This window comes from Pseudomonas sp. S10E 269 (assembly GCF_002798465.1).
Taxonomy (GTDB): Bacteria; Pseudomonadota; Gammaproteobacteria; order Pseudomonadales; family Pseudomonadaceae; genus Aquipseudomonas; species Aquipseudomonas pergaminensis.
This window is the reverse complement of record NZ_PHIJ01000001.1, coordinates 6231758-6289428: the sequence shown is the minus strand read 5'-3', so window position 1 is coordinate 6289428 and position 57671 is coordinate 6231758. Positions and strand designations below refer to the sequence as shown.

The window sequence follows — 57671 nt, the reverse complement described above, 5'->3', positions numbered from 1 at the left end:
GGCGGCGCCTACGTGCCGTTGGACCCCGAGTACCCCCAGGAACGCTTGGCCTACATGATCGAAGACAGTGGCATCGGGTTGCTGCTCAGCCAGCAGCGCCTGCTGCCATCGCTGCCCGCCGCCAGTGCCCGAGTGATTGCCCTGGACCAGCCTGCACTGTGGCTCGACGGCTACAGCAGCGAATCGCCCGCCGTGGCGGTGCATGCACTGAATCTCGCCTACGTGATCTACACCTCCGGCTCCACCGGTAAGCCCAAGGGCGCCGGTAACAGTCATCGCGCGTTGGTCAACCGCCTGTGCTGGATGCAACAGGCCTACGGCCTGGACGCCAGCGATGCGGTGCTGCAGAAAACCCCGTTCAGCTTTGACGTTTCGGTGTGGGAGTTCTTCTGGCCGCTGATGACCGGTGCACGCCTGGTGGTGGCGGCACCGGGTGAACACCGCGAACCCGCGCGCCTGATCGACACCATCGGGCGGCACGGCATCACCACCTTGCACTTCGTGCCGTCGATGCTCCAGGCGTTTATCCATGAGCCGAGTGTGCAGGCCTGCGGCAGTCTGCAGCGTATCGTCTGCAGCGGCGAAGCCTTGCCGCTGGATGCGCAGTTGCAGGTGTTCGCCAAGTTGCCACAGGCCGGACTGTTCAACCTCTACGGCCCCACCGAAGCGGCCATCGACGTGACCCACTGGACCTGCGTCGACGACGGTGGCGACAGCGTGCCCATCGGCCGGCCCATCGCCAACCTCGGCACCTACGTGCTCGACGCCCAGCTCAACCCGGTGCCCGCGGGCGTCAGTGGCGAGCTGTACCTGGGCGGCACCGGCCTGGCCCGCAGTTACCATCGGCGCCCGGCACTCACCGCCGAGCGTTTTGTGCCAAGCCCCTTCCGTGACGGCGCGCGCCTGTATCGCACGGGCGACCGCGTGCGCCAGCGTGCCGACGGCGTGATCGAATACCTGGGGCGCCTCGATCACCAGGTCAAGCTGCGCGGCCTGCGTATCGAACTGGGCGAGATCGAGACGCGCCTGATGCAACACCCCTCGGTGCGCGAAGCCGTGGTGCTGGTGCAAGGCGGCAAGCAACTGGTGGCCTACCTGGTGCTGGAAGACCAGGCGCCGACCGACCTCAAGGCCTGGCTGCTCAGCAGCCTGCCGGAATACATGGTGCCGACCCATATGGTGCCCCTGGCCAAGCTGCCGGTGACCGCCAACGGCAAGCTCGACCGCAAGGCCCTGCCATTGCCGGATGCTGCGCCACAGCAGGCCTATGCCGCACCGGAAAACGATGTGCAGAAAGCCGTGGCGGCGATCTGGAGCGACGTGCTGGGTGTGGAGCAGGTCGGCCTGGACGACAACTTTTTCGAGCTGGGTGGTGATTCGATCATCTCCATTCAAGTGGTCAGCCGTGCGCGCCAGGCAGGCATTCGTCTCAGCCCACGGGACCTGTTCCAGTACCAGAGCGTGCGCAGCCTGGCGTTGGTGGCGAGCTTCGAACAGGCAACGGTCATCGACCAGGGGCCGGTCACCGGCGAGGTGAGCCTCACGCCCGTGCAACACCGCTTTTTCGAGCAGGCGATCCCGGCGCGTCAGCACTGGAACCAGTCGCTGTTGCTGGCCCCGCGTGAAACCCTCGACCCCGTGCGCCTTGAGGTCGCCCTGACCCGGTTGATCAACCACCACGACGCCCTGCGCCTGCGCTTTGTGCAAGAGGCCGGCGCTTGGCAGCAGGCTCATGGCGAGCCGGTGGCCAGCGCTTCGTTGTGGCAGTCCCAGGTCGCCGACGAGGCTGGGCTGGCGGCACTCTGCGACGAGGCCCAACGCAGCCTCGATCTTGAACAAGGCCCGCTGCTGCGTGCGGTCCTGGCCGGCATGGCCGATGGCACCCAGCGCCTGCTGTTGGTGGTGCATCACTTGGCAGTGGACGGCGTGTCGTGGCGCATCCTGCTCGAAGACCTGCAACAGGCCTACCGCAACGCCGCGTTGCCGGCCAAGACCAGCGCCTACCAAGCGTGGGCGCAGCAGTTGCAGGCCCACGCGCAAACGCTGGGTGAGCAACTGCCGTACTGGCAGGCCCAGACGGCGAGCGCCGATCTGCCCTGCGACAACCCCCAGGGCGGCCTGCAGAACCGCCTGGGCAGCAAACTCGAAATCCGCCTGAGCACCGAACACACCCGTCAACTGCTTCAAGACGCCCCGGCGGCCTACCGCACCCAGGTCAACGACCTGCTGCTGACCGCGCTGGCGCGGGTTATCAGCCGCTGGAGCGAGCAGCCCGCCGCGCTGATCCAGCTGGAAGGCCATGGCCGCGAAGACCTGTTCGACACGGTCGACCTGAGCCGCACCGTCGGCTGGTTCACCAGCCTGTTCCCGGTGCGCCTGCACGCCGAGGGCGAACTGTCGGCCGCGATCAAGTCGGTGAAGGAGCAACTGCGCGCCGTGCCGAACAAAGGCATTGGCTACGGCCTGTTGCGTTACCTCGGCACGCCTGACACCCGTGAAGCGTTGTCGACCCTGGCCGCGCCGCGCATCACCTTCAACTACCTGGGCCAGTTCGACCGCCAGTTCAACGAGTCGGCACTGTTTGTTCCAGCCACCCAGGGCAGTGGGCAGGCCCAGGACCCCCAGGCGCCGCTGGCCAACTGGCTGACGGTGGAAGGGCAGGTGTATGGCGGTGAGCTGGCGCTGCAATGGGGCTTCAGCCGCGAGATGTTCGAGGTGGCGACGGTCCAGCGCCTGGCGGATGATTTCCAGCAGGAACTGCTGGCGCTGATCGCACATTGCGTCGACCCGACACAGGGAGGCCTGACACCGGCCGACGTGACCTTGGCGCAACTGACCCAATCCCAGCTGGACGACCTGGCACTGCCCGCGCGGGAGGTACAAGACCTGTATCCGCTGTCGCCGATGCAACAGGGCATGCTGTTCCACAGCCTCTACCAGCAGGACGAGGATGACATCTACGTCAGCCAACTGCGCGCCGATGTACAGGGTTTGGACGTGGCGGTTTTCCAGCGCGCCTGGGAGCAGGTGCTGGCACGGCATGACATGCTGCGCACAGGGTTTGTCTGGCAGGACGACCAGGGCCAGGCCCTGCAAGTAGTGCATCGCCAGGTCAGCTTGCCGTTCTCTGAATACGACTGGCGCGAGCGTCAGGACCTTGCCGCTGCCCTCGACAGCCTCGCCGCCGAGCACCACCGTGAGGGCTTCGAGCTGGCGCGTCCGCCGTTGCTACGGGTGGCGCTGGTACGTATCGGGGAAGACCGCTGGCACTTGATCTATACCAGTCATCACATCCTGATGGATGGCTGGAGCAACGCCCTGGTCCTCAATGAAGTACTGCAGGCTTGCAAAGGCCAGGCGCTGCCGCCGGTGGGCGCGGCGTTTTCCCAGCATATCGCGTGGCTGCAACAGCAGGACCCTGCGGTGGGCGAAGCGTTCTGGCGCCAGTGCCTGGGGCAATTGGATGAACCCACGCACCTGGCGCGCAGTGTCGCCAAGCGTACAGGGCACAGTGGTGCTGAATACGGTGAACTCCTTTACGAGCTGGATGCGGTTCAGACGCAGCGCCTGAGCGATTTCGCGCGTGCCCATCAAGTGACGCTCAATACCCTGGTGCAATCGGCGTGGCTGTTGCTGCTGCAGCGCTACACTGGCCAGTCCAGCGTCGCCTGTGGGGTGACGGTGTCCGGGCGCCCGGCAGAGCTGGCGAATGTCGAGCAGCAAGTCGGCCTGTTCATCAACACTTTGCCGCTGATTGCCACCCCCAGCCCGGCGCAAAGCGTCAGCGCCTGGGTGCAAAGCGTACAGGCACTGAACCTGGAAATGCGCGAACACGAACACACGCCGCTGTTTGATATCCAGCGCTGGGCCGGTTCAGCCGGTGAGGCGTTATTTGACACGCTGGTGGTGTTCGAAAACTTCCCGGTGGCCAAGAGCCTGGAGCAGTCGGGGGAGGGCGGCCTGCGTTTCAGTGGGGTCAGCCATCAAGAACGCACCAACTACCCGTTGACCCTTACCGTACACGGCGGCGAACAACTGAGCCTGCACCTGGAATACCTGCAAGCGGATTTCGCCGCTGACACCGTGCAGCACATCGGCGCCTACCTGCAGGGCTTGCTGCAGCAATTTATCAATGCGCCTGGGCAAGCCGTGGGCGCCGTCCCGTTGCTACTGGACCATGAATACACCCGCATGCTGCAAGACTGGAACCCCAAGGGTGTCACTCGACCCGCCCAGGCCAGCGTACTGCAGCGCTTCGAACAACAAGCGGCGTTGCACCCGGAAAACATCGCACTGATCCTGGATCAGCAGCGCATGACCTACGCCGAGCTCAATGTGCGCGCCAATCGCCTGGCCCATCGCCTGATCGAGTTGGGTGTCAGCGCCGATACCCTTGTGGGCGTTGCGGTGGACCGCTCCCTGGAGATGATCGTCGGCTTGCTGGCCGTACTCAAGGCCGGCGGCGCTTACGTGCCACTGGACCCGAAATACCCCGCCGAACGCCTTCACTGCATGATCGAGGACAGCGGCCTGCAATTGCTGCTGACCCAGCAGCCGTTGGTGGAGCATTTGCCGATCAACGCAAGCCTGACCCTTGTCTGCCTGGAAACCGACGCCGGCTGGTTGGCCGATTACAGCGCCGAAAACCCCGTGTCGAGGGCGCAGCCGGGCAACCTGGCCTACGTCATGTTCACCTCCGGCTCGACCGGCAGGCCAAAAGGCGTGGGCATCGACCTGGCGTCACTGGCGCGGCATGTGGAAGTGTTCACCGAACTGTTTGCGCTGCACGCCCATGATCGAGTGTTGCAATTCGGCACGTTCAACTTCGATGGTTTTGTCGAACAGCTCTACCCGGCGCTGTGCTGCGGTGCGGCGGTGGTGGTACGCGGCGGCGAACTGTGGGACAGCGACACCTTCTACCAGCAACTGCTTGAGCACGACATCTCCGTGGTCGACCTGACCACGGCCTATTGGCTGTCGCTGGTGCGTGATTTTGCAGACCTGGGCCCGCGTGGCTACGGGCGCTTGCGCCAACTGCACATCGGCGGTGAAGCCATGCCGCCGGAAGGCCTCAGTGCCTGGCGCGCAGTGGGTTTGCAGCATGTGCGCCTGCTCAACACCTATGGGCCCACCGAGGCTACGGTGACTGCCACCGCCCTGGACTGCGCCGCCTATGTCGATGGTCGTGAAGCCTTGCCGTCGATGATGCCGATTGGCCGAGTGCTGGACGGTCGTGCCATCTACCTGCTGGATGCCCACCTCAACCCGGTGCCGGTAGGCGTCGCGGGCGAATTGGTGATCGGCGGGCCGTTGCTGGCGCGAGGGTACTTCAATCGTCCGGACCTGACGGCCCATCGCTTCATTCCCGACCCGTTCTGCCGCGACGGTGTCGGCCGCCTGTACCGCACCGGTGACCTGGCACGTTATCGCGCCGATGGGATGATCGAGTACGTGGGGCGGATCGACCACCAGGTTAAGGTGCGTGGTTTCCGCATCGAACTGAGCGAAATCGAAGCGCGCCTGTTGGCCCAGGCGAGTGTGCGCGAGGCGTTGGTGATCGCCGCGGACAACCAGTTGGTCGGCTACATCGTGGCCAGCCAGGCGCTGTCCGACACCCAGCAGACCGAGTTGCGCGCGGCGCTCAAGGCCGCATTGCGCGAAGAGCTGCCGGACTACATGGTGCCAGCGCATGTGCTCCTGCTGGAGCGCCTGCCCCTGAGCCCCAACGGCAAGCTGGACCGTGCCGCGCTGCCCAAGCCGGATCTCAGCCAACCCCTGGCCGATTGGATTGCACCGGTCACCGAGACGCAACAACGCGTCGCGGCTATCTGGGCCCAGGTGTTGGGCGCCGAGCGGGTCGGGCTCAACGATCACTTCTTCGAAATGGGCGGGCATTCGTTGCTTGCCACACAGGTGGTGTCCCGAGTGCGTCATGGGCTGGGTATCGAAGTGTCGCTCAGGACGCTGTTTGAACAACCCACACTTGGAGATTTTGTCAGCAGTCTGGCCGACGTCAGCACTTCGGCGCCGGCGATGGTGGCGGCGAATCGCGATCAGCCGCTGTTGCTGTCCTATGCCCAGGAACGCCAGTGGTTCCTCTGGCAGTTGGACCCGCACAGTTCGGCCTATCACGTGCCCAGTGCGCTGCGCTTGAAAGGCCCGCTGGACCGTTCCGCCCTGCAACGTGCCTTCGATACCCTGGTGGCGCGCCACGACAGCCTGCGCACGCACTTGCAGCAAGAGGCAGACCGTACGGTGCAAGTGGTCAGCCCACAGGCGCGGATCGAACTGGCGTCGGAATTCACCGACGACGTGCAGCTCAAATCCAGGGTAGAAGCGCTGGTGGCCCAACCGTTCGATTTGCGCCAGGGGCCGCTGATGCGTGTGAATCTCCTGCGACTGGCGGAAGACGAGCATGTGCTGGTGCTGGTGCAACATCACATCATCTCCGACGGTTGGTCCATGCAAGTGATGGTCGACGAACTGGTACAGCTCTACGCCGCCTATAGCCAGGGCCAGCCTCTGCAATTGCCGGCCATGCCGATCCAGTACGCCGACTATGCCCAGTGGCAGCGCGCGTGGATGGAGGCGGGGGAGAAGGCCCGTCAACTTGACTACTGGCGTGAACTGCTTGGCGGCGAGCAACCGGTACTGGAGTTGCCTTTCGATCAACAGCGCCCGGCGGTGCCGACCCATCGCGGTGCGCGGTTGAATATTGCGCTGCCGACGCCACTGATCGATAGCCTCAAGGTACTGGCCCAGCGCGAAGGGGTGACGCTGTTCATGCTGTTGCTGGCCTCCTACCAGGCGTTGTTGCATCGCTACAGCGGCCAGCAGGATATCCGCGTGGGCGTGCCGATCGCCAACCGTAACCGGGTCGAGACCGAGCGGCTGATCGGCTTCTTCGTCAACACCCAGGTGCTCAAGGCCGAGATCGACGGGCATACCACCGTCCGCCAGTTGCTGGCCCAGGTCAAACAGCGCGCGCTCGAAGCCCAAGCCCATCAAGACCTGCCATTCGAGCAATTGGTCGAAGCGCTGCAACCTGAACGCAGCCTGAGCTTGAGCCCGTTGTTCCAGGTGGCGTTCAACCATCACATCAGCCTGTCCGGCCAGCATTTACAGCGCCTGGCACAGCTGGACATGAGCCCGGTGAGCTGGGATGAAACGGCCGCGCATTTCGACCTGACGCTGGATATCGAGGAGTCCCAGAGCCAACTCGGCGCCTCCCTGAGCTACGCCACCGACTTGTTCGCCCCGGCGACCATCGAACGCATGGCCGGCCACTGGCAAAACCTGTTGCAGGCAATGGTTGCCGACCAACAGCAACCCATCAGCCAACTCAACCTGCTGGGCCAGGATGAGCAACAGCACATCCTGCAGTTGTGGAACCAGACCGACGCCGGCTTCTCGGCTACCCGACTTGTTCACGAACTGGTCGGCGACCGCGCCCGCGAAACCCCCGATGCCGTGGCAGTGAAATTCGACGCGCAAACCCTGACTTACGGCGAACTGGACCGCCAGGCCAACCGCCTGGCCCATGCGCTGATCGCCCGTGGCGTCGGCCCGGAAGTACGCGTGGCCATCGCCATGCCGCGCAGCGCCGAAATCATGGTGGCGTTCCTCGCGGTGATGAAGGCCGGTGGCGTGTATGTGCCGCTGGATATCGAATACCCGCGTGATCGCCTGCTGTACATGATGCAGGACAGCCGTGCGAAGTTGCTGCTGACCCACACCAGTGCCTTGCAGCAACTGCCGATTCCCGACGGCCTCGATAGCCTGGCGATTGATCGCACCGAGGAATGGGCCGATCACAGTGACACGGTTCCGCAAATCGAATTGGACGGCGATAACCTCGCCTACGTGATCTACACCTCTGGCTCGACGGGCATGCCCAAGGGTGTCGCCGTTGCTCACGGACCACTGGTAGCCCATATCATCGCCACCGGCGAGCGTTATGAAACCTCGCCTGCCGACTGCGAACTGCACTTCATGTCTTTCGCCTTCGACGGCTCCCACGAAGGCTGGATGCACCCGTTGATCAATGGCGCGAGCGTGTTGATTCGTGATGACAGCCTGTGGCTGCCGGAATACACCTACCAGCAAATGCATCGCCATAACGTCACCATGGCAGTGTTCCCGCCGGTGTACCTGCAACAGTTGGCCGAGCATGCCGAGCGTGACGGCAACCCGCCGAAGGTGCGTGTGTACTGCTTTGGCGGTGATGCCGTCGCCCAGGCTAGTTACGACTTGGCCTGGCGCGCACTCAAGCCGACCTACCTGTTCAACGGCTACGGCCCGACGGAAACCGTGGTCACGCCACTGCTGTGGAAAGCGCGCAAGGGCGACCCGTGCGGCGCCGTCTATGCACCGATTGGCACACTGCTGGGCAACCGCAGCGGCTACGTATTAGACGCGCAACTCAACCTGCAACCCATCGGCGTAGCCGGCGAGCTGTACCTGGGCGGCGAAGGCGTGGCCCGTGGGTATCTTGAGCGCCCAGCACTGACTGCCGAACGCTTCGTGCCGAACCCATTCGGCAAACCGGGTAGTCGCGTGTACCGCAGCGGCGACCTGACCCGTGGCCGCCCGAATGGTGTGGTGGACTACCTCGGCCGTGTCGACCATCAGGTGAAAATCCGCGGTTTCCGTATCGAGCTGGGCGAAATCGAAGCGCGCTTGCGTGAGCAGGACAACGTCGGTGAAACCGTGGTGGTCGCCCAAGACGGCCCGACCGGCAAGCAGCTGGTGGCCTATGTGGTGCCGGCAGAGGCCAACCTGGCCGACCAGGCCGAGTTCCGCGACAGCCTGCGCCGCGCCCTGAAAACCCGCCTGCCGGATTACATGGTGCCGACGCATTTCATGTTCCTGGCGCAGATGCCGCTGACCCCCAACGGCAAACTCGACCGCAAGGGCTTGCCCGAGCCGGACGCCAGCCTGTTGCAACAGGCCTATGTGGCCCCTGAAACCGAGCTGGAACAGCAGGTCGCCGCGATCTGGGCTGACGTGCTGCGCCTGCCGCAAGTGGGCCTCAACGACAACTTCTTTGAAGTGGGTGGCCATTCCCTGCTGGCGATCCAGATCACCTCGCGGGTCCAGGCCGAACTGGGCCTGGAGGTGCCACTGGTGGAAGTGTTCCAGACCGAAACGCTGCGCGCCTATGTCCAGGCCGCCGCCACTTTCCGCGCCGGCAGCGCGGAAGATTTTGATGATCTTCGTGACTTTTTGAGCGAACTAGAGGCGATTTGAACCATGCTTTCCAACCCTAATATCGATCTGGTTTCGCGCTTTCTTCGCCTGCCTCTGGAACAGCGCCAGCAGTTTTACCAGCGCCTGCAAAGCCGGGGCATGAGCTTCGCCCAGCTACCGATTGCCTCGATCCGCGAGGACGGCCAGAAGCTGCCGCTGTCCTACGCCCAGGAGCGCCAGTGGTTTCTCTGGCAGTTGGACCCGGACAGCGACGCCTATCACGTCCCCGGCGCCTTGCGCCTGAGCGGCCAGTTGGACAAGGCCGCCCTGCAACGCAGCTTCGACACCCTGGTGGCACGCCATGAAAGCCTGCGTACGCGCCTGCACCTGGACGCCGATGAGCGTGCCCAAGAGGTGCTGGGCCACAGCGTGATCGAGATCGCCGAAAGCGCGGTCGACGAAGCACACCTCAAGGCCCGCGTCGAAGCTGAAATCGCCCGCCCCTTCGACTTGCAGCAAGGCCCGTTGTTGCGGGTCAGCTTGCTCGCAGTGAATGCAGAAGAACACGTGCTGGTACTGGTGCAGCACCATATCGTCTCCGATGGTTGGTCGATGGGCGTGATGGTGCAGGAGCTGATGCAACTCTACGCTGCCTACAGTCAGGGCCAGGATTGTGCCTTGGCGCCGCTGCCGATCCAGTACGCCGACTATGCGCTGTGGCAACGCAGCTGGATGGAAGCGGGGGAGAAGGCCCGTCAACTGGCGTACTGGCGCGAACTGCTCAGCGGCGCGCAGCCGGTGCTGGAGTTGCCCTTAGACCGGCCGCGCCCGGCGCAACAAAGCTTTCGCGGCGCGCGCCAGGACATCGCGCTGGAGCCGGCACTGGTTGCGGGGTTGAAAGCCCTGGCCCAGCGTGAAGGCGTGACGATGTTCATGCTGCTGCTGGCCTCGTTCCAGGCTTTTCTTTATCGCTACAGCGGCCAGCCGGACATCCGCGTCGGCGTGCCAATTGCCAACCGCAACCGCGTCGAGACCGAGTCGCTGATTGGTTTCTTCGTCAATACTCAAGTGCTCAAGGCCGACCTCGACGGCCAGATGAGCTTCGCCCAGTTGCTGCAACACACCAAGCGCCGTGCGCTGGAGGCCCAGGCCCATCAGGACTTGCCCTTCGAGCAACTGGTGGAAGCGCTGCAACCGGAACGCAGCCTGAGCCACAACCCACTGTTCCAGGTGATGTTCAATCATCAGGCCAGCACTCAAGCAGCCGCGCACGCGCTGCCGGGCTTGCGCGTGGCCAACCTCGAATGGGACACCCGCAGCGCCCAGTTCGACCTGAGCCTGGACACCCAGGAGAGCGGCGACGCGATCTGGGCCTCCCTGACTTACGCCACCGACCTGTTCAATGCCGCCACCGTGGCGCGCATGGCCGAGCACTGGCTGAGCCTGTTGCGCGCTGCCGTGGCGAACACCGCGTTGCCTTTGCAGGACCTGGCGACACTCAACGCCCATGAGCGCGAGCAGATTCTCTCTGAGTGGAACGCCACCGAGCGTGACTACCCACAAGGGCAGTGGGTGCATCAGTGGTTCGAGGCCCAGTCGCTGGCACAACCGGATGCGCCGGCGTTGCGCTTCAACGAGGCGACCCTGACCTATGCCGAGCTCAATAGCCGCGCCAACCGTCTTGCCCATCGCCTGATCGAAGCCGGGGTAGGCCCGGACGTGCTGGTGGGCCTGGCGCTGGAGCGTTCCGTCGAGATGGTCGTGGGCCTGCTGGCGGTGCTCAAGGCCGGGGGTGCCTACGTGCCGTTGGACCCGGAATACCCGCGTGAGCGCTTGGCCTACATGCTCGACGACAGTGGCGTGAAACTGCTGCTGACCCAGGCGCATTTGCGTGAACAGTTGCCGATCCCGGATGGCCTGGACAGCCTGGTGCTGGGCGAGTCGGCCTTTGAGGCCTACAGCGACGCCAACCCTGGCATCGCGCTGGACGGCGAAAACCTTGCCTACGTGATCTACACCTCCGGCTCCACCGGCCAGCCGAAGGGAGCGGGCAACCGCCACTCGGCGTTGCTGAACCGTCTGCAATGGATGCAGGAAGCCTATGGACTGGGCGTCGGCGACACCGTGCTGCAGAAGACGCCGTTCAGCTTCGACGTGTCGGTGTGGGAGTTCTTCTGGCCGCTGATGACTGGCTCACGCCTGGTGGTTGCGGCGCCGGGCGATCACCGGGATCCGGCCAAGTTGATCAAGCTGATCAATACAGAACAGGTCACCACGCTGCACTTTGTGCCGTCGATGTTACAGGCGTTCCTGCAGGATCCGGCGGTGTCGAGCTGCCAAAGCCTGCAACGTATTGTCTGCAGCGGCGAAGCCCTGCCGGTGGACGCCCAGCAGCAGGTCTTCGCCAAGCTGCCCCGGGCCGGGCTCTACAACCTGTACGGCCCGACCGAAGCCGCCATCGACGTGACCCACTGGACCTGCATCGACGAAAGCCGCGACGCGGTGCCGATCGGCCGTCCGATTGCCAACCTCGGGTGCTACATCCTCGACAGCAACTTCGAGCCGGTGCCGGTCGGCGTGCTGGGCGAGTTGTACCTGGGCGGCGTTGGCCTAGCCCGTGGTTATCACCGCCGTCCTTCCCTGACGGCCGAACGTTTTATCGCGCATCCGTTTGTCGGAGGCGAACGCCTGTACCGCACCGGCGACCTGGCGCGCTACCGCGACAACGGCGTGATCGAATACGCCGGGCGTATCGACCATCAGGTCAAATTGCGTGGCCTGCGCATCGAATTGGGTGAAATCGAGGCGCGTCTGCTGGAGCACGACTGGGTCCGCGAGGCCGCCGTGCTGGCGGTTGACGGCAAGTACCTGGTGGGCTACCTGGTGCTGCACAACGCCGGTGATGACTGGCGCGATGTGCTGAGTGCCCACTTGGGCCAACACCTGCCGGATTACATGGTGCCGGCCCAGTGGATGCTGCTGGACCAAATGCCGCTGAGCCCCAACGGCAAGCTGGACCGCAAGGCCCTGCCCAAGCCCGAAGCCACCCACCACTACGAAGCGCCGCAGAGTGGGCTGGAGCAGCAGATCGCCGCAATCTGGGCCGAGGTGCTGGGCGTCGAGCAAGTGGGTTTGAACGACAACTTCTTCGAGCGTGGCGGTGATTCGATCATCTCCATTCAAGTGGTCAGCCGCGCCCGTGCCGCCGGTATCCATTTCACTGCTAAGGCATTGTTCCAGCACCAGACGGTGCGCAGCCTGGCCCGCGTGGCGCAGTTGCAGACGGCGCAGGTGATCGACCAGGGCCCGGTGCAGGGTGAGACGCCGTTGCTGCCGTTCCAGCAATTGTTCTTCGACATGGACCTGCCGGACCGTCACCACTGGAACCAGTCCTTACTGCTGACACCACACCAGCCTCTGCTGGCCGAGCCATTGGAAGCTGCGCTGCAAGCGCTCACCCTGCACCACGACGTGCTGCGCCTGAGTTTCAGCCAGCAAGCCGAAGGCTGGACTGCGCGGCATGATGCGCAACCTGCAACGCTGCTATGGCAGGCCAGTGTGCAGGACGCCGCCGAACTGCACGCCCTGTGCGAACGCGCCCAGCGCAGCCTCGATCTGCAACAAGGCCCATTGTTGCGTGCGGTACTCGCAGAAATGGCTGACGGCTCCCAGCGCCTGCTGTTGATCATGCACCACCTGGTGGTGGACGGTGTCTCCTGGCGGGTATTCCTCGAGGACCTGCAAAGCCTGTATCGCCAGCAGAAATTGCCGGCCAAAACGTCTTCGTTCAAGGCCTGGGCCGAGCGTTTGCAGGCGCATGCCCGCAGCGAATCGATCGAGCCGGAAAAAGCCTTCTGGCTGCAACAGCTGCAAGGCGTGCCTGCCGATTTGCCCTGCCGTGATCCGCAAGGCGCACGTCCCGGCCGTCTGGCCCAGACGGTGGTCAGCCAACTGGACGCCGAACACACCCGGCAATTGCTGCAACAGGCGCCCACGGCGTATCGCACCCAGATCAACGACCTGCTGCTGACCGCCTTGGCACGCGTCATCTGCCAATGGACCGGGCAAGCCTCCAGCCTGATCCAGCTGGAAGGCCATGGCCGCGAGGACCTGTTCGACGACATCGACCTGACCCGCACCCTCGGCTGGTTCACCAGCCTGTTCCCGGTGCGCCTGACCCCAGCCGAATCCCTGGCCGTCTCGATCAAACAGGTCAAGGAACAACTGCGCGCCGTGCCCGACAAAGGCCTGGGTTTTGGCGCACTGCGCTACCTTGGCGACGACGCCACGCGCCAGGCGTTCAGCGCGCTGCCGGTGCCGCGTATTACCTTCAACTACCTAGGCCAGTTCGACGGCAGCTTTGACCAGCCGGACGGCCTGTTCATACCAGCTTCGGAAAACGCTGGCGCCGAACAGAGCCCGGATGCGCCACTGGGCAACTGGTTGACCCTCAACGGCCAGGTGTACGGCGGCGAACTGCAAATGGGTTGGACCTTCAGCCCACTGATGTTCGACGCGCCGCAGATCGAAGCCTTGAGCCAGGCCTTCACCCGCGAACTGACCGCATTGGTTGAACACTGCTGCACGCCTGGCAACAACGGCGTGACGGCGTCCGACTTCCCGTTGTCGCGCCTGAACCAGCAGCAGTTGGAATCCTTGCCGTTGGCCGCCGATGCCGTTGAAGACATCTACACCCTGTCGCCGATGCAGCAGGGCATGTTGTTCCACACCCTGTATGAACAGACTGCCGGCGACTACATCAACCAGATCCGCGTGACGGCCGATGGCCTGGACGTGGCGCGGTTCCAGCAAGCTTGGGATGCCACGGTGCAAGCCCACGATGTACTGCGTAGCGGGTTCTTTTGGGAGGGCCAGCTCGAATGGCCGTGCCAAGTGGTCTACCGCGAGGCTCGGTTGCCGATCGAACACCTCGATTGGCGCGCCATGCCGGAGCGCGAACTGGAATTGCAGAACCTTCAGGAGGCCCAGCGCCGCCAGGGCTTCAATCTGGCCAAGGCGCCCCTGGTGCGCCTGGTACTGGTGCGCACCGATGAGCAACGCCATGAACTGATCTACACCAGCCATCACATCTTGATGGATGGGTGGAGCAATTCGCGGCTGTTCGGCGAAGTGCTGCAACGTTATGCCGGTGTCGCAGTGCCTGAAGCGGCCGGGCGTTATCGCGACTACATCGGCTGGCTGCAGCAGCGTGATGCCGCAGCGACTGAAACCTTCTGGCGCGAACAACTGAGCGTTCTGCAAGCACCCACGCGCCTGGGCAGCAGCCAGCCGACGTCGGCGGACGGGCATGGCGAGCATCAGCTCAGCCTGGATCGCGCACTGACTGAACGGCTTGAAGCCTTCGCGCGCAATCACAAGGTCACGCTCAACACCCTGATCCAGGCGGCGTGGCTGGTCCTGTTGCAGCGCCATAGCGGGCAGTCGGTGGTGTCCTTCGGTGCCACCGTGGCCGGGCGCCCGGCAGAGTTGGCGGGGGTGGAGCAGCAGATCGGGCTGTTCATCAACACCCTGCCGGTGATCTGCGCGGTGGACGCCCAGCAGACCGTGGCCGACTGGCTGCAAGCGGTGCAGGCGCAGAACCTGGCGTTGCGTGAGCATGAACACACCGGGCTGTACGATATCCAGCGCTGGGCCGGGCAGGGCGGTGAAGCCTTGTTCGACAACATCCTGGTGTTTGAAAACTATCCGGTGTCCAAGGCCCTGGAGCAGGGCGGTGGCAGTGGCATCCGTTTCGGCCTGCCGGATTCTCGCGAACAAACCAACTTCCCGCTGACGGTGTTGGTGGATGTCGGTGACACGCTGTCGGTGCAATTCAGCTTTGCGCGTGCGCATTTCAACGCAGTCACAGTGCAAACCTATGGCCGCCATCTGGTCAACCTGCTGCAAGCCATGCTCGACGGCGATCAACAACGCCTGGGCGACCTGACAATGCTGGAGGTGGCGGAACGTCAACAAGTGGTCGTTGACTGGAACGCCACGGCGCAGGACTACCCGTTACAGCACTGTGTGCATCAACTGATTGAACAACAGGTGGCGCGCACGCCAGACGCTGCGGCGCTGGTGTTTGCCGAGCAGCACTTGAGCTATGACGAGCTGAACCGGCGTGCCAATCGCCTGGCTCATCGATTGATCGAGGCCGGTGTGGGCCCGGACGTGCTGGTGGGCCTGGCGGTAGAGCGTTCGATTGAAATGGTGGTAGGCCTGCTTGCGGTGCTCAAGGCCGGTGGCGCCTATGTGCCGCTGGACCCGGAATACCCGCGTGATCGCTTGGCGTACATGCTCGACGACAGCGGCGTGAAACTGCTGCTGACCCAGGCGCATCTGCTTGAGCAACTGCCGATTCCGCAAGGCTTGAATAGCCTGGTGCTGGGTGAAGCCACGTTCGAAGGCTACAGCGACGCCAATCCTGAAATCGCGGTGCACGGCGAAAATCTCGCCTACGTGATCTACACCTCAGGCTCCACCGGCCAACCCAAAGGCGCCGGCAACCGTCATTCGGCCCTGGCCAACCGCCTGCACTGGATGCAGGAGGCTTATGGCCTGGATGTCAGCGATACCGTGTTGCAAAAGACCCCGTTCAGCTTCGACGTATCGGTGTGGGAGTTCTTCTGGCCGCTGATGACTGGCTCACGCCTGGTGGTTGCGGCGCCGGGCGATCACCGGGATCCGGCCAAGTTGATCAAGCTGATCAATACAGAACAGGTCACCACGCTGCACTTTGTGCCGTCGATGTTGCAGGCCTTCCTGCAAGACCCGACGGTTGCCACCTGTCACACCCTGCACCGCATCGTGTGCAGCGGCGAGGCCTTGCCGGTGGATGCCCAGCAGCAGGTCTTCGCCAAGCTGCCCCAGGCCGGGCTCTACAACCTCTACGGCCCGACCGAAGCCGCCATCGACGTGACCCACTGGACCTGTGTCGATGAAGGCCGCGATGCAGTGCCGATTGGTCGCCCGATTGCCAACCTCGGGTGCTACATCCTCGACAGCAACTTCGAGCCGGTGCCGGTCGGCGTGCTGGGCGAGTTGTACCTGGGCGGCATTGGCCTGGCGCGGGGTTACCATCGTCGTCCGGCACTGACTGCCGAGCGTTTTGTTGCCCACCCGTTCGTCAAGGGCGAGCGCCTGTACCGAACGGGCGACTTGGCGCGTTACCGCGAAGACGGTGTGATCGAGTACGCCGGGCGTATCGACCATCAGGTCAAGCTGCGCGGCCTGCGCATCGAGTTGGGCGAAATCGAAGCGCGCCTGCTGGAACACGACTGGGTGCGTGAGGCCGCCGTACTGGCGGTGGATGGCAAGTTCCTGGTGGGCTACCTGGTGCTGCAAAACGCCGATGACGACTGGCGCGATGTGCTAAGCGCTCATCTGGCGCAACAGCTGCCGGACTACATGGTCCCGGCCCAGTGGATGGTGTTGGAGCAGATGCCCCTGAGCCCCAACGGCAAGCTGGACCGCAAAGCCCTGCCGAAAGCCGACGCCAGCCTGCAAGCCCGGGAGTACGTCGCCCCGAACAGCGAACTGGAGCAACAGATTGCCGCGATCTGGGCCGAAGTGCTGGACGTGGAGCGGGTGGGCCTGCACGACAACTTCTTCGAGCTGGGCGGGCATTCCCTGCTGGCAACCCAGGTGGTGGTGCGCCTGCGCGAGCAGTTGCACGCCGAATTCGACGTCAAATCGATTTTCACCACGCCGACCCTGGCCGAGTTCAGTGCCCATGTCGCCGCCCAGCAGACAAATAATTCGCCGGTGCAGGACGCATTGGCTAAATCCTTGGAGGCCCTCAAACGTCTATCAGCAGAAGATTTGGATAAATTGATTTCCTGAGGGGCGTGGCGTGCAAGCATTAATCGAGTCGGTAGGGTCACTTTCGGCGCAACAAAAGAAAGCGCTGGCGGTAATGCTCAAGCAGCAAGGCATCAACCTGTTTGAAATTGCCCCGGTTTTCAAGCGTCAGGAAGGTGAGCCCCTTCGGCTCTCTTATGCTCAGGAGCGGCAGTGGTTTTTGTGGCAGTTGGAGCCGCAGAGCACTGCCTATCACGTGCCAAGGGCTCTGCGCCTGACCGGCCAATTGGATGTGGCGGCGTTGCAGCGCAGCTTTGACACGCTGGTGATGCGTCATGAAAGCCTGCGCACGCATTTGCGGGAGGAGGGCGACAGCGCCTTGCAGGTGATTACCGATCAGGTGCGCGTGGACATTGCCCTGGTTGACGCCCAGGAGTCGGACCTCAAAGGCCTGGTCGAAGCTGAAATCGCTCAGCCGTTCGATCTGCAGCAAGGCCCGCTTTTGCGGGTCAAGCTGCTGCGCCTGGCTCCCCAGGAGCATGTGCTGGTGTTGGTGCAGCACCATATCGTCTCTGATGGCTGGTCGATGCAGGTGATGGTCGACGAGCTGGTCCAGCTGTATGCGGCCAATGTCCAGGGCCATGACCTGCAATTGCCGGCCTTGCCGATTCAATACGCCGACTATGCGCTGTGGCAACGCAGCTGGATGGAGGCGGGGGAGCGCGAGCGCCAGTTGGGTTACTGGACCGGTATGCTCGGTGGTGAGCAACCGGTGCTCGAAATGCCGATGGACCGCCCGCGGCCTGCGGTGCAGAGTTACCTTGGCGCGCGGCTCGACCTGACGCTTGAAGCGTCGCTGGTGGCGGGCCTCAAGACCCTGGCGCAGCGCGAGGGTGTGACAATCTTCATGTTGCTGTTGGCGTCGTTCCAGGCCGTGTTGCATCGCTACAGCGGCCAGGCTGACATCCGAATCGGCGTGCCGGTGGCCAACCGGAACCGGGTGGAAACCGAGCGGCTGATCGGCTTTTTCGTGAATACGCAGATTCTCAAGGCCGATATCGACGGTCAGATGACATTCCGTGAGCTGCTGCACCAAACCCGCCAGCGCGCGGTGGAAGCCCAGGCGCATCAGGACTTACCGTTCGAGCAACTGGTAGAAGCACTGCAGCCGGAGCGCAGCCTGAGCTACAACCCGTTGTTCCAAGTGATGTTCAACCACCAGACCGATACCCAGCGCAGCGGCGGTGGCGGTGGCGTCACCGGCCTGCACGTGCAGGCGCTGGAGTGGGAAAGCAAGACGTCGCAGTTCGACCTCAACCTCGACACCCAGGAATCGGCTGACGGCATCCAGGCGTCCCTGACCTATGCCACCGACCTGTTTGACGCGCCGGGGCTGGAGCGCTTCCTGGCGCATTGGCACCGTTTGCTGCACCTGGTGGCCCAGGATTGCAACGGTCGGGTCGGCGAGCTGCCGTTGCTGGACGATATGCAGTGGCAGCAACTGGTGCATGCCTGGAATCACACGCACCAGGCATTCCCGCAGAATGTCGGGGTGCATCGCCTGCTGGAAGCCCAGGCGCAGGCGCGTCCGGAGGCAACTGCGCTGGTCTGCAATGGCCAGGCGCTGAGCTATGCCGAACTCAACAGGCGTGCCAATCGCCTGGCCCATCGCCTGCGCGCGGCCGGTGTAGGCCCGGACGTGCTGGTGGCCGTCGCGCTGGACCGTTCGGTGGACATGGTGCTGGCCTTGCTGGCAACCCTCAAGGCTGGTGGCGCCTATGTGCCACTTGATCCGCAGTTCCCGGCCGACCGGCTGGCGTTCATGCTCGAAGACAGCCGTGCACGCGTACTCTTGACCGCCGGCGATCTGCACGAGCGCCTGCCACGGGCAGCCGACCAACAGGTGCTGTTCACCAGCGAGTCGGAAGATGCGCGCTACAGCAGTGAAAACCTGCACGTCGAGCTGACCGACGAACACCTGGCTTACGTGATCTACACCTCCGGTTCCACCGGCAAGCCCAAGGGCGTGATGGTACGCCATGGCGCTCTGAGCAGCTTCACACAAGGCATGGCCGGTACCCTGGGCATCGGCGCCGAAGCGCGGTTGCTGTCATTAACCACGTTCTCCTTCGATATTTTCGCCCTTGAGCTCTACGTGCCCCTGTCGATTGGCGCCACAGTGGTGCTGGCGGACAAGGCAGTGTCCCAGGACCCTGAGGCGATCCTGAGCCTGGTGCATGAGCAGGCGATCAACGTGGTGCAAGCCACGCCGTCGACCTGGCGCATGCTGCTGGACAGCGAGCGCCGTGCCTTACTGCACGGGGCCAAGTGCCTGTGCGGCGGCGAAGCGCTGCCGGCCGACCTGGCCCAGCGCATGCTGGCCCAGCAGGGCACGGTGTGGAACCTGTACGGCCCGACCGAAACCACCATCTGGTCGGCGGCCCACCCACTGGTTGAGCCGTTGCCGTTTGTCGGTCGACCCATCGCCAACACGTCGCTGTTTATCCTCAATGCCGAACTCACTCCGACCCCGGTCGGCACCAGCGGCGAACTGCTGATCGGCGGTGTTGGCCTGGCCCGCGGGTATCACGGCCGAGCCGCAATGACCGCCGAGCGTTTTGTGCCTAATCCCTTTGCGCGCAACGGTGAGCGGCTGTACCGCACCGGCGACCTGGCACGTTATCGCGCGGATGGCGTGGTCGAGTACATAGGCCGCGTCGACCATCAGGTCAAGGTGCGTGGCTTCCGTATCGAGTTGGGAGAAATTGAGGCGTGCCTGCGTGAACAGAGCGCTGTCCGTGAAGCGGTGGTGGTGGCCGAAAATGACCAGCTCCTGGCGTATCTGGTGACCCATGCCGTGACTTCGGAAGGCGACCAGGGTGCTCTGCGCGAAACGCTCAAGACCGCGCTGCGCGCCGGGTTACCGGACTATATGGTGCCAGCGCACATGCTGTTCCTGGCACGCCTGCCGTTGACGCCCAATGGCAAGCTGGACCGCAAGGCACTGCCGAAGCCGGATGCCAGCGTGCTGCAAAAACGCTACGTGGCACCAGTCGGCGAGAAGGCCCGGCAAGTGGCTGCGATCTGGGCCGAGGTGCTGGGGGTGCCGCAGGTTGGTCTTGAAGATCATTTCTTCGAACTGGGTGGTCACTCCTTGCTGGCGACGCGCGTCGTGTCGCGGGTACGCCAGGCATTGGCGATCGACGTGGCGCTCAAGAGCCTGTTTGAACAACCGGTGTTGGGGGCGTTTGTACAGGCGCTGGGTGAGAAGGGTGCCGATGTTGCGCAGATGACTCCGGTCAATCGCGAACAACCGTTGCTGCTGTCGTATGCCCAGGAGCGCCAGTGGTTCCTCTGGCAACTGGAGCCTGACAGCGCGGCCTATCACATTCCCGTTGCGTTGCGCCTGCTGGGGACGCTGGACCGCGTGGCCCTGCAACGGGCGTTTGACACCCTGGTGCAACGCCATGAAACCCTGCGAACCGTGTTTTTCGCCGGTGCCGACCAGACCGTCCAGCGTGTGCTCGAACAGGCCACTGCGGTCATCGAGTATCAAGTCCTGACCGCCACCGGGCCTGCCCGGTTGCAGACGCTGGTACAAGAGGAAATCGCCAGGCCATTCGACCTGAAGGCCGGGCCATTGCTGCGCATCAAGCTGCTGCAACTGAACGAGCGCGAGCATGTGCTGGTCATGGTGCAGCACCATATCGTCTCGGATGCCTGGTCGATGCAAGTGATGGTCGATGAGCTGGTGAGCCTGTATGCCGGCTACAGCCAGGGCCTCGAGCCCACCCTTGCACCATTGCCGATTCAATACGCCGACTATGCCCAATGGCAGCGTGGCTGGATGGAGGCGGGCGAAAAGGACCGCCAACTGGCTTACTGGCGCGACCGTCTGGGTGATGTGCAGCCTGTACTGGAACTGCCGCTGGACCGTCCGCGTCCGGCCATGCAGAACTATCAGGGGGCACGCCTGGACCTGGTATTGCAACCTTCGGTGGTCGAGAGCTTGCGCGCTTTGGCGCAGCGCGAAGGTGTGACCATGTTCATGGTGTTGCTCGCGTCCTTCCAGGCACTGTTGTACCGGTATACCGGCCAGTCGGATATCCGCGTCGGCGTGCCGATCGCTAACCGCAACCGTTTGGAAACCGAGCAACTGATCGGCTTTTTCGTCAATACCCAAGTGCTTAAGGCCGAGATTGACGGGCACATGACCTTTGCCCAACTGCTGCAGCAGGTCAAGGAGCAGGCGCTGGGCGCGCAAGCGCATCAGGACCTGCCATTCGAGCAATTGGTCGAGGCCTTGCAACCGGAGCGCAGCCTGAGCCACAACCCGTTGTTCCAAGTGATGTTCAACCACCAGTCGGCTGCGCAAGCCCGGCGCGATGGCCAGCAACTGCCTGGCCTGCATGTGGAAGGGGTGACGTGGGACAGCCACACGGCGCATTTCGACTTGAGCCTGGACACCGAAGAGTCTGGCGAAGGGCTGCTGGCTTCGCTGACTTACGCCACCGCACTGTTCGACGCGAGCACTTTGCAGCGCTTCGCCGCCCATTGGCAGAACGTGCTCAAGCGTGTGGCGGGGAATGCCCAACAGTGTGTCGCCGACTTGCCGATCCTGGGCAGCGATGAACAAGCGCAGATGCTGTACGCGTGGAACCCGCCGCAACCGTCGCGTGCCGCCCACGGCAGCGTGCTGCAAAAGTTCGAACAACAGGTGGCCAGCCATCCCCAGGCCATCGCCTTGATCATGGATCAGCGGCGCATGACCTACGCCGACCTCAACCTGCGGGCCAACCGCCTGGCCCACGCACTGATCGAGCAGGGCGTGGGTGCCGACAGCTTGGTGGGCGTGGCCGTGGACCGTTCGCTGGAGATGATCATTGCGCTGTTGGCGGTGCTCAAGGCCGGTGGCGCCTATGTCCCGCTGGACCCGCAATACCCCCAGGATCGCCTGCAATGCATGATCGAAGACAGTGGCCTGCAGCTTTTGCTGACCCAGCAGCCGCTGCTGGAGCGCTTGCCGATCAGCCCTGGCCTGGCGTTGATTTGCCTGGAAGGGGATCAGGATTGGCTCGCCGAGTATCCGTGCAGCAACCCCGATGTACGGGCGTTCCCCGCGAACCTGGCGTACCTGATGTTTACCTCCGGCTCGACCGGGAGGCCCAAGGGCGTCGGTATCGATCAGGCCTCGCTGGCACGGCATGTCGAGGTGTTTATCGAATTGTTCGAACTGACTGCGGCTGACCGCGTGTTGCAGTTCGGTACGTTCAATTTCGACGGGTTTGTCGAACAGCTGTATCCGGCGCTGTGCTGCGGTGCCGCCGTGGTGGTGCGCGGCGGCGAGTTGTGGGACAGCGACACCTTCTATGCGCAACTGATCGAACATGAGATTTCGGTGGTTGACCTGACCACCGCCTATTGGCACTTGATCGCCCGTGACTTTGCCGAGCGCGGCGTGCGCGATTACGGCCGCCTGCGCCAAGTGCATGCCGGTGGTGAGGCGATGCCGCCGGAAGGGCTTGCCTCCTGGCGTGACGCCGGGTTGGGCCATGTGCGCCTGCTCAACACCTACGGCCCCACCGAAGCGACCGTCACGGTGACTGCCCTGGATTGCGACGGCTACGTGGAAGGTCGCGAGACCGTCACGCAGATGATGCCCATTGGTCGCGTGCTGGACGGCCGTGCGATTTACCTGCTGGATGCCAGCCTGAATCCGGTGCCCGTGGGCGTGGCGGGTGAATTGGTGATTGGCGGGCCGCTGCTGGCACGGGGTTACTTCAACCGCGCCGCGCTTACCGCCGAACGGTTTATCCCCGACCCCTTCGACCCGCTAGGGGGAGGGCGTTTGTACCGTACCGGCGACCTGGCCCGTTACCGCGCCGATGGCGTGATCGAGTACATCGGTCGCATCGACCACCAGGTCAAGGTGCGCGGCTTCCGTATCGAGCTGGGCGAGATAGAATCGCGCCTGCTGGCACAGGACGACGTACGCGAAGCGTTGGTGATCGCCGCCGACCAGCAACTGATTGCCTACCTCGTCACCCCACTGACCGAAGCCGAGCAGCCTGGCTTGCGTGAGCGCATTCGTGCTGTGCTGCGCGATGAGCTACCTGACTACATGGTGCCGGCGCACTTCATGTTCCTGGAACGCCTGCCGCTGAGCCCCAACGGCAAGCTGGACCGGCATGCCCTGCCACGCCCGGAAGCGACTCAGGCGACCGAGCAGTGGGTGGCCCCTATCAGTGCGCTGGAGCAGCAAGTCGCGGCGATCTGGGCGGATATTCTCGGCGCCGAGCGTATTGGCCTGAACGACCATTTCTTCGAACTCGGCGGGCATTCGTTGCTGGCCATGCAAGTGGCTTCACGCCTGCGGCATAACCTGGGGATCGAGTTGCCCTTGCGCGTGCTGTTCGAACAACCGCGCCTGCAGGGGTTCGTGGCCGCGCTGCACACCGAGGGCAAGCGCGGCGGTTCGACGGCGCCGGCGTTGGTTCCCGCGTCTCGCGAGCTGCCGTTGGTGTTGTCCTACGCCCAGGAACGCCAGTGGTTCCTCTGGTTGCTCGACCCCGAAAGCGCCGCCTACCATGTGCCCAGCGCTTTGCGCCTCAAGGGCCGGTTGGACCTGGACGCGCTGCAGCGCAGTTTCGATGCCTTGGTGGCACGCCATGAAAGCCTGCGCACCCATCTGCATCAGGGCGATGAGCAGACCGTGCAGGTGATCCTGCCGCAAGGGCGTGTCGAGATTACCTTGCGTCAAAGCGATGAAGCGCAGGTAAAGGCGCAAGTCGAAGCCGAGATCGCCCGACCGTTCGACCTGCAAGCGGGGCCGTTGCTGCGGGCTACGCTGTTGCGCCTGAGCGACGATGAGCATGTGTTGGTGCTGGTCCAGCACCATATCGTCTCGGACGGTTGGTCGATGCAGATCATGGTTGATGAACTGGTGCAACTGTACAGCGCCTACAGCCAGGGCCAGGAGGCGCAGTTGCCGGCCTTGCCGATCCAGTACGCAGACTACGCCCGTTGGCAGCGCGAGTGGATGGACGCCGGCGAGAAGGAGCGGCAACTGGGCTACTGGCAGGCGTTGCTAGGTGGCGAGCAACCAGTGCTCGAACTGCCGTTCGACCACCAGCGCCCGGCTGAGCAAAGCCATCGTGGTGCGCGCCTGTTTGTAGAGTTGCCACCGACCTTGGTCGCCGACCTCAAAGGCCTTGCACAGCGTGAGGGCGTGACGATGTTCATGCTGTTGCTGGCCTCGTTCCAGGCGTTGATGCATCGCTACAGTGGCCAGGAAGACGTGCGCGTGGGAGTGCCTATCGCCAACCGCAACCGAGTCGAAACCGAGCGGTTGCTGGGCTTTTTCGTCAACACCCAGGTGCTCAAGGCCGATATCGACGAGCAGACCTCAGTGCTGCAATTGTTGCAGCAGACCCGCCGCCGTGCGCTGGAAGCCCAGGACCATCAGGACTTGCCGTTCGAGCAACTGGTGGAGGCACTGCAACCCGAGCGCAGCCTGAGCCTCAACCCGCTGTTCCAGGTCATGTTCAACCATCAAACCGAGGCACGCCTGGGCGCAACCGAGCATCAACTGTCCACTTTGCGTGTCGAAGGGATGGAATGGGCAAGCCATACTGCGCACTTCGACCTTGACCTGGATGTGCATGAAGGTACTGACGGTATCTGGGCCACCCTGGGTTATGCCACCGACCTGTTCAATGCCTCCACCATCGAGCGCATGGCGCGGCATTGGCAGAACCTGCTGCAGGGCATGGTTGCAGACCCACGGAAGAGCATTGGCCAGTTGAATTTGCTCGATCCGGCTGAGCGCCAACAGATCCTGCAACTGTGGGACCGTACTGACGCCGGCTTCCCCGCCACGCTGCTGGTGCACCAGTTGTTCGCCGACCGCGCCCGCGAGACCCCCGATGCCGTGGCAGTGAAATTCGACGCGCAAACCCTGACTTACGGCGAACTGGACCGCCAGGCCAACCGCCTGGCCCATGCGCTGATCGCCCGTGGCGTCGGCCCGGAAGTACGCGTGGCCATCGCCATGCCGCGCAGCGCCGAAATCATGGTGGCGTTCCTCGCGGTGATGAAGGCCGGTGGCGTGTATGTGCCGCTGGATATCGAATACCCACGTGATCGCCTGCTGTACATGATGCAGGACAGTCGTGCGAAGTTGCTGCTGACCCACACCAGCGCGTTGCAGCAACTGCCGATCCCCGACGGCCTCGATAGCCTGGCGATTGATCGCACCGAGGAATGGGCCGATCACAGTGACACGGTTCCGCAAATCGAATTGGACGGCGATAACCTCGCCTACGTGATCTACACCTCTGGCTCGACGGGCATGCCCAAGGGTGTCGCCGTTGCTCACGGACCACTGGTAGCCCATATCATCGCCACCGGCGAGCGTTATGAAACCTCGCCCGCCGATTGCGAACTGCACTTCATGTCCTTTGCCTTCGACGGCTCCCACGAAGGCTGGATGCACCCGTTGATCAATGGCGCCAGCGTGCTGATCCGCGACGACAGCCTGTGGCTGCCTGAATACACCTACCAGCAAATGCATCGCCATAACGTGACCATGGCGGTGTTCCCGCCGGTGTACCTGCAACAGCTGGCCGAGCATGCCGAGCGTGACGGCAACCCGCCGAAGGTGCGTGTGTACTGCTTTGGCGGTGATGCCGTCGCCCAGGCCAGCTATGACCTGGCCTGGCGCGCACTCAAGCCGACCTACCTGTTCAACGGCTACGGCCCGACGGAAACCGTGGTCACGCCACTGCTGTGGAAAGCGCGCAAGGGCGACCCGTGCGGCGCCGTCTATGCACCGATTGGCACACTGCTGGGCAACCGCAGCGGCTACGTATTGGACGCGCAACTCAACCTGCAACCCATCGGCGTAGCCGGCGAGCTGTACCTGGGCGGCGAAGGCGTAGCCCGTGGTTATCTTGAGCGCCCGGCGCTGACTGCCGAACGCTTCGTGCCGGACCCATTCGGCAAACCGGGTAGCCGCGTGTACCGCAGCGGCGACCTGACCCGTGGCCGCCCGAATGGTGTGGTGGACTACCTCGGCCGTGTCGACCATCAGGTGAAAATCCGTGGTTTCCGTATCGAACTGGGCGAAATCGAAGCGCGTCTGCGTGAGCAGGAAAACGTCGGCGAAACCGTGGTGGTCGCCCAGGAAGGACCGACCGGTAAACAGTTGGTGGCTTATGTGGTGCCCGCAGACGGCAGCCTGGCCAACGAAACCGAGTTCCGTGAAACTCTGCGCCGCGCATTGAAAACCCGCCTGCCGGATTACATGGTGCCGACGTACTTCATGTTCCTGGCGCAGATGCCGTTGACCCCCAACGGCAAGCTCGACCGCAAGGGCCTGCCGCAACCGGACGCCAGCCTGTTGCAACAGGCCTATGTGGCGCCGCAGAGCGAGCTGGAGCAACAGCTCGCGGCGATCTGGGCCGACGTGCTGCGCTTGCCGCAAGTAGGCCTGAACGACAACTTTTTCGAGCTGGGCGGTGATTCGATCATCTCGATCCAAGTGGTGAGCCGAGCGCGGCAGGCCGGTATCCGCTTTACGCCCAAGGACCTGTTCCAGCACCAGACCGTACAAAGCCTGGCCGGTGTGGCACGCCAGGGGGACGACGGTTTCGCGATCGATCAGGCGGCCTTGAGTGGCGAAACATTGCTGTTGCCGATCCAGCAGGCCTTCTTCGCCGATGAGATTGCCGAACGTCACCACTGGAATCAGTCGGTGGTGCTCAAAGCCCATGAGCCCCTCGATGCCGGGCTGCTTACCCAGGCCTTGCAGGCGCTGATCATGCATCACGATGCGCTGCGTTCCCGGTTTTTCGAGGGCACGGACGGCTGGCAGGGTATGTATCGCGCCGCCGAGCACCACCAGGCCGATGCCGTGCTGTGGCAAAGCGTGTTGCACGATATCGAAGAACTGGCCGCCTTGGGTGAGGAGGCGCAACGCAGCCTTGATCTTGACCAGGGCCCGTTGATGCGTGCGGTGCTGGTTCAATTGAACGACGGTTCGCAACGCTTGCTGCTGGTCATCCATCATTTGGTGGTGGATGGCGTGTCGTGGCGGATTCTCCTTGAGGACCTGCAAACGGCCTATCGCCAACTCGCCAGTGGCGCCAAGGTGGCGTTGCCCGCCAAGACCAGTTCAACCCGCGACTGGGCGCAGCGGCTTCAGCGATATGCCCAAGGCGACGCACTGACCCGGGAACTGGCGTGGTGGCAAGCCCAATTGCACGGCGCCGAATCTGACCTGCCGGGCGCCAATCCGCAGGCGAGCTTGAGCAACCGGCATGCCGGCAGCGCGATCACACACTTGGACGCCGCTCACACGCGCCGCCTGTTGCAGGATGCACCTGCCGCCTACCGCACCCAGATCAACGACCTGCTGCTGACGGCGCTGGCGCGGGTAATCGGGCGCTGGACCGGACACGATTCCACCCTGATCCGCCTCGAAGGACATGGCCGCGAAGACCTGTTCGAGGAGATCGACCTGACCCGCACGGTCGGCTGGTTCACCAGCATTTACCCGATCAAACTCACGCCGGCTGCAACCCTGGCTGGCTCATTGAAGGGGATCAAGGAACAACTGCGCGCCATTCCCGACAAGGGCATCGGTTTTGGTGCCTTGCGCTACCTTGGCCAGCCTCAGGTACGCGATGCACTGGCAGACTTGCCGCAGCCGCGCATTACCTTCAACTACCTGGGCCAGTTCGATGCGAGTTTTGATAGCCATGAACACGTGGGGCTGTTTGCGCCCTCCGGTGACGCCGCCGGCAGCGATCAGAGCCCGGACGCATCGCTGGGCAACTGGCTGGAAATCAATGGCCAGGTGTACGGCGGCGAGCTGAACCTGAACTGGGGATTCAGCCAGCAGATGTTCGATCCGGTTTGCATCCAGCAGTTGGCCGATGACTACGCCGAAGAGCTCAAAGCGTTGATCGAACACTGCTGCCAGCCCGGACAGGCCGGCGCCACGCCGTCGGACTTCCCGCTGGCGCGCTTGAACCAGGCGCAGTTGGATAGCTTGGGGTTGCCGTTGAACCAGGTCGAAGACATTTACCCGCTTTCGCCGATGCAACAGGGCATGTTGTTCCAATCGTTGTTTGGCCAGGGTTCGGGCGACTACATCAACCAGATGCGCGTGGAGGTGCAAGGGTTGGATGTGGCGCGTTTCCGCGCAGCCTGGCAGGTCGCGCTGGAGCATCACGATATCCTGCGGACGGGTTTCCTCTGGCAGACCGAGTTGGAGCAGCCGTTGCAGGTGGTGTACCGGACGGCGCAGGTGCCGTTTGTCGAGCACGACTGGCAGCAGCGCGCAGACAGTGGTCAGGCGCTTGACGCGTTGGCGCATACCCTGCGAGCCGATGGTTTTGTGCTGGAACAGGCGCCTTTGCTGAACCTGATGGTGGTCCGCACCGGTCCTGACAGCCATCATCTGATCTACACCAACCACCATATCCTGATGGATGGCTGGAGTGCCTCGCAGCTGTTCGGCGAGGTACTGCAACAGTATGCTGGCGAGCCGTTGCGCGCACCGAGTGGGCGCTACCGGGATTATATCGGTTGGTTGCAGGCCCAGGACCCGGTCACCAGCGAGACCTTCTGGAAAGCCCAGTTGGCCGGTTTGCAGGAGCCCACGCGCCTGTCCCGTGGCATCACCCGTGAGTCGGGTGTGCCCCAGGCAAATGGCGTTCATCACCTGATACTGGAGCAGACGGCGACCGAACAGCTCAAGGCTCTTGCCCAGCGCCATAAAGTGACCCTCAATACGCTGGTGCAAAGCGCCTGGCTCTTGCTGTTGCAACGGCATACCGGCCTCGACACCGTCGCGTTCGGGGCCACGGTCGCGGGGCGTCCGGCGGAGCTGGCGGGTATCGAGCAGCAGGTCGGATTGTTCATCAACACGCTACCGGTGGTGGCCGCTCCAAGCCCGCAGTTGAGCGTCGACGCTTGGTTGCAGCAGGTGCAGGAACAAAACCTGCGCCTGCGTGAACAGGAGCACACGCCGCTGTTCGAGATCCAGCGTTGGGCCGGGCTTGGTGGCGAGGCATTGTTCGACAGCATCCTGGTGTTCGAGAATTACCCGGTGTCCGAAGCGCTGGAGCAGGGCTCGCCGGTGGGCCTGCGGTTCGGTGCGATGGACAGCCTGGAACAGACCCACTATCCACTGACCGTGCTGTTGGCCATGGGTGACAGACTGGCGGTGGAGTTCAACTACGCTCACTCTGCATTCGATGCTCAGGAGATCGAGCATCTGGCGGAGCATTTCCAACAGTTGCTGCAAGCCTTGACGCTGCCGCAGATGGAGCGTCTGGCAGACCTGCCATCGCTGCCCGCCGCGCAACGTCATCGGATCGTCGAGGATTGGAACGCAACGGCGCGTGAGTACCCGTTGCAGCGTGGCGTGCATCAGTTGATCGAAGACCAGGTAACCCTGACACCAGAAGCACCGGCTCTGGTGTTTGGTGCACAGCGCCTGAACTACGCCGAACTGAACCGTCGTGCCAACCGCCTGGCGCATCGCCTGATTGAAGCTGGCGTAGGCCCGGACGTGCTGGTGGGCCTGGCGGTAGAGCGCTCCATGGACATGGTGGTAGGCCTGTTGGCGGTGCTCAAGGCCGGGGGCGCCTACGTGCCGCTCGACCCTGAATACCCGCGTGAACGCCTGGCCTACATGCTGGAAGACAGTGGTGTGAAACTGCTGTTGACCCAGGCGCACTTGCATGAACAGTTGCCGATTCCCCAGGGACTGCAAACCCTGGTGCTGGGTGAGTCTGCATTCGAAAACTACAGCGACGCCAATCCAGGGATCGCGCTGGACGGCGAAAACCTTGCCTACGTGATCTACACCTCGGGCTCCACCGGCCAACCCAAAGGCGCCGGCAACCGGCATTCAGCCCTGGCCAACCGCCTGCACTGGATGCAGGAAGCCTATGGTCTGGAGGTCAGCGATACAGTGCTGCAAAAGACCCCGTTCAGCTTCGACGTATCGGTCTGGGAATTCTTCTGGCCGCTGATGACCGGCGCTCGCCTGGTGGTGGCAGCGCCGGGGGATCACCGCGATCCGGCCAAGTTGATCAGCCTGATCAATCAGGAACAGGTCACTACGTTGCACTTCGTGCCTTCGATGTTGCAGGCCTTCCTGCAGGATCCGGTGGTGTCGACTTGCCAAAGCCTGCAGCGCATCGTGTGCAGCGGTGAAGCCTTGCCGGTGGATGCCCAGCAGCAGGTCTTCGCCAAGCTGCCGCAAGCCGGGCTCTACAACCTGTATGGCCCGACTGAAGCTGCAATCGACGTGACCCACTGGACGTGCGTTGAGGAAGGCTGCGATACGGTGCCGATCGGTAAACCGATTGCCAACCTGGGCTGCTACATCCTTGACAGCAACTTCGAACCGGTGCCGGTCGGTGTGTTGGGCGAGTTGTACCTGGGTGGTGTCGGTCTGGCCCGTGGTTATCATCGCCGCCCGGCGCTTACCGCCGAGCGCTTTGTGGCTCACCCTTTCGTCAAAGGCGAACGCCTGTACCGCACCGGCGACCTGGCGCGCTACCGCGCAGACGGCGTGATTGAATACGCCGGGCGTATCGACCACCAGGTCAAGCTGCGCGGCCTGCGTATCGAACTGGGTGAAATCGAAGCGCGCCTGCTGGAACACGACTGGGTTCGTGAGGCCGCCGTGCTGGCGGTCAATGGTGCATACCTAGTGGGCTATCTGGTGCTGCGAGGCGCCGGCGATGACTGGCGCGCAGTGTTGAGCGCTCACTTGGCCCAACACCTGCCGGACTATATGGTCCCGGCCCAGTGGGTGTTGCTGGAGCAGATGCCTCTGAGCCCTAACGGGAAGCTTGATCGCAAAGCCTTGCCAAAGCCTGATGTGGCTCAGCACGACCAGGCTTACCTGGCACCGCAAACCCCGCTGGAGAAAAAGCTTGCGGCGATCTGGGGGGATATTTTGGGTGTTGACCCCGTTGGCCTGCGCGATAACTTTTTCGAACTGGGTGGTCACTCCTTGTTGATCTTGATGCTCAAGGAACGCATCAAAAACGCCAGCGGTGTCAATCTTTCGGTGACCCAGTTGATGCTCAATCCGACAGTGCAAGGGCAAGTCGAGTGCTTGCTTGGTAGCACGCGCCGATCGCTCATCGTGCCGCTCAACAGCGTGGAATCGGGTACGCCGTTGTTCCTGTTCCACCCCAGCTATGGCTCGGTGCATTGTTATAAAGCGGTAGCGCTGGCTCTCAGGGAGCAACGCCCGGTGCTGGGTGTGATCTGCCGAGCGCTGGCAGAAGAGGGCGGCCCGGTGCCTTCCTGGGCGAGTATGGTTGAGGACTACACCGAGCAGTTGATGGTCGCCCACCCGCAAGGCCCGTTCCGCCTGGCCGGTTGGTCGCTGGGCGGCAACTTGGCGCTGGACGTGGCCTACAGCCTGGAACGGGCGGGCAGGGAAGTCGAGCGCGTTGGTCTGGTCGACACACCGCCGCCGCATGACGTCACAGCATTCTGGAAGGAAGACGATGTTATCGACGATCGGCACCTGTCCGATGCAGCGCAGCGGGCTGAGTTGCTCGGCGTGATGTTCCCGTCGCATGCTTTGCAGGTCCAGGCGATCTGGCAGGAGGCCCAAGCGAGCGAACAAGAGCAAACGCGGCAATGGGCGCGATTGGACGCCTGGGCTGAACACACCTTGGGGGAAGCCTATCTGACACTGAAGCACGAACTGCTTGAAGGTTCTGAGGCGCAGGTGTCCTGGGATATCAAGCAAGCGTTGGATCAGCGGTTGCAAGAGGCTCGATATTCGGCGATCACGGCACCGGTACTGTGTTGGTGGGCTGCCCAGAGCAAGGGTGGGCAACATCGCGAGCTGATCGAGTCGAGCCTGCGGGCAGTGCTTGGGCAGATGGCAATCGCGCAATCGATCGTGATCGACACCACCCATGAGCGCATCGTGGACAACCCTGAGTTTGTCAGTAGTTTCGTGGATGTGATGGGCAGATAAGCGGAGGTCGAAAAGCCCCCAATCACGCAAGTGGCTGGGGGTTTTTTATGGGTTGTTCCTGTCGATATGCACAACCTTTTTATTGAGTTTGTGCGGGTAAAGCTTTCCAATAGATGCTGGGTGGCTAGTTGCCAGCTTTTTCCATGGAAGCCCTTTTACTGACCAGGACCTACGACCCGCTATGTACCATGATGAGCGCGAAATTATTGCCGAGCAGATGATCGATAAGCTCGAATCTCAGTGTCCTGGCTACCTGGATGTTTCAGGTGATGACCGGTTGCTGCTGATGTTGATTATCGTCGCGAGGCTTTGGAGCCCGCCCAAGACGCAACTCGACTTGGCTCATGAGCTGTTGCAAAACTCTGTTGTTGCTTCAATGGACCTCAAGAAGCTCGCCCAATTGACGCTACACACTCGGCGCGTCATCGGCTCTGGCCTTGAAGCGGCCGATTTGCTTATCCATCTCGCTGCCAAATTGATAGCGTCGAAGCTGGGGATTGATTACCGGCATCCGAAGTTGGTCGCTGCGCTGGTGGGTACCGTGCAATCGACGTTATCCACGTCCCTGTTGGAGGTCATGCCCAATACTGCCGAGCTTTCGCTGGGTCTGCTCGGCGACGGCCCGAGAAGATCATTTCCAATGGTGGGTAACATCGACAGTTATCTAGGTTGTCTGATCGGTATCCGTCTGGCAGCGGAGGGAATCAAAGCCAACTTCGTCAATCCCGGCCGATACCAGCGCTCCGCTAAAGCGACATTCCTGTTTGACGCTCCGTATGTTGATCAAGAGCCTATGCTCCATGCATTGCACGAGGTGCTGACGCACAACGTTCAAAGTCGTCTGGTGGTGATCCAGAACTGGACACGTGCAAAAACGTCGGGTCTTTGGAAGGAGATGCAGGCGCTGATCCACGGTCGTGCCTACGTCGAGGCGATCATCGATTTCAGCAGCCTCCCTACGGCTTCCGATCACTGCACCGCGATTATTCTCAATACTGGAGGAGTCCAGGATGAGGTGCTCTACGTCGATGTATCCGTGGCCAATACGTCACTGCCCATGGATGGTATAGAGCGGATGCTGCTGGCTGGGTGTATCTACAATCTCTGGCAAGGCCGCCATTTCCATCGTGGGGAGGAATACCTTTCCGTCGAGGTCGTGCGGTTTCTCAACAACTACTTCCTGGACGGTTTCAAGCCCATTCGCGGTTTGTGCAATACCTCGAAAAAGTTGCCCAAGACGATGGGCAAAGCACGCCGTGCCACGGGCGAGTTTGTTAAGACGCTATCAGGTGGCGTTCCTGAGCGAACGTTGACCGACACCAGCAAGATGGTTGCGGATCGACTGACAGCGCGTGCCAAGGCCTGCTGTTGCTATGTGATCGGCAACAATGGCGAGGGCAAGAGTTTCCTGCTCCGCGATATCGTATACCGCTTGGCTGAAGTGAAGACACACAGCATCGGTATCCCGATGTCCCATGCTCATCGATTCCCTCAGGACGATACCTCAGTCAGCGCCTTCTTTGAGTACCGGGGCGCAATCAATAAACGCATCATGCCGAACATCCGCGTGATCTCATCTAGCCCAGACAAAGTTGCGCTCTTGAACGCGTGCCTGGGACTGGTCGGGTTCAGTTTACGCACCTTCCTTACCTTGAAATCCAAATCCGACCTCGACCGCCATGGTGACCCTCGGCGAGATGAACTCGACCTGGCAGTGGAAGAGGACGTCAGGTACCTCAACAGTGATCGCGGTGCGTTCAGTGCGTACACACTCAACTTTGTGCGCGAGAAGTACCGGACGATTGCCTTCGAACATCTCAGCTCCGGCGAGCAAAGCATTCTCAACCTGCTGATCAATATCATCTCTTCGAACGCCTTGAACACTACGTTCCTGATCGACGAGCCTGAAATCAGCTTGCATGTCGGTTGGCAGCAAATCGTGCCGCGCATCCTCACCCTGTTGAGCGAGCGTCTGGGCGCATCGTTTATCGTTGCGACTCATTCGCCCGTCCTCATCGCGAATGCAGCGAAAGACGATATTTGTTATGTGTCCAGATTCGCCGAGTTGAAGGAGATCCCCATCGATGAGCGTCATTCGGTGGAAACGCTGCTGATGGATGGTTTTGGAACATACACCCCGCATAACCGTGAGGTTCATGAGCGGTGTGCGAAGGTGGTGGCGTCAATTATTTCAGCTGTAAACACACCCGATGTCGTTGTTCAGGTGAGCGAAGCCACCGACAAGCTCAAACAGTTCGAAAAGTCCATTCACAAGGAACTCCTGACTGATAGCGACGAACGTACAGCCAGCGATCTGGACCTTGTTCGAAAAACCCTGGGTGCCGTTTCGATGCTGCTTAAACAAAGTGAGGCTAGCCATGGCTGAGTTCACTCTCGAAAAAATGGCAGAGGTCCGCGCACGTTATGAAGGTGAATGCCACGAACGCGAGATTCATCGGCAAAAAACGCTCGAGTATCTTGAGAAGCAAAACACGCTTGCGATCGCAGAGTTCGAGCGGCGAAAAAGCGGGAAGCCTGCCTCCAAAAAAGACCTCTGGACTCAATTGACGGGGTACAGGAAAAACCTCAAGTCTGGTGTAACCGGCCCTTTGATTCGCAAGGCGTTACGAGCATTTCTGGTGACGGAGCAAAATGGTCTGTGCTGTTATTGCCAGCGCCCACTATTAAATATTGCCCATGCCAAGCCCATCGAGCACATTCTTCCTCGGGTGGATTTCGTCCAGTACACCTTTCAATTCTGGAACCTGGCGATTGCTTGTTTTGATTGCAACCAGATCAAACTCGATAAGAACTGGGCGAATGTCGACAAGAAAGCCTTGGACACCTACCCAGGGTTTGCCGAATTTACCGAGATGTATCATCCGAGGTTTCATCCTTTTTCTAAGCACGTGCGGTTCATCCGGGTACAGACAAACGAGCTGCTCATCTCGATCTACATCGGAAATACCGTCCAGGGCCGGCATTTATGCTTGAACCACCTCCAAGAGCTGTCAGCGCGGGAGATCGTACTCAACAGCAATCCGCAACTCAGGATGGCGCTGGAAGTGATCAACGCCGAGGTTGCCGAGACGGAGGGGAACCTGCCGCCGGAACTCAAGGCTTACCTCGAAGCGCTGAATAAATCGACGTCGCAATTGTACGCGCTCGGTACGCCCCCACAAAAAAGCCCCTGACCACTCAAGTGGCCAGGGGCTGCTGTCATTACCCGAACTTAGAAATTCCAGCGCGTAGTCAGCATCACATTGCGTGGGTCACCGTAGTACGCCGAGTTATAGAACCCGATGTTGGTGTAGTACTTCTTGTCGAACAGGTTGTTGACGTTGACCGTGGCGGAAACATTCTCGGTCACTTGGTAACGCGCCATCACGTCCACTAGCCAGTAGGGGTCTTGCGCGAATTTTTCCTTACGGTCTGTGGTGGGGTTGGTCAGCACCTGCCAGCCTTCACCCTGCCAGCGGGCGCCACCGCCCAGGGTCAGCTTGTCCAGCGGGCCGGTGAGCTTGTAGGTGGTGTAGAAGTTGACCTGGTCCTCCGGCTCCCAGGTGGAGACTTTCTCGCCGGTCTGGTCGCGAATGACTTTGTGGGTATAACCGGCCTGCACCTGCCAGCCTGGTGCCAGTTCGCCGGAGATTTCCGCTTCGTAGCCCTTGGTTTTTGCCTTGATACCTTTATAGGGATTGTCGATCAGCGACACGCCGGTGTAGTTCAGGTCGGCCTCTGCACGGTTTTCCTCGTGGACTTCGAAGTACGCCAGGCTTGCATTCAGGCGACCGTCGTAGAACTCACCCTTGAGACCGAACTCGTAGTTGGTGCCTTCGTCCGGCTCGAGCATTTTGTTGCTGGTATCGCGGTACGCGGTTTGCGGCAAGTAGATGTCGGTGTAGCTGGCGTACAGCGAGTAGTTGTCATTGAGGTCATAGACCAACCCGGCATAGGGAATGACTTTGCCGGTGTCCTTGGTGTCGCTGGTGCCGGTTACCTGATAATTGGCAATCCGCGTACCCAGTAACAGGTGCAGGTCGTCCATCAGGCTGAAACGTGCGGTCATGTAGTTACCGGTCTGGCGCGTGGTTTCATCGTTCTTGAAGCCCACTTTGCCCCAATCCGGTTCGATGCTGTCGCCATTCCAGTTGTAGAAATCGTGAACGTTGTTGATGTAGGTCGGGCTGTAGTAGTCCTTGCCCACCCAGTGCGAAGAAGAGATCGACGAGCCGACCACCAGCTCATGCTCGCGACCGAACAGGCTGAAGGGGCCGGTCAGGTACACATCGCCGCTGTCGCTGACGGTTTCACCGGTGAACTTGTTGCCGTAGATTGACGACAACCCGGTCACGGGGTCTGGCCGGGTCAGGGAGCCCAGCGGTGCGTTATAGCCGTTGATCTGGTGGTTGTATTGCCCTTTGGCGACCCACCCATTATCGAAGGTGTGTTCCAGGGTGGCGAACGCGGTGCGCGAGTATTGCTCCCACTTGCTCCACTTGGCGCCGTTGTTGAACGAACGCGGCAAGCTGATCGTGTTACCGGCCCGGTCATAGATGGGACGGCTGCCGGACCAACCGGAGCCTTTTGGGTCGTTGTCCTGATAGTCGGCGCCGACGGTCAGTAGGGTGTCTTCATCCAGGTCGAACTCGAGAATACCGTAGAACACGCTGGTCTTGCGTTCATAGTGATCCATGAACGAATGCTCGTTCTGGTAGGCAGCGACGGCTCGGCCACGGACGTTGCCGGTTTCAGTCAGCGGACCGCTGACGTCTACTTCCGAGCGATACTTGTCCCAGGAGCCCGCGCCGAGTTCGACATGGCCCTGGAACACCGAGGTCGGTTTTTTGCGCACCAAGTTGATGGTCCCGCCCGGGCCGCCGGCGCCGGTCAACAGGCCGGTAGCGCCCTTGAGCACTTCGACGCGGTCGTAGATCGCCATGTCGGTCAGGGTCTGGCCGGCCGAGTAGGGCGCGTTGCGCGTCATCGGGATGCCGTCGTACTGGAAGTTCTGGATGGCAAAGCCGCGTGAGTAGTAGTTGGTACGCTCACTGTCATAGGTCGACACGGTAATGCCCGGTGTGTGGCGCATGACGTTGTCGATACCGGTCAGGCCGAAGTCATCCATGGCCTGGCGCGTGACCACCGAGATCGACTGCGGTGTCTGGCGCGGCGTGAGGACCATGCGTGTAGCGGTCGCGATGGTGCCTGGGGTATAGGAACCCGTACCCTCTGTGACCGTGCCCAACTGGTTGGCCATGACCTGGGTTGCCCCCAGCTCCAGGGCGCCCGAACCAGCGCTAGCGCTGATGGTCACGGCATTGCCTTGCAGGCTATAGCTGACGCCCGTGCCTTTGAGCAGGGCAGTAATGGCCTTGGTCGGTTCCAGCTTGCCCTTTACGGCGAGGCTGTTTTTACCCTGCACATCCGTCGGGCTGTACAGCACTTGCAGGTTGGTCTGGCGTCCGAACTCCTGCAGCGCCGTCCCCAACGGCTGGGCAGGAATGTCGATCTCGATCTCCTGGGCCTGTACATAGCCCGACAGCGGCAGCGCGACCGCCAGGGCCAGCGCACACGGCTTAAGGTTGACGTTCAAGGCCCTGCGCATCGATAGCGCCTTGCTCAGGGGGCTGAGACCGAGTCGTACTGACATGAATGCGTTCTCTTCTATGTTTTTAGGTGGGCAGTTTATAGGTGTTTATTGAGGTCAATTCTCATTACCACTAGTGAGACGTTCCTACCTGAAGAAACCGGAAAAGAAATTCACGCGGGTTCCATTTCATACACCACCTGGCCCGCACTCAGGCGCACCAACTGGTCGGCAATATCGAAATAGCGGTCGTCATGACTGATCACGATGATGGTCTTGCCCAGGCGCTTGAGGTCCGGCAGCAGCTCGGTGTAGAAGACGCGGCGGAAGGCCGGGTCCTGGTCGGCGGCCCATTCGTCGAACACCAGTACCGGGCGTTCCTCCAGCCAGGCATTCACCAGGGCCAGGCGTTTGCGCTGGCCAGTGGAGAGGTCGGTGGTGCTGAACACGCCGTCCTTGACGCTGACCTTGTGCGCGATTTCCAGGCGTTCCAGGTACTTGGCGGCACTGTCCAGCGATTGTGTGGCGCTGCCTTGGACCAGGTCATCGAACAGGTAGTAATCGGCGAAAACCGTGGTGAACAGCTGGCGGTAGTCGTCGCGTGCCGGGTCGGTCACGGTTTCGCCGTTGAGGCGGATTTCGCCGGTGTGGGGTTGATACAGGCCCAGCAACAGCTTGATCAGGGTGGTCTTGCCGCAGCCGTTTTCGCCGACGATAAATACGATATCGCCCTGCTTGATGCTCAGGTTGATCGGCCCCAGGTGGAACGGCTGGCTGCCTTCCACCGGCGGCGGGCTGTACGTCACGCCGCGCAATTCCAGGCTGTTGACCACCGGCGTCGGGGCTTCGCTGCCATCCATCAGCAAGTGCGGCTCGGGGGATGAGAAGCGGTCGGAGAGCTCGGTAATGCGCGCAAAGGCAATCCGCGCCTTGCCGATGATCGGCAAGTAACCCACCACATGCTCCAGCGGGCCTTTCATGTACAGCAATACCAGCACGAAGCCGGTGATCACCGCCGGGTCGGGGTTGGGGTTGTAGGCCTGCATGGCGAGGGCCAGGCCAATGACCACGAAGAACAGCATCGAGCCAAAGGTCTTGGCGACGATATAGATGTTCACCGAGCGCACCTGGATATCGCTGATGCGGTCGGCGGTTTCCTGGATGCGGTGGGTGTTCATGCGATAGCGGCGTGGGCGGTGGATGCGCAGTTCCTTGGCGCCCGAGGCGATCGCGGAGTAGTAGCGTTGCAGTTCGTCTTCCTGGTCGCGGGCTTCGTCGAAACCGCGGATGCCCTTGTGCCCGGCAACAAATTGCACGCTGCTGCCGATGGCGATGGCCACGATCATCATCAGGAACATCGGCACCGACAGGTACGCCAGGTAGCCCAGGCACCCGAGGGTGACGGTGGTGGCGATGGCCAGCGGGGTGAACGCAAAGGAAAAATCGCTGATGGTGTCGACGTCGTGGGTCAGCACCGGAATCAACCGGTGGGAGCGATACCGCTCAATCTGCTCGATGGGCGCTGACAACACCTTTTCACCGAGGTCCTTGCGCAGCGCGGCGATAATCCGCTGGCCCACATAGTTGGTGCCGATATCGGAGACGATCGAACTGGTCAGTGCCAACACGCACAGCGCCGCAAACGTCAGGATCACCCCCTGCGTCATCCCGGTGGACGAGTGCAGGGCGTTATTGATGGTTGCCAGCAACAACGTGATGGCCAGGCCGCCGGCCATGCCCAGGGTGACGGAGACGATCACAATGGTGCGAAAGGGCCTGAGCAATGCGAGCAAACCGTTGAAGGCGCCGCGCTTGGGGTCGGTCATAAATACTTCCCGGAAAATGAAAAAGAGGGGGCTGGGCACACAGACCCTTACCCATGACAAACGAAGGATTGGCGCGACTATTTAGCTCGGCGTGCCCGGCGGTGGCGGTGATGGATAAATTGGGCGGGGCCTGGTTCGTTCTTGTGGTGTAGGCGCACGCGTATTGGCGCGTGCCTGATCTATCCAGCGAGAGCGAGACAATGACGAAAAAGAATCTGGTGTACGTATGGTCCCTGCGCAATGCCGCGGCCGACAAGGCCGGGCAGCCGGTGGCGTACAAGGACCACGAGCGCTACATGATGTCGGTGCTGGAATCCCTGGTGGGGGCGCTGAACGACACGCCGCTGGGCGATGCGTACAACCTGGTGGGGGTGGTGTACGACGATGACGAGCAGAACCCGCGTGACCAGCAATTGGTCCGTGACTACGGTTTTGCCTACCAGCCGGGGCGCCAGTGGCTGTACCCGGCCGACCTGCGGGTGCAGGGGCGCCTGGTCAATGATTTGCTGCTGAGCGTGCCGTCCACTTATCGGCGCCTGCCACGGGGCAGCGCGGAACACATCGCCGGCAAGCAGGACTTCGAACGCCGTCTGCACGACACGCTGGTGGAATTGAAGGCCGATATCGTGGTGCTGGACGGCCTGCTGGTGATCCTCGACGAGCTGGTACGCCCCGGAGCGCCGTTTGCCCGTCGCATCATGAACATCCACCCGGGCATTACCCGCATCGAGTCGCCTTACGAGCGCCGGGGCGCCTATGCAACCTGGAACGCCCTGTACGGCGCGCGTGGGCTGACGGTCACGGACTGGGCCACCAAGGCCACGACGCCTTCGGAGCCGCTGTACCTCACCGGCGCCTCGTTCCACTACGTGGACAACGGCATCGATTCGGGCGAAGTGTTCCACGACGTGCTCAAGACCGAGATCTCGCCGGACGACACCATCCTCGAACTGCGCTGGAACAACTTCAACAACAGCCTGTTCCCGGCGTTGCATGAAGGGTTGGCGTTGCTGGCGCAGAAGGGAATCTAAGCGGGCACGGTTAAGAATGTGGGAGCGGGCTTGCTCGCGAATGCGGTGTCTCAGTCAATGAATATGTCGACTGACACACCGCATTCGCGAGCAAGCCCGCTCCCACATTAGATCTCCTGGGTGTTACAGGTCGCGCACTACGCGGAACCCAATCCAATCCCCCCGCGTCTGCGGGTAGATGGTGTTGCGGTTGCCTGAGCGCGAGAACACCGGCGCTTCACCCCAGTCATTGCCGCGAATCATGTAGCCCTCGCAGTTCGGCTCCATCCACGCACTGCCGTCGGTAGGCGCGCCGACGTAGTTGGGGTGTTCGCAGTCGGCCACGCGCTCGTAGACGTTGCCGTGCATGTCGTACATGCCAAAGGCATTCGGCGGGTAGCTGCCGACCGGCGACGAATAGCTGTACCCATCGGCCGGGCCATAGGTGTTGGCATGCTGGGCGATGCTGTAGTCCTTGCCCTCATCGAACGGGAAGGGGAATGGCCCGGTAGATCCGGCACGCGCGGCGTATTCGCGTTGGGCCTCGCTGACCATGTGGTACTGCTGGCCGGTTTTTTTCGACAGCCAGGCCACGTACTGCTTGATGTCGTCCATGTCCATGCACACCGCCGGCTGGCGTGGGCCCTGGGGGTAGCGCGGCTTGCTGGCGATGCATTCGCGGCCGGGGCGGGTGTCGCCATCGGCGATCTTCACGCCGGTTTGGCGCACGTAGCTGTCCCATTCGCCGGCGGTGATGTGGAAGCGGCTCATGGCGAACGGCTTGGCAAAGGTTACGTCGTGCATCGGGCCTTCATCCGGCTCGCGGCCGACTTCATCCTCGGGCGTGCCCATGGTGAAGGTGCCGGCGGGCAGCACCACCATTTCCGGGCAGTCCTTGCAGTCCTTGAACACTTTGCCGGGTTGTGGCGCGGCGGCCTGGGCGAGGCTTGGCAACAAGGCGGCGCACAGGGCGGTCAGTGCCAATGCCGTGAGGGGTTTGTTCATGGAGTCCTCTCATTCAACGTGGAAAAGGTGTGCGTTACACCCGCTGGCCCAGCAACGTCATGAAGCGCTGGATCTCTGCGGAAGAATTGAGCAGCCCAGGCGCGGTGCGGATCACTGGGCCGACATCACGGTCTACCGCATCGATCACCACGCGGTTTTTCATCATGTAGGCGGCCACGGCGTCACTGTCCTGGCCTTTGACCCTGAAGAAGGTAAAGCCGGCCGACAGCTCGGGGCTGCGTGGTGTGACCAGTTCGATCTGCGGGTGTGCCAGCAGCTGATCTTTCAGTTCGGTGTTCAACGCATGGATACGCGCCTGCACCGGCGCCTTGCCCAGTTGCAGGTGCAGCTTGAAGGCTTCGTCCGCCGCCCAGCGATGCTCGAAGGCGTGGTAGCCGCCTGGGGTCATGATGGTGGCGAAGTCCTTGTCTTCGGAGAAGGTTGGCACCATGGGGGTCACGTACTTGTTTTGCGGGTCGCGGGCGCACACCAGTCCGGTGCCGCGCGGGCCGAACATCCACTTGTGGGTGCCGGCGATGAAAAAGTCGCAGTGCATGTCCGGAAAATCGAGGTTTTCCACGCCAAAGCCATGCACGCCGTCGACCACGTAAAGGATACGGTCCTTGTCGTCACGGTTGCGGTTGTGTTCTTCCACCAGCTTGCCGATCTCGCCGATGGGCAGCTTCACGCCGCTGCCGGACTGCACCCAGGTCATGCCGAGTACCCGGGTGTTGGGGCGGATGTTGCGCTGGATGTTGCCCAGCACCTCGTCGACGGACACGCGGTGGGCGTTGTCGAACAGGCGGATCTTGCGGACCTGGGTCTGCTCCTTGCGCACCCGGAAGTCCAGGCTGAACTCGGTGGCGTAGTGTTCGTGGACCGTGGTGAGGATCTCCTGGTCGGGCCGCACCTTGATCCCGCCATAAATCATCGCCAACCCTTCGGAGGTGCTGCCGGTGAGGGCGATCTGCGGCGGCGTGGCGTTCAGGTAGCGGCCGGCCCACTCGCGTACCTGGCCTTCGCGTTTCCAGGTTTCCTGCCGGTCCCAGTCCATGGCCAGGCCAGGGTTGCGATCGATCTGCGCGCGGTAGCGCTCAATGGCCTCGCGCACCGGCTTGGGGTGCGTGGCCACCAGGAAGTTGGAGAAGTGCAGGTAGTCTGGGTCCTGGTTGAACAGTTGCTTGAGCCCCGTCCATGGGTCATCGGTTGTGTTGGCGGCGAAGGCCTGCGGAAGCAGGGCGGCGCCCAGTGGCAGGCTGGCGGCAAATACACCAGCCTGCTTGAGGAACGTACGGCGGTCGGTCATGGACTGGCTTCTGGATGATTAGCGGTTGGCCAACGGCTTGGCGGCTTTTTGTACCTGGTCCCACACCCGCAGGAAGTTGCCTCCCCACAGCTTGGCGATGTCGGCTTCGGAGTAGCCGCGCTGGATCAGTTCGGCAGTGACGTTGCGTATTTCGCCGACGTTGTTCCAGCCCTGGACGCCGCCGCCATCGTTGAAGTCCGAAGACAGGCCGACATGGTCGATGCCGATCTTGCGCACGGTGTAGTCGATGGCATCCCCCAGGTCCTTGAGCGTGGCCTTGGGTTCTTCATCGAGGATGCCGTAGAGCGCGCTGGCGTACTCGCCGAACTTGTGTTCGGGCCAGGCGGCGATGATCGCGTCGCCCGGCATCAGCGCCACGGCGAGGTTGGGCAGGGGCGGCAGGTCGAAACGGGCGCGCAGGGCGTTGAGCTTGTCTTGGGTCGGCTGGCTCAGCGGGCGCAGGTAAGCGGAGAACCCCACGATCTGCACCACGCCGCCGCTGTTCTTGATCAGTTGCAGCTCTTTGTCGCTCAGGTTGCGCGGGATATCCACCGACGCGCGCGGCGCCGAATGGGACGCCACCATCGGCGTGCGGCTCAATTGCGCCACTTGCTCCAGCGCCTTGGTCGACATTTGCGACACATCGATGATCACCCCCAGGTCATTGAGGCGGTGCACCGCTTGCTTGCCGATGTCCGACAAACCGTCGAGGGCGTCGGTGGAGTCATTGAAAAACGGCAGCGGGCGCGACGAGTCCGACCAGGCGTTATTGCCCACATAGCTGAAACCGAACATGCGCATGCCGCGCGCCGCCCACAGGTCCAGCAGGTTCAGGTCGTTGCCCAGCGGGTAGGCGTTGAGCATGCTGATAAAGATCGCGAACTTGCCTTCGCCATGCAGGCGCCGGAAATCATCCGGGGTGTAGGCGATGGCGACCTGATTGGGGTAGTCGCGCACCATGCCGCTGATGATTTTGTAGCGCACTTCCTGTTCGTTGCGCGCGGCCTCGACAAAACCGTCGGTGGGTTTGTGCGGGGCGTTGGGGCCGTTCCAGATTTCCGGCCAGCCGAAGATGGTCAACGCTGCGCCGGACAAACGCCCGCGTGCCGCCTTGACCAGGTCGAACTGGCCTTCGCCGTCCTTGTCCGCCTCGTTGCCGGCGGTGCCGAAATCCACGGGCACGGTGATATGGCTGTCGAACGACAGCAACCGATCCTGCATTTCATTGGCCTGCTTGATCACCGCCAGCGGGTAACCGGCATTGCCCTTGAACCAGTGATCCCAGACCAGGAAACCGGCTCCGGCACCGATGGCCAGTGCCAGCGGCAAGCCGATATACAGCGCCTTTTTCGAACGTGGTTTTGTCATTGCCATCTCAGTCAGTTGAGGCCTTCGCTATCAGGGAAGAACGAGTGATGGGCGGGGAAATTTAGGCGGGCAGGGCACGCCGGTAAATTTCCCCGGCGTGCAAACGTTCTAGCTCTGATAAAGCCGTTTCCTAAGGTAGACAATGACCATCTCTCGACGTGGGTTCATCGCTGGCCTGGCACTGACAGGTGCCGCTGTGCCGGCAGCCTTCTATGCCCATCGCGAGTTGACGCGCGAAGAAGAATTCCCCATCACCCCCGGCGAAGCCACGGTGGACCTGGCCGACACCGCCGGCCAGCACCTGGCGAACACGCTGCGTGGGGTGTGGGACCTGCGCCTGGAAGGTCGCGACGCCGGCCTCAAAGGGCTACCACTGCAAGATTTGCAACTGCTGCTCGACATCGCGCCCCGTGGGCGCGGTTTGCGCGGTTACCTGGACACCGCCGCCAACCTGCGCGCCGAAGGCGAACCGCGTTACCGCGTGCTCGGTGATCTGCTGACCGGGGAGAGCGCTGTGCTCTACTGGCGCCTGATCGACCGTGATTCGGTCGACGGTACACCCGCCTATGAATTCAAGATGACCCTTGATGAGGTCTGGGCGGCCTTTGCCAACGCTGGCAGCAGCACCCTCAGTGGGCAGATCCTCGACCTGGATCGGCCACTTGCATGGGTTGAGCGCGATAATCGCTTCATCGCCCACAAGCAGTGGTTCCCCGAAGCCCGCCAGCGCATCGGCCTCAACCCGACCCTGCTGGCCTGGCTGATTTCCCCCGAACACCGCCTGTTTCACCAACTGTGGCACGCCACCCGTGACCAGTGGCACAAACTCTCCGAGGAAAAACGCGACGCCCTGCGTGGTATTGGCTGGCAACCCGGCCCACGCGGCCAGGAACGCGATGCCCGGGGTAAACGCAAGGACCGTAACGGCTCAGGTATCGACTTCTTCTTCATGCACCGCCACATGCTCGGCACCGCGCGCTCCATGCAGGATCTGCCCTCGTGGCCGCAATTCCCCGAGCCGCAACCGGCCCTGGAACGCGATCGCCTGGGCTTTCTGCGCTACTTCGACAACCACGACGGCTTCGCGCTGCCGCCCACCTGGCAGGCACCCGATGACAGCGAGTACACCCAGTGGGTCAGCGACATCAAGGCTGCCGAGACTTACCACAGCAACTTCCAGGTGTGGGAATCCCAATACCGCGACCCGCGCTACCTGGCCAAATTCACCCTGGGGCAGTTGGGCTCCGAGATGGAGCTGGGCCTGCACGACTGGCTGCACATGCGCTGGGCCTCGGTGCCGCGCGACCCGTCCAATGGCGCACCGGTGCCCATGGCCCGCGACCCGTCGGACTTCGCCCCACGCTGGTACGCGGCGGAAAACGACTTCCTTGGCGACCCGTTTTCCTCCCACGTCAACCCGGTGTTCTGGCACTTCCACGGCTGGATCGACGACCGCATTGAAGACTGGTTCCGTGCCCATGAGCGCTTCAATCCGGGCGAAGTCCGGCGCATGCAGGTCAACGGCGTCGCCTGGTTCGCGCCGGGGCGATGGGTGGAGGTAGGCGACCCCTGGCTCGGCCCGGACACCCATGGCTGCAGCACCACGCCGGGCTTGCAGATGGGCCGGTCGATGGAGATGGACCCGGAGACCATGAAGCTGGCGCTGCGCATTACCTTTGGCGAAGACGAAGGTATGTTGCAGGGACTGTTCAAGCGCGTACCGAAACGGCCTTGGTATGCGCGGCACCTGAAGTTGAAAACCTCCTGAGTTTGAAACCGGGCGCGTGTTATGGCGAGTGGGACTTGCTGTGGTGAGCCCACTCACCACAACAAGCCCACTCACCACAATAAGCCCGCTCACCAAAGGAATACGGCGTTGCGCAATTGCGATTGAACCAACCCAGATCCTCCTTGTCCCCGCTTCCCATGTCACCCCCCGCCTGTCAAATCCCTTAATTTTCCAAGCCTGCCGGAAGCCTCTCCAGGCCCCCGGCTGCGCCCGCTATTTTTTGGATGCGGGGCGCCCAGCACCCGATTCAAGCGGCAGCTGAAAACGGACTTTCTTCTCCACCGTGACTTATCAGGCAGGTTACCCCATGCAGTTCAGCGAATTATTGGCAGCGATTTCCACCCATGCGATCCGTCTGCAACTGGAAGAAGGCGACCTGATCATCCTCGGTGACGACGAGGCACTGGAGGATGCGCTGTGGGATCAATTGATCGCCCACAAGCCCCGGCTGCTGGCGTTGGTTGCCGAGCATGGCGGTGACTGGCTGAGCCCGGCCTATCGCATCACGCCGGACATGCTCGCGCTGGTCAACCTCGACCAGGCGGCCATCGACCGTATTGTCGCCGCCATCCCTGGGGGCGCGGCGAATGTGCAGGACATTTACCCGCTGGCGCCGCTGCAGGAAGGCATGCTTTACCACCACCTGTCAGCGGAGCAGGGCGACCCCTACGTGTTGCACGCGCAGTTCGAGTTTGACAGCCGCGCACGGTTGCACGCGTTTGCCGAAGCCTTGCAATGGGTGATCGATCGCCACGACATCCTGCGTACCTCCATGGTCTGGGAGCGCCTCGACGAGCCGCTGCAGGTGGTGTGGCGCAAGGCGAGCCTGGTGTGCGAAGCCGTGGAGATCGATGCCCGCAACTACCGCATGGACCTGGGCCAGGCGCCGCTGCTGCGCCTGGTGTTTGCCGAGGACGCACTCACTGGGCGTGTGGCGGCGACCCTGCTGTTTCACCACACCATCCTCGACCACACTGCCCTGGATGTGGTGCGCCATGAAATCCAGCTGTACCTGGCTGGCGAGCAGGCCCTGGCGGGTGAGCCGGTGCCGTTTCGCAGCTATATCGCCCAGGTGCGCCACGGCGTCAGCGAACAGGCCCATGAGGCCTTTTTCCGCGAGATGCTGGCAGACATCGATGAGCCGACGCTGCCTTTCGGGTTGCAGGACGTACAGGGTGACGGGCTGGGCATTGACGAGGCACGTGTCGCCGTCGACAGCGCGCTGAGCCGCCGCCTGCGCACCCTGGCGCGGCCCCTTGGTGTCAGCGTGGCAAGCATGATGCACTTGGCGCTGGCCCGCGTGCTGGGTGTGATCTCCGGCCGTGATGCCGTGGTGTTCGGCACCGTGATGCTCGGTCGCATGGGGGCGGGCGAGGGCGGTGAACGGGCCTTGGGCATGTTCATCAACACCTTGCCCTTGCGCGTGGATGTGGGCGAGCAGGGCGTGCGCGCCGGGGTCAAGGCTACCCACGAACGCCTGACCACCTTGCTCAACCACGAACATGCGTCCCTGGCGCTGGCCCAGCGTTGCAGTGGTGTCGCCGCGCCGACGCCGCTGTTCAGCGCCATGCTCAACTACCGCCACAGCGCCGCCACGGACATGGCCGAGGTGATCGAGGTGGCCGAGGGCATTCGCGTGCTCGGCGCCGAGGAGCGCACCAACTACCCGCTGACGGTCAACGTCGATGACCTGGGTGAAGATTTCGCCCTGACGGTGATGGTCGACGCGTCCATCGGTGCTGCACGTGTCGCCACCTACCTGCACACCGCCCTGGAAAGCCTGGCCAATGCCCTGGAACAACGACCGGATATGCCGCTCAGCGGCCTGAACATCCTGCCCGACGCCGAACGCCACACCCTGTTGCACCGCCTCAATGAAACCCCCGCGCACTACGCTGACACGGCCCTGATCCATCAGCACGTCGAAACCCACGCCGCCGCCCAGCCCGACGCCATTGCCTTGCGCTTCGACAACCAGCGCGTGAGCTACCGCCAACTCAACGAACGCGCCAACCAAGTCGCCCACCGCCTGCTGGCCCAGGGCATCCGCCCCGATGACCGCGTGGCCATCTGCGTGGAACGTGGCCCGGAGATGATCATCGGCCTGCTCGGCATCCTCAAGGCCGGCGCCGGCTACGTGCCGATCGACCCGGCCTACCCGCTGGAGCGCATTGCCTACACCCTGGCCGACAGCGAACCCGTGGCCGTGCTGGTGCAGGCCAATACCCGCCACCTGGTCGGCGACTTGCCGCAGGTCGACCTCAACGGGTTGCGCGGCGAATCCCTCGTCAATCCTCGGGTCAGCCTCAGCCCGGCTCACCTGGCCTACGTGATCTACACCTCTGGCTCCACGGGCCAGCCCAAGGGGGTGATGATCGAACACCGCCAGGTCGCGCGCTTGTTCACGGCGACCGAGCACTGGTTCGGCTTCAACCGCAACGACGTCTGGGCGCTGTTCCATTCTTTCGCTTTCGACTTTTCGGTGTGGGAAATCTGGGGCGCGCTGATGCATGGCGGCCAGTTACTGATCGTGCCGCAACTGGTCAGCCGCTCGCCGGACGAGTGCTACACGCTGCTCTGCGAAGCGGGTGTGAGCATCCTCAACCAGACGCCCAGCGCGTTCCGCCAATTGATCGCTGCACAAGGCCAGAACCCGCAGTCCCATTCCCTGCGCCAGGTGATCTTCGGCGGCGAGGCGCTGGAGCCGGGCATGCTCAAGCCGTGGTACGCCCGAGCGATCAACGCTGGTACGCAATTGGTGAACATGTACGGCATCACCGAAACCACCGTGCACGTGACCTACCGCGCCCTGGAAGCGGCGGATGCGCAGTTGGTCGGTGTCAGCCCGATTGGCGTGCGCATTCCCGATTTGCAGTTGTATGTGCTCGACGCACGCCGCGAGCCCTTGCCGCTGGGCGTGGTCGGCGAGTTGTACGTGGGCGGCGCCGGTGTGGCGCGGGGTTACCTCAACCGGGACGCGCTGACCGCCGAGCGCTTCCTGCCCGACCCGGCCACCGGCCTGCGCATGTACAAGACCGGTGACCTCGGCCGCCTGCGGGCCGATGGCAGCGTCGAATACCTGGGCCGCAACGATGACCAGGTGAAGATTCGCGGTTTCCGCATCGAGCTGGGCGAGATCGAAGCGCGGCTGGCCAGCGCCGAGGGCGTGCGTGACGCCGTGGTGATCGCCCGTGAGGACGAGCCGGGCGACAAGCGCCTGGTGGCCTACGTGATTGCCGACGGCGAGCTGCGTGCCGCCGACCTGCGCGACCACCTGCTGCTGAGCCTGGCCGAACACATGGTGCCCAGCGCCTTCGTACTGCTGGAAAAATTGCCGCTGACCACCAACGGCAAGCTTGACCGCAAGGCACTGCCCGCACCGGACGCCGCTGCGCTGGCCCGCCGAAGCTACGAAGCCCCTCAAGGCGCGGTGGAAACCGCCATCGCCACGATCTGGCAAGACCTGCTCAAGCTCGACCACGTGGGGCGTGACGACAACTTCTTCGAACTGGGCGGCCATTCCCTCTTGGCGGTCAAGCTGATCGAACGGATGCGCCAGGTCGACCTCAGCGCCGACGTGCGCGTGCTGTTCGGCCAGCCAACCCTGGCGGCGCTGGCTGCGGCGGTGGGCGGGCAACAGGAAGTGCAGGTGCCGGCCAACCTGATTACCCACGCCACCACGCACATCACCCCGGACATGATTCCCCTGGTGGAACTGGACCAGGCGGCCCTTGACCACATCATCCAGCAAGTGCCCGGCGGCATCAGCAACGTACAGGACATCTACGGCCTGGCGCCGTTGCAGGCCGGCATTCTTTACCATCACCTGGCAACCACCGAGGGCGACCCTTACGTGTTGCAGGTGCAGTTCAGCTTTAACGACCAGGCGGCGGTGGATGCGTTTATCCAGGCGCTGCACAGCGTGATCGAACGCAATGACATCCTGCGCACCGCGATCCTCTGGGAAGGCCTCAACGAACCGGTGCAGGTGGTGTTGCGCCAGGCCGCGCTGGCTGTCGAGCGTATCGACGAGCCCTTTGCGCGCCTGCAGCAACGCTTCGACCCCCGCCACTTTCGCCTCGACCTGACCCGTGCCTCACTGCTGCGTTTTGCCTACACCGAGGAACAGGGGCGTTTCGTCGGCATTCTGCTGCTGCACCATATCCTGCTGGACCACACGGCCCTGCAGGTGCTGGTGCAAGAGATGAGCGCGAGCCTGTCCGGCAACAGCGCGCAACTGCCCGACGCCGTGCAGTACCGCAACTATGTGGCCCAGGCGCGGCTTGGCGTCAGCCAGGCGCAGCACGAAGCGTTCTTCAGCGAGATGCTCGGCGATATCGGCGAACCGACCCTGGCCTTCGGTTTGCAGGACGTGAATGGCGACGGCAGCGGCATCCTTGAAGCTCACCTGCCCCTGGAACCGGCACTGAGCCTGGGCCTGCGCGAACAGGCGCGGCAGCTTGGCGTGAGTACCGCGAGCCTGGTGCATCTGGCCTGGGCGCAGGTGCTGGGGCAGGTCTCCGGCCAGCAGGCGGTGGTGTTCGGCACGGTGTTGCTGGGGCGCATGCAGGGCGGCGAAGGCGCCGACCGGGCGCTGGGGATGTTTATCAACACCTTGCCGCTGCGCGTCAGCCTCGGCTCCGTCGGCGTTCAGGCCGGCGTGCGCGCCACCCATGCGCGCCTGGCGCAGTTGCTCGGGCATGAGCACGCGTCGTTGTCCCTGGCCCAGCGATGCAGCGGCGTGCCGGGTTCGCTGCCGTTGTTCAGCACCTTGCTCAACTATCGCCACAGTGCACCGGGGCAAGCACCGGGCGACAGCCCGTTTGCAGCCTCCGGCATCCAGATTCTCAGTTCCGAAGAGCGCAGCAATTACCCGCTGGTGCTCAACGTCGATGACCTGGGCACAGGCTTTGCCCTCACTGTGCAAGGCGTGGCGAGCCTGGATGTGCAGCGAGTCGGCGAGTACATGCTCACCGCGTTGCGCCACCTGGTGACGGCGCTGCAACAAGCGCCCACCACACCCTTGCAGGCTGTCTCGATCCTGCCGGCCGCCGAGCGCCACCAGTTACTGGTGGACTTCAACGCCACCGCCCGTGAATTCCCGGCGCACCTCACCGTGCATCAACTTTTCGAAGCGCAAGCGCTGGCCCGTCCGCAAGCGGTAGCTGCGGTGCAGGGGAACCTGTCCTTGAGTTACCGCGACCTCAACCGTCGCGCCAACCGCCTGGCCCATCACCTGCTCAACCAGGGCGTGCAACCGGGCGAAAGCGTGGCGATTGCGCTGCCGCGTTCGCTCGACCTGCTGGTCTGCCAACTGGCGATCCTCAAGTGCGGGGCGGTGTATGTGCCGCTGGACGTCAATGCGCCGGTCGAGCGCCAGGCGTTCATCGTGCAGGACAGTGGTGCCCACCGGGTGCTCACTGGCCTGGCCGACCTGAACCTGGACGCGTTGTCGCCGCGCAACCCCGAGTTGCCTCAGTCGGCCGAAAGCGTCGCCTACATCCTCTACACCTCCGGCTCCACCGGGGCGCCCAAGGGGGTGCAAGTGCCGCACCGTGCCATCTCGCGCCTAGTGCTCAATAACGGTTATGCCGAGTTCAACGCGCACGACCGTGTGGCCTTCGCCTCCAACCCGGCGTTCGACGCGAGCACCCTGGATGTGTGGGCGCCGTTGCTCAATGGCGGTTGTGTGGTGGTGGTCGAGCACGCGGTGCTGTTGTCCCAGGCGGCGTTCGCGGCGTTGTTGCAGGAGCAATCCGTCAGCGTGCTGTGGATGACTGCCGGGCTGTTCCACCAGTACGCCGACGCGCTGATGCCGGTGTTCCGCCAATTGCGCTACCTGATCGTCGGTGGGGACGTGCTTGACCCGCAGGTGATCGGGCGGGTGCTTGAACACGGCAAACCCCAACACCTGCTCAACGGCTACGGGCCCACCGAAGCCACCACGTTTTCCACCACCTTTGAGATCACCCAGGTCGGTGAGGGCGGCATTCCCATCGGCCGGCCGATCGCCAATGCCCAGGCCTACGTGCTGGACGCGCGCCAGCAACCGGTACCGCTGGGTGTGGTCGGCGAGCTGTACATCGGCGGTGCGGGCGTGGCCAAGAGCTATTTGAACCAGCCACAACTGACCGCCGAGAAATTCATCCCCAACCCGTTCGGCGACGGCGTGCTGTACCGCACCGGTGACCTGGCCTGCTGGCAGGCCGACGGCACCTTGCTGTACCAGGGGCGCAATGACCTGCAGGTGAAGATCCGCGGTTTCCGTATCGAGCCCGGCGAGATCGAAACCTGCCTGGCCAGCTTCCCAGGCGTGAAAGACACCGTGGTGCTGGCCCGCGAGGACGAGCCCGGTGACAAACGCCTGGTTGCCTATTACACCGCCAGTGCGGCGCTGGATATTGAAGCCCTGCGTGCCCATCTGCAGGGTCAACTGCCGGACTATATGGTGCCGTCGGCGTATGTGTGGCTGGCGCTGTTGCCGCTCACCGCCAACGGCAAGCTCGACCGCAAGGGCCTGCCGGTGCCGGACCAGAGCGCATTGCTCAGCCGTGGTTTCGAAGCGCCGGAAGGCGAGGTGGAAACCCAACTGGCGCAGATCTGGCAGGACGTGCTCAAGCTGGAGCGGGTCGGGCGGCACGATCATTTCTTCGAACTCGGCGGGCATTCATTGCTGGCGGTCAGCCTGATCGAGCGCATGCGCCAGGTCGGCCTGAGCTGTGACGTACGCGTGCTGTTCAGCCAGCCAAGCCTGGCGGCATTGGCCGCCGCAGTGGGCAGCGGGCGGGAAGTCGTGGTGCCGGCCAATGGCATTCCCACGGGGTGCACGCACATCACGCCGTCGATGCTGACATTGGTGCAGCTCGACCCGACGGCCATCGAGCGTATCGTCGCGAACGTGCCGGGTGGTGCGGCGAACGTGCAGGATATCTACCCGCTGGCGCCGTTGCAGGAAGGCATTCTGTACCATCACATCAGCGCCGAGCAGGGTGATCCGTACCTGCTGCAATCGCGCATGGCGTTCGACAGCCTGGAGCGGCTGCGCGCGTTCATGGGCGCGCTGCAACAGGTGGTCGCTCGCCACGACATCCTGCGTACCGCTGTCGTCTGGGAAGGCCTGGACAGCCCGGTGCAAGTGGTGTGGCGCGAGGCGCAGCTGGTCGTTCAAGAGGTCGCCCTGGACCCGGCGGACGGCGGCATCATCGAGCAGCTGCACGCGCGCTTCGATGCGCGCCATTACCGCCTGGACATCACCCAGGCGCCGTTGCTGCGCATGGTGTATGCCCAAGACCCGCAGCACGATCGAATCGCCGCGATCCTGCTGTTCCACCACCTGGCGCTGGACCACACCGCCATGGCCGTGGTGGGCCAGGAGATGCGCGCGTTCATGTTCGAGCAGGCCCAGGGCTTGCCGGCAGCGGCGCCGTTTCGCAACTACGTGGCCCAGGCGCGCCTGGGTGTCAGCGTGGCGGAGCACGAGGCCTTCTTCCGCGACATGCTCGCGGATGTGGATGAGCCGACCTTGCCGTTCGGTGTGCAGGACGTGCAGGGCGATGGGCGCGACATCGAAGAGGCCGAACAGCCGGTTGACCCGGCGCTCGCTCAGCGGGTGCGCGAACAGGCGCGGCAGTTGGGTGTGAGCGCGGCCAGCCTGATGCACCTGGCGTGGGCTCAGGTGCTGGGGCTGGTGTCAGGGCGTGATGACGTGGTGTTCGGCACCGTGTTGATGGGGCGCCTGCAGGCCGGTGACGGTGCGGACCGCGCGCTGGGCATGTTCATCAATACCCTGCCACTGCGGGTCGATGTGGCGGCGACTGCTGGCATGGCGGTCAAGGCTACCCACGGGCGCTTGAGTGCCTTGCTCGGCCATGAACACGCGTCCCTGGCGCTGGCCCAGCGTTGCAGCGGCGTGGCGAGCACATCGCCGCTGTTCAGTGCGTTACTCAACTACCGCCACAGCGACCCCGACGAAATGGCCCGCGATGGCCATGGCATCTGGGAAGGCGTGCAATTGCTCGGCGGTGAGGAACGCAGCAACTACCCCTTGACCCTGAGCGTGGACGATTTGGGTGAGGGCTTCGGCCTGACCGTGTTGGCGCTGCCGCAGATCGGCGCCCAGCGCCTGTGCGCCTATATGCACAGCGCCGTGGAACAGTTGGTGGCCGCCTTGGAAAGCGCGCCGCAGACGGTGCTCAACCAACTGCCGATTCTGCCGGCGGCGGAGCGTGAAACCCTGCTGCGCGACTTCAACGCCACCCGCGAGGATTTCCCGCACGGGCAGACCGTCCACGGTGCCTTTGAGGTCCAGGCCGAACGCCAACCCCAGGCTGTAGCGGTGCTGCAAGACGGTGAGGCGCTGACCTATGAGCAACTCAACCAACGCGCCAACCAACTGGCCCATCACCTGCTGGACCTCGGCGTACGGCCCGACGACCGTGTCGCCCTGTGCTGCCGTCGCGGCCCGCAGATGCTGGTGGGCTTGCTGGGCATCCTCAAGGCCGGTGCCGGTTACGTGCCCATCGACCCGGCGTATCCCGCCGAGCGTATTGCCTACCTGCTGCACGACAGCGCACCCGTGGCGGTGTTGGCCGAAGCCAGCACCCGCGAGCTGCTGGGCACCGTTGCCACTGTGGATCTGCATGACCCGAGCCTGCAACAGCGCGCCGTCAGCAACCCGCAGCTCAGCGCCCTGACCCCGGCGCACCTGGCCTACGTGATCTACACCTCCGGGTCCACTGGCGAGCCCAAGGGCGTGATGGTCGAACACCATACCGTGGAAAACCTGGTGCACTGGCACTGCGAGGCCTTTGGCCTGGATGCCACGGGGCACACCAGCAGCGTCGCCGGTTTCGGTTTTGATGCGATGGCCTGGGAGGTCTGGCCGGCGCTGTGCGTCGGCGCCACCCTGCACCTGCCGCCTGCCAGCGTCGGTAATGAAAACATTGATGAACTGCTCGCCTGGTGGCTGGCGCAACCGCTGGACGTCAGCTTCCTGCCAACGCCGGTGGCCGAGTACGCCTTCAGCCAGCACCTGCAACACCCTACCTTGCGCATCCTGCTGATCGGCGGCGACCGCCTGCGCCAGTTCACCCAGGAGCGGCGCTTTGCGGTGATCAACAACTACGGCCCCACCGAAGCCACGGTGGTTGCCACCTCCGGCCGCGTGCGCGCCGGGCAGGTGCTGCATATCGGCCGGCCGATCGCCAATGCCAGCGTCTACCTGCTGGACGCGCAATTGCGTCCGGTGCCGGTGGGGGTGACGGGCGAGCTGTATGTCGGCGGCAGCGGTGTCGCGCGCGGTTACCTGAACCGGCCCGACCTGAGCGCCGAACGCTTCCTGCAAGACCCGTTCAACGCCGGGCGCATGTACCGCACCGGCGACCTGGCGCGCTGGTTGCCCGATGGCAATATCGAATTCCTGGGCCGTAACGACGACCAGGTGAAAGTGCGTGGCGTACGGGTTGAGCTGGGGGAAATCGAAAGCCGCCTGGCCGCACTGGACGGCGTCGGCGAAGCGGTGGTGCTGGTGCGCGAAGGCCGCTTGGTCGCCTGGTTCACCGAACAGCAACCGTTGGATATCGACACCCTGCGCGCGCAACTGCAAGCCCAATTGCCCGAGGCATTGGTGCCGGTTGCTTATGTAAAGCTGCACGCATTGCCGCTGACGGCCAACGGCAAGCTAGACCGCAAAGCCTTGCCCGAACCCGATCAAACGGCATTGTTGACGCGTGAATACGAAGCGCCGCAGGGCGAGGTTGAAACGACCTTGGCGCGGATATGGGCCGAGGTGCTGAACGTCGAACCGGTCGGGCGCCATGACCACTTCTTCGAACTGGGCGGCCATTCGTTGCTGGCCGTCGGCCTGATCGAACGCATGCGCCAGGTCGGCCTGAGTGCCGATGTGCGCGTGCTGTTCAGCCAGCCGACCCTGGCGGCGCTGGCGGCTGCGGTGGGCAGTGGCCAGGATGTACAGGTGCCGGCCAACCGTATTCCTGCCGAGTGCCAGCGCATTACGCCCGACCTGCTGACACTGGTGGACCTCGACCAATCGACGATTGATCACGTCGTCGCCCTGGTGCCCGGTGGCGCGGCCAATGTGCAGGATATCTACCCGTTGGCGCCGTTGCAGGAAGGTATTCTCTACCACCACATCAGCGCGGGGCAGGGCGACCCGTACCTGCTGCAATCGCACCTGGCGTTCGACAGCCTCGAACGCCTGGACGCGTTTGCCCAGGCGCTGCAACAGGTGATCAACCGTCACGATATCCTGCGCACCGCCGTGGTCTGGGAAGGCCTGGCCCAACCGCTGCAGGTGGTGTGGCGCAAGGCTGAATTGGTGGTGCAGGCCGATGCCCTTGAGCACCTGCACCAGCGCTTCGACCCTCGTCAGTACCGCGTGCCGATGCACCAGGCGCCCCTGGTGCGCCTGGTGTACGCGCCGGACCCGGCCAACCAGCGCGTGGTCGCGATCCTGCTGTTCCACCACATTGTCCTCGACCACACCGCCCTCGACGGCGTGCGTCACGAAATGCAGGCCAGCCTGCTCGGGCTGCCACAGCCCACGGGTGATGCCACGCCGTACCGCAACTACGTGGCCCAAGCGCGGCTGGGCGTCAGCGAACAGGCGCATGAAGCCTTCTTCCGGGGGATGCTCGGCGACATCAGCGAGCCGACCCTGCCGTTTGGCTTGCAGGATGTGCGCGGCGACGGCAATGCCATCGAGGAGGTTCAGCTCAGCCTGGCGCCGGCGCTCAACCAACGCCTGCGGGCCCAGGCGCGCTTGCTGGGCGTCAGCGCCGCGAGCCTGTTCCACCTGGCCTGGGCGCGGGTGCTCGCCAGCACGTCCGGCCAGGAACACGTGGTGTTCGGCACCGTGCTGTTGGGGCGCATGCAAGGCGGCAAAGGCAGTGACCGCGCCCTCGGCATGTTCATCAACACCTTGCCGTTGCGCGTGGACATCGATGGCAGCGGTGTGCGCATGGCGGTCAAGCAGACCCATGCGCGGTTGACCGCGTTGCTCGGGCACGAGCATGCGTCCTTGGCGCTGGCCCAGCGTTGCAGCGGTGTCGCCGCGCCACAGCCGTTGTTCAGCGCCATGCTCAACTACCGCCACAGTGACAGCCAGCAGGCGCCGGTCTCCCGGGCCTGGGAGGGCATCCAGACCCTGGCCAGCGAGGAACGCACCAACTACCCGTTGACCTTGAACGTGGACGATCAGGGCGACGGCTTCCGCCTCACTGCCATGACCGCCAAGTCGATTGGCGCGCAACGCATGTGCGGTTATCTGCAGGTGACCTTGCAGGGGTTGGTCGAGGCGCTGGAGCAGGCGCCGCAGTTGGCCGTCAACCGCCTGCCGGTGCTGGAGGCGCAGGAACGTCAGCAACTGCTGTCCGGCTTCAACGCCACCGAGGTGGCTTACGACCTCGATCAGACCTTGCACGGCCTGTTTGAAGCGCAAGTGACGCGCACACCGGACGCCATCGCCGTCAAGGCAGGCGACCTGGCATTGACCTACGCCGAACTGAATGCGCAAGCCAACCAATTGGCGCATCACCTGATCGAAATGGGCGTTCAAGCCGATTCGCGGGTGGCGATCTGCGTGGAGCGTGGCCTGGACATGGTGGTCGGCCTGTACGCGATCCTCAAGGCCGGTGCGGCCTATGTGCCGCTGGACCCGGCGTATCCGCTGGAACGTATCGCCTACATGCTGGAAGACAGCGCGCCTGTGGCGGTGCTGGCCCAAGGCGCTACGCGTGGTTT

13 protein-coding genes (2 of these 13 running past the window's edge) are annotated in these 57671 nt (G+C 63.0%); 8 read left to right on the top strand and 5 right to left on the bottom strand.

The window, feature by feature from the left end:
* The 5 genes from CWC48_RS28885 to CWC48_RS28865 all read left to right on the top strand — a co-directional run.
* Positions 1-9249: the 3' portion of a non-ribosomal peptide synthetase gene (locus CWC48_RS28885; RefSeq protein WP_100491007.1), read on the top strand. It extends 1752 nt beyond the left edge of the window; 9249 of the gene's 11001 nt are visible here — the last part of the coding sequence; the start codon falls outside the window, past its left edge; its stop codon occupies positions 9247-9249.
* A 3-nt stretch (positions 9250-9252) separates the two neighbouring features.
* Positions 9253-17034 (top strand): non-ribosomal peptide synthetase, encoded by a 7782-nt coding sequence (locus CWC48_RS28880; RefSeq protein WP_100491006.1) that lies wholly within the window; start codon positions 9253-9255, stop codon positions 17032-17034.
* A gap of 10 nt (positions 17035-17044) precedes the next feature.
* A complete protein-coding gene (locus CWC48_RS28875; RefSeq protein WP_256581768.1) occupies positions 17045-32017 on the top strand; it encodes a non-ribosomal peptide synthase/polyketide synthase in 14973 nt (4990 codons plus the stop codon).
* 181 nt (positions 32018-32198) lie between these two features.
* Entirely contained in the window at positions 32199-34403 is a 2205-nt protein-coding gene (locus CWC48_RS28870) for an AAA family ATPase (protein WP_100491004.1), read from the top strand.
* Complete coding sequence (locus tag CWC48_RS28865; RefSeq protein WP_078047969.1) at positions 34396-35211, top strand: HNH endonuclease; 816 nt, start codon at positions 34396-34398, stop codon at positions 35209-35211. The genes CWC48_RS28870 and CWC48_RS28865 overlap by 8 nt, the downstream gene beginning before the upstream one ends.
* 38 nt (positions 35212-35249) lie before the next feature.
* Here the strand turns inward: CWC48_RS28865 and CWC48_RS28860 are convergent, their stop codons facing one another.
* Together CWC48_RS28860 and CWC48_RS28855 are read right to left on the bottom strand one after the other, a co-directional pair.
* Positions 35250-37625 carry a TonB-dependent siderophore receptor gene (locus tag CWC48_RS28860; RefSeq protein ID WP_100491003.1) on the bottom strand — a complete coding sequence of 792 codons (2376 nt, stop codon included), beginning with the start codon at positions 37623-37625 and terminating at the stop codon, positions 35250-35252.
* A 155-nt stretch (positions 37626-37780) separates the two neighbouring features.
* Positions 37781-39433 (bottom strand): cyclic peptide export ABC transporter, encoded by a 1653-nt coding sequence (locus CWC48_RS28855; RefSeq protein WP_100491002.1) that lies wholly within the window; start codon positions 39431-39433, stop codon positions 37781-37783.
* A 200-nt stretch (positions 39434-39633) separates the two neighbouring features.
* Here CWC48_RS28855 and CWC48_RS28850 point away from each other — a divergent pair, with 200 nt between their 5' ends.
* Positions 39634-40464, top strand: a complete 831-nt coding sequence (locus CWC48_RS28850) for a N(5)-hydroxyornithine transformylase PvdF (RefSeq protein ID WP_100491001.1) — start codon at positions 39634-39636, stop codon at positions 40462-40464.
* A 123-nt stretch (positions 40465-40587) separates the two neighbouring features.
* Here the strand turns inward: CWC48_RS28850 and CWC48_RS28845 are convergent, their stop codons facing one another.
* The 3 genes from CWC48_RS28845 to pvdM are packed head-to-tail and all read right to left on the bottom strand — an operon-like array spanning position 40588 to position 44122.
* On the bottom strand, positions 40588-41448 hold the full coding sequence (locus CWC48_RS28845; RefSeq protein WP_100491000.1) for a formylglycine-generating enzyme family protein: 861 nt from the start codon (positions 41446-41448) through the stop codon (positions 40588-40590).
* Positions 41449-41482: 34 nt separating this feature from the next.
* The gene (locus CWC48_RS28840) at positions 41483-42754 is read right to left on the bottom strand and encodes an aminotransferase class V-fold PLP-dependent enzyme (protein ID WP_099492450.1); all 1272 of its coding nucleotides are present in this window, start codon (positions 42752-42754) and stop codon (positions 41483-41485) included.
* An 18-nt stretch (positions 42755-42772) separates the two neighbouring features.
* Positions 42773-44122: a pyoverdine-tailoring dipeptidase-like protein PvdM gene (pvdM, locus tag CWC48_RS28835; protein ID WP_078047975.1), complete on the bottom strand. Its 1350-nt coding sequence runs from the start codon at positions 44120-44122 to the stop codon at positions 42773-42775.
* Between the two features lie 142 nt (positions 44123-44264).
* Here pvdM and CWC48_RS28830 point away from each other — a divergent pair, with 142 nt between their 5' ends.
* Both CWC48_RS28830 and CWC48_RS28825 read left to right on the top strand, forming a co-directional pair.
* Positions 44265-45890, top strand: a complete 1626-nt coding sequence (locus tag CWC48_RS28830) for a PvdJ/PvdD/PvdP-like protein (protein WP_100490999.1) — start codon at positions 44265-44267, stop codon at positions 45888-45890.
* Between the two features lie 328 nt (positions 45891-46218).
* A protein-coding gene (locus CWC48_RS28825) for a non-ribosomal peptide synthetase (protein ID WP_100490998.1) crosses the window boundary here: on the top strand, positions 46219-57671 show its 5' portion. The gene runs 1375 nt beyond the window's last position; only the first 11453 of its 12828 coding nucleotides appear in the window; it begins with the start codon at positions 46219-46221; its stop codon lies beyond the right edge, outside the window.

Bases quoted from the DNA above. Each gene is read 5' to 3' on its own strand.
- CWC48_RS28845 (WP_100491000.1), bottom strand. From the start codon at position 41,448: ATGAACAAACCCCTCACGGCATTGGCACTGACCGCCCTGTGCGCCGCC.
- CWC48_RS28840 (WP_099492450.1), bottom strand. From the start codon at position 42,754: ATGACCGACCGCCGTACGTTCCTCAAGCAGGCTGGTGTATTTGCCGCC.
- pvdM (WP_078047975.1), bottom strand. From the start codon at position 44,122: ATGACAAAACCACGTTCGAAAAAGGCGCTGTATATCGGCTTGCCGCTG.
- CWC48_RS28880 (WP_100491006.1), top strand. From the start codon at position 9,253: ATGCTTTCCAACCCTAATATCGATCTGGTTTCGCGCTTTCTTCGCCTG.
- CWC48_RS28870 (WP_100491004.1), top strand. From the start codon at position 32,199: ATGTACCATGATGAGCGCGAAATTATTGCCGAGCAGATGATCGATAAG.
- CWC48_RS28830 (WP_100490999.1), top strand. From the start codon at position 44,265: ATGACCATCTCTCGACGTGGGTTCATCGCTGGCCTGGCACTGACAGGT.
- CWC48_RS28860 (WP_100491003.1), bottom strand. From the start codon at position 37,625: ATGCGCAGGGCCTTGAACGTCAACCTTAAGCCGTGTGCGCTGGCCCTG.
- CWC48_RS28865 (WP_078047969.1), top strand. From the start codon at position 34,396: ATGGCTGAGTTCACTCTCGAAAAAATGGCAGAGGTCCGCGCACGTTAT.
- CWC48_RS28855 (WP_100491002.1), bottom strand. From the start codon at position 39,433: ATGACCGACCCCAAGCGCGGCGCCTTCAACGGTTTGCTCGCATTGCTC.
- CWC48_RS28850 (WP_100491001.1), top strand. From the start codon at position 39,634: ATGACGAAAAAGAATCTGGTGTACGTATGGTCCCTGCGCAATGCCGCG.